Origin of the sequence: Nostoc sp. FACHB-888 (assembly GCF_014696655.1) — a bacterium.
Taxonomy (GTDB): Bacteria; Cyanobacteriota; Cyanobacteriia; order Cyanobacteriales; family Nostocaceae; genus Nostoc.
Genome location: NZ_JACJQM010000020.1, coordinates 1 through 57,671 on the forward strand (window position 1 = coordinate 1; position 57,671 = coordinate 57,671).

Sequence of the window (57,671 nt, forward strand, 5' to 3'; positions counted from 1 at the left end):
GATGCTTGTTGATTAACATCATCCCATTTTCCTTATTCCTCTGTTCGCTTTAGCATTTGTAGGGTTTTCAAATGTAAAGAAATATTTCGCCAACAGCATCAGCTAAATATTTACAAGCGTTGTCGTAACTCACCCTCTTCCTCTTCTCCTGACGCAAAAAAACAGCCGCCTCCACAAGGGAAGCAGCTGTTTTACAAATTATGTAACTACGTATTAGTAATCGAAGTCGCCGCCACCAGCGCCAGCACCAGCAGGAGCGCTATCTTTAGGCTCAGGCTTGTCAACTATAATACATTCGGTTGTCAACACCATACCAGCAATGGAAGCAGCGTTTTGCAAAGCAGAACGAGTCACTTTAGCAGGGTCAACAATACCAGCAGCTAACAAATCGACGAATTCGTTTGTCGCAGCGTTGTAGCCAACGTTGAAGTCTTTCTCTTTCACGCGTTCAGCGATTACAGCACCATTCTGACCGGCGTTTTCAGCAATCCGCTTCAGAGGTGCAGGTAAGGCACGAACGACGATCAAAGCACCAATCAACTCTTCATCCTTAAGATTGCTCTTTGCCCAAACTTCCAATTCAGGAGCAAGGTGAGCCAGAGTTGTACCACCGCCAGGAACAATACCTTCTTCCACAGCAGCTTTAGTGGCGTTGATAGCGTCTTCTAGGCGCAGTTTCTTATCTTTCATTTCGGTTTCGGTCGCTGCACCAACTTTCACCACAGCGACACCACCAGAGAGTTTAGCAAGACGCTCTTGCAGTTTTTCTTTGTCATAAGAAGATTCGGTTTCATCGATTTGACGACGAATCTGCTCGACACGAGCCTTAACAGCAACTTCGTTACCTTCGGCAACAATTGTGGTGCTGTCTTTGGTAATGGTGATTCGGCGAGCTTTACCCAGGCTATCTAGCTTGGTGTTATCTAGCTTCAGACCAGCATCTTCAGTAATTAGTTGACCGCCGGTCAAAACAGCGATGTCTTCTAACAATGCTTTGCGGCGATCGCCAAAGCCAGGAGCCTTAACAGCAGCTACGTTGAGTACACCGCGCAAACGGTTTACTACCAAGGTTGCCAAAGCTTCTTTTTCGATATCTTCAGCGATAATTACCAAAGGACGACCAGCACGAGCTACTTGCTCTAATACTGGTACAAGGTCTTGAACTAAGGCAATTTTCTTGTCAGTCAGCAGTAGGAAAGGTTCATCAAAAACCGCTTCCATCCGTTCAGCGTCGGTAGCGAAATAGGGAGAGATGTAGCCTTTGTCAAAGCGCATCCCTTCAGTGATTTCCAACTCGGTGAACATAGATTTCCCTTCTTCTAGGGAAATTACGCCTTCCTTACCCACCTTGTCCATTGCTTGGGCAATCATTTGACCGACTTCTTCGTCATTACCAGCCGAGATCGCACCAACTTGGGCAATGGCTTTGGAATCTTCCACTGGACGGGCGTGTTCCTTGATTCTCTCTACAAGGAAATTGGTAGCTTTGTCAATCCCGCGCTTGAGCGAAATCGCGTTAGCACCAGCTGCAACGTTCCGCAAGCCTTCTTTGACGATCGCATGAGCTAAAACGGTAGCAGTTGTGGTGCCATCGCCCGCGGCATCGTTGGTTTTAGAAGCAGCTTGACGAATCAAAGCTACACCAGTGTTTTCAATGTGGTCTTCTAATTCGATTTCTTTGGCGATCGTTACACCGTCATTAACAATTTGCGGTGCGCCAAATTTCTTTTCTAGGACTACGTTACGACCTTTAGGTCCAAGGGTAACAGCTACAGCCTCAGCCAAGATGTCCATGCCTCGTTCTAAGGCGCGACGGGCGTTTTCGTTATAGATAATGCGCTTTGCCATAGGTGTCTAAATTCCGGGAGTTAAGTCAATTTTTTCTTGAATTGGGCATTGGGCATTGGGCATCGGGCATTGTCTTTATTTTTGACATTCCCTATTCCCCATTTCCCACTTCCTACTAAACAACGACTGCTAAAATATCTTTTTCAGAAAGCAGTACATATTCTTCGGTGCCGAGTTTAATATCTGTGCCAGCGTACTTAGAGTACAGCACCTTATCGCCGACTTTAATTTCCAATTCTTGACGGCTACCGTCATCGTTACGCTTGCCAGGACCAAGAGCCACTACTTCCCCTACTTGGGGCTTTTCCTTGGCAGTATCGGGCAAATACAGACCACCTGCGGTCTTTTCCTCAGAAGCGTTCACTTTTACGAAAACGCGATCGCTCAAAGGTTTAACTGTAGAAACGCTTAAAGATAAAGCTGCCATATTATTTCCTTCCTTTTAGAGTTTAGCACTCTCAACTCCTGAGTGCTAATCTACCGAAAAGTAGCATCCAATGGCAAGAATTCTTTGAGTACGGGTTCCCGAACTAGAAATTCATTAGTATACTTAAGTATAAATGCTTAATTATTTTTACCCTTCAGGTTTTGTTCAATAAGTTACGTATATTTCTATATGGTCAAAGGAAGTCGGGAGTCAAGACTAGTGAAGGGTTTTCACAATGTCCAATGCCCAATCTCCCATTCCCTACTCAGCCAACTTTATTTGCAAAGCTTGGAAATTGTTATAGAACTGTAATCAGGGAGTCGCTCGATAAGTAACAATACAGTGATCCAGTCTAGCCATCAAATCCCCAAAACCACTAAATCTCTAGAACATAAATCCCTGAGTAATTGTGTAGAAAGTTTAGGATTTGCAAAAACTCAGCGACACATTTTTATTGGCGCTGACCAGACAATTGCTAACTGCTGCTCAAAACGAGCTAGTTTGGAATCCGGGGAATACTTAAAAAAGTGGCTTAAAGAGTTAAAATTTGATGAGCCACAACAGAGTCATCCCATTCGCGTCTATAGAACTAAAGCCAACTGCTTGCGCGTTTGTTGTTCTAGACCCATAATGGTGGTTTACCCTGATGGTTTCTGGTATCGCCAAGCAAGCCCGGAAGTTATTGAGCAGATCATCCAAGAACACTTAATAGGCAATGAGGTGGTACAAGAATATGCATTTTTAACCCATCCTTTGCCAGAAACTTCCTTAGTTTCTTGTGAACACCTCATAGAGGTTTAACAACCGAAGGATATGTTATTGCAGTAAGCTTTAAGAAAGTGCGGGTTGGTTTTGAGGTAGGGTCATCTTTAAGCCAATACTTACTTGTGAGTCAGAAGGATTATTATTTAATCAGTGTTTTCTCGCCCGCCACTTTCAATGCGATATATAATAGCGCATTATAGATACTACTGCTATACGTATCCTTGCTGGACTTTTGCTATCGAGCGACTAGTCTTTTAAAAATGCTCGGCATTTTTGAGACTTCGAGACAGCAAAGGCAATGTTAAGTAGGGAAAAGGACAACACCTCCAAATAACCCACCATAGAGGATAAATATTCAAGACTTTGATGGACCGAAGCGCGACAAGTGCCACTGCTATGAAAGAGCCCAGCATGAAAGATCACAAACGACTTCTATTGATTGATGATGACCCTAACCTCATCTTGCTGGTGAAGGATTACTTAGAATTCCGGGGATATGAAGTTATCACCGCCGAAAATGGACGTGAAGCTCTGGAAATTTTAGAGCAAGATGTTCCAGACATGATCATCTGCGATGTGATGATGCCGGAAATGGACGGATATACTTTTGTAGAACAAGTCCGGCAAAACGAACGCACCAGCTGGATTCCGGTTCTTTTCCTTTCAGCTAAGGGACAAAGTGCAGACCGAGTTAAGGGTCTGAATAAAGGTGCTGATGTTTATATGGTCAAACCTTTTGAACCAGAAGAGCTCGTAGCGCAAGTTGAATCCTCGCTGAAACAAACTATCCGTTGGAAAGAACACCAAGCTAAAGGAGGCGAAAACGGTTCCCGCATCCAGGTTCCCTTCGATGTGCAATTAACCCCAACCGAACTGAAAGTAGTCCAGTTTGTCGCTAGGGGTTTAGCTAACCGGGAAATTGCTGAAGAACTAAATGTTAGTCAGCGCACGGTTGAAAGCCATGTGTCCAATATGTTGGGCAAAACTAATCTCCACAACCGCACTGAACTAGCGCGGTGGGCGATCGAAAATCAAATGGCTTAAACAAAGTTAAGAGTTAAAAGTTAGGAGTTATGAATTTTTGAACTCCTAACTCCTAACTAAATCTACCAACCATCTTCTTCAGGGCTGGATTGGTGCAAAACTTCTAAATCCAGTTCATCCAGGTAAGTTAGGGCGCTCTCAATCTGAGAAACAGTACCTCGCAGTTCCAGATTGAAGAAGCTATATTGTGGCACGTTTGTACTTACCTGAGCATCAGCAATAATGACTATGACCCCATAGTGAGAAACCAGTCGTGAAATGACTGGTTCCTCATGTAAATCTTTAGGAATGCGAACTTGGATGCGAGTTTGGGTGCGTCTATTATCTAAAATATCGGTATTAGATTTTACTTGTTTATTTGGAATTGCCATTCTAGCTTCCTACTCGACTTCTGGGATGGAGGTTTTACTATGCACAATTCTTTTAACAGTAGCGTCACTTATCCCACGTAGGCAAGCAAGAAAGTATTTATCTTGGCAAACCATTAAACTAGATGTAGTAAATGTGAAGAATTGCTCATAATTCGGTAGTTATGAGCTTAATTGTTGTTTGATGGGGGTTTTCGAGCAAATTAAATATAGCGAATCGTAGGGTTACAACAATTGTTGTAACCCTAATTTATTGTGTATGAAATTTGATACTGAAGTCAAAACTGCTATATATGTTACTTTATTAAAGTTTTAGGGAACTCTATTAATAGAACCTCATAGGTTTAACGCTCTGTTTAAATATCAATAAAAATCGATTCTTTAGGATATTTACTTCTGTGTAATGACCTATTGTATAAATCCCCATTGTCCAAAACCTATTGACCCGGTGAATGCAGACAACCTTATTTGCCGTAACTGTGGGTCAGAAATACTGTTGCAAGGTCGCTATCGGGTAATCAAACAACTAGGACAAGGTGGCTTTGGTAACACTTTTGAAGTTGACGAGCGTGGGAAAACTAAAGTTTTAAAAGTGCTGACTGAGAATAACCCCAAAGCCATTGAACTGTTTCAGCAGGAAGCAAAGGTTTTGAGTCAGCTAAACAGTGCGGGTATTCCCAAGGTAGAACCAGATGGTTATTTTACTGTTTTACCAGGGTTTATCGCCGCTTTCCTAACAAAGAAATGCGTCAAATAGTAATCTATTTGAGAAAGACAAGTTCACAATTAGTTAGTGAAAACACTTTTAGATTAAACAACACTTACCATCAGTTTGAAGTAATACGGCTATGGGAACAACCTACAGACAGGTTTATGAGTATTCCAGGTCTATTACCCTTTGCCGTGCTAAGTCAGACAAACGCTCCTACAATGGTATTAACCCAAGTAGCCAAAGTAGTTGAAGCAATTAGCGATCGCCAGCTACAAACAAATATAGCTGCTGCCAGTGGCATTTTAGCAGGTCTGGTGTTAAATAAAAATGTAATTAGCAAGATTTTAAGGAGTGAGATTATGCGCGAATCAGTCATTTATCAACAAATCCTAGAAGAAGGCGAAGCTAAAGGTAAAGCAGAAGGTGAAGCCAAAGGTAAAGCAGAAACAACAAGAAAGTTGGCTTTAAATTTGTTGCGAATTGGAATGGGTTTAGAGCAAATTGCTCAAGTTACTGAATTATCTATTGAACAAATTCAAATTTTACAAGAGGAGATTCAAAAATCTTAAATTTTAATGAGTCGCTTTATAAAACACGTGGCTATACAAGGAAAACCCGCTAATGCGGGTTTCAAAGTTTTTATAAGTCCGTGCAGACGCAATTTCTAATGGCCTGATTGAAATTCTCCAACTAAAACTCTGCACTTTGTGGTGTACGCGGGAACGGAATCACATCACGAATATTTCCCATACCCGTCATAAATTGCACGAGTCGTTCAAAACCTAATCCAAAACCAGCGTGGGGGACAGTACCATAACGACGCAAATCAAGATACCACCACAAGTCTTCTGGCTTTAAGCCTTGCGCTAATATACGGCGTTCTAGAACTTCTAAGCGTTCTTCACGCTGTGAACCGCCGACAATTTCGCCAATTTTGGGTGCGAGAATATCCATTGCACGGACGGTTTTTTCATCGTCATTCAAGCGCATATAAAAAGCTTTGATTTGCGCTGGATAATCTGTAACGATCGCAGGCTTTTTAAATAATTGTTCAGCCAAGTACCGTTCATGTTCTGATTGTAAATCTAAACCCCAACTCACTGGATATTCAAATTTAACATCAGCTTTTTCTAAAAGTTTGATGGCTTCTGTGTAAGTTAACCGTTCAAACTCATTATTAATAATATTTTCGGCTGTCGCCAACACAGACTTATCAATGCGTTCATTGAAAAATTCCATATCTTCTGGGCAAGTTTCCAACACATATTTAAAAATGTGTTTGAGAAATGCTTCAGCTAAATCCATATCGCCTTCTAAGTCACAAAAAGCCATTTCTGGCTCAACCATCCAAAATTCTGCTAGGTGGCGGGAGGTGTTGGAATTTTCTGCACGGAAGGTAGGGCCGAAGGTGTAGACGTTACTAAACGCCATCGCCATCACTTCCGCTTCCAACTGGCCGCTAACTGTTAAATATGTGGGTTTAGCGAAAAAGTCTTGGCTGTAATCTACTGCTTGATTTTGTGTGCGGGGAATATTCTTTAAATCTAAACTGGTAACGCTAAAGAGTTCACCCGCGCCTTCGCAATCGCTAGCGGTAATGATGGGTGTGTGTACCCACAAAAAACCTCTTTCTTGGAAAAATTGGTGAATTGCTGTTGAACAAGCATTTCTGACACGGAAAACTGCACCAAAGGAATTAGTACGCGATCGCAAATGTCCAATGGTTCGCAGAAACTCAAAGGAATGGCGTTTCTTTTGCAGGGGATATGTATCGGGATCAGCTTCTCCGTAAACTTTCACGGATTCGGCTTTCAACTCAATCCGTTGTCCTTTACCAAGAGAAGCCACTAGTACCCCTGTCACCTCGACAGCAGCACCTGTATTGAGTTTTTTCAAGATAGCTTCGTAATCTGGCAAATCCTGATTAATGACGGCTTGCAAATTAGCTAGTGATGAGCCGTCATTGACTTCAATAAAAGCAAACCCTTTGGACTCGCGCTTTGTCCGCACCCAGCCTTGAACTAGGAGAGACTCATCAGGTTGACCACTTCGCAATATTTCTGCAATCCGTCGATTTGCCATATTTACCCAGCATAAGACTTTAATATCCAGCCTATGATAACGCCCATTCCACCAAAGCGGACGACTTGCCAGAAAGGTTTTTTGAGGCTACGCCAAGAAAATAACTGGCTTTCTAAGTTCACTTCTAGCATTTCCAACTGCTGTTGAATGTGCCGTAACTCTGCTTTGATTTCTGGTGTCTGAGATTTATTGTGCTTTAGTTGATCCCGGCGCTGTTGCCATTGTGCCTGTTGTTGGCGATCGCGTTGCACTTGATCGTAACGTTCTTTTAAGGATAGGAGCGATCGCTCTACTTCCTCTAGTTCTTGTTCAAAATCTGGTTCGGGATTTTCTGCTGACGGCTGTGATTGTTTAGGCGGCTTCATTTACAAGTAGTACAGTAGAAGTAAATGCAAATGTGCCAATAGTTATGTCCCAATCTACCCAGCTGCCGAAAACCAGTCAACTGAATGAACTTAGTACTCTAGAACTTGCTCAAGCCCTTATGGAAAGACTGAGCATTTCCCCTAACGATTGGCATCGCCTCAAGTCTAACCGCAATTCCCGCGCTAATGAACAAGTGGCAGCAGCGATTGTGTATCTTTTAAAGAATCAGCCACAAGAAGCTCAAGCTAGATTAGAACAAGCAATTGGTTGGTTAGATCGCTCCATTTCTGCCCCTCCCTGTCCAACTCACGGCAAAAGTTAGGAGTTAAGAGTTAGGAGTTATGAATTATTATTCAACTCCTAATTTTTAACTCCTAACTCCTAATTACGTTCCCGTCGCAGAGATAGTCCTCGGCGATTTTCCATTTGTTTACAAAGCCTCAATTCTGTGCCTTTGCGGTTCCACTCTACCTGATCAAAAATTTGATGGAGAAGACATAAACCACGGCCACTCTCTGATTCATCTGGTGGTAAATAGTCTGTTGGCTCTTCTTGACTAGTAGATGCAGGAGTAAAGCCGCTACCCTGATCTGATATTACCCACCAATATTGATTATCTATTAAAGAAAAACGAACTACAACTGTTTTACTTGGATCAAGATTATTGCCATGTTTAGCTGCGTTTACTAGGGCTTCTTGAAGTCCTAGCCGCAGTTCTGCTTGTAATTTAGCTGGGATTTCTGCCAACAGTAAATCTAAGATTGGGCAAAGGTAGAGCGTTGAGGCAAAACTAATAGTGCCCCAATAACGTGCAACTGGACGGAGTGAAATTGTAATCACAAGAGAAACCCCATAGCTTTCAGTTAGCTAGACATCAGTTTGCTATTACAGGCACCCTGATAAAACTTGAGGTGGTCATGCTGCCTTCAAACTTGCGTCTTTAAAACTAAATTTTGAAAATGCTAGGGAGCATTTGCTCTATAGTATGAGTTGGGATTGCTTAGATAGATAAGGGCTGGAATACTTTTGATAATGGATTCAGCAACTTAAAAAGATGCTAGTAATTTGACAGAGTATTGGCATACTCTAGTTAGTTGCCGATTTATCATTTACACAATCCAATTCATATTTCTAAGAACCTATGCAGCTTGAATTTATTTAAACAAAATGAATTTTTATTTTTGCCTTAATTCAATTTTAGCATCTTTAGTATGCACTAGACTAAAAATTTCAAATTTCAGTTTTTGTAAAGGAATTACTATCCTTGTGCGAATCTGATAGCGCAAGAAAGGCGGCAGCTTCAACATGAGCAGTTTGAGGAAAAAAATCAGCAGGTTGTACCCGTGTGATAGTATATTGCCCATCTTGACAAAGCAATTTCAGGTCACGGGCGAGGGTGGCTACTTTACAACTGACGTAAACGATCCGAGATGGTTTCAATTGCCGTAAAGTATCGATGACTGCGCGATCACACCCCTTACGTGGCGGATCGAGTATTACTACTTCTGGTATTGTGCCCATTTTGGGAAGCAATTTCTCTACTGCGCCAACTTGGAATGTCACATTATCAATTCCGTTGCGGTGGGCATTCAAAATAGCTTGTTCCACTGCTGCTGGTTGCACTTCTAATCCTGTGGCAATCCGTACTTTTTTGGCAAGGGGTAAAGTTAAAGTCCCAATACCACAATAGGCATCAACTAGCAACTCATGCCCTTGAAGATTGAGTTCTGATTCAATTACCTGCAATAGTGCCTCTGCTGTTTCTGTATACACTTGGAAAAATGTGTCTGGGCGCACTTGAAATTCCAGTCCAGCAAAATTTTCACGCAGGTGTGGGACTCCAGCGATGCAACGGGTTTCTGATCCAAAGATAGCATTTGTGCGATCGCTATTGCGGTTGAGCGACACTCCTACTAACTGCGGATAACGCTTTAACCATTCCTGCGCTTGGGTTTCAATTCCTGATAAATTCCAGTCTTTCACCACCAAAGTCAACAACATTTCTCCAGTGTGTCGGCCAATGCGTAAACCAAGATGGCGAATTTGCCCAAGATGGCGCTGTTCGTCATAGATTCGCCAACCCCGTTGTTGAATATCCTGCTTGACTTCGGCAAGTAAGGGATTTAATCGTGAATCTTGGACTGGACATTGATTTAAATTAATTAATTGGTGACTACCTTTTTGGTAGTAACCAGCTTGTACCTGTCCCGTTGCTGATAGCAAGAGAGGATATGTAGATTTATTACGATAACCTAAAGCGGAAGCGGCGGCGAGTACCGGATCTACCGATGGTTGGACAAAACCGCCAATGCGCTCCAAAGCTTGGATAACTTGGTTTTGCTTGGCTACTAGCTGGTAATCATAATCAATATGCTGCCACTGGCAACCACCGCACTTATCCGCCACAATACAACTAGGTCGGATACGGTGGGGAGATGGTTCCAATAGCTCATGGAGCTTCCCGTGGCCGTATTTTGGTTTAACATGAACCAAGCGGACAATGGCGCGATCGCCTGGGACAGTATCTGGGACAAACACTACACGCTCATCAGCGCGTCCCACACCATCACCTGTATCACTCAGGTTAGCGATCGTCACTTCAATTAATTCACCCTGTTGCCAAATTATTTTAGTCATTAGTCATTAGTCATTTGTTATTGGGCATAGGGCATTGGGCATGGTTATTCTCCTTGTCCCCCTGTCCCCAAATAGATAAGTTCAATACATAACTAGCTCGTATCCCTTCACTTGTGTACCTCCAACTCGCTAAACTAACAGATAATATTTCAGGTGATTTCAATAATCATGACTGTAATTAGCCAAGTTATTCTCAAAGCCGACGACGAACTGCGTTATCCCAGCAGTGGCGAACTTAAAAACATCAAAGACTTTTTGGAAACCGGCGTACAACGGACGCGGATTGCGGCTACCTTAGCCGAAAACGAAAAAAAGATAGTTCAAGAAGCAACCAAACAACTTTGGCAGAAGCGTCCTGACTTTATCTCCCCCGGAGGTAATGCTTACGGAGAACGCCAACGCTCTCTATGTATCCGCGATTTTGGCTGGTACTTGCGTCTAATTACTTATGGTGTGCTTGCCGGTGATAAAGAGCCAATTGAAAAAATTGGTTTGATTGGTGTGCGGGAAATGTACAATTCATTGGGCGTTCCCGTGCCTGGAATGGTAGAAGCGATCAATTCCCTCAAAACAGCTTCCCTTAGCTTACTGAGTGCAGAAGACGCAGCCGAAGCAGGGCCCTACTTTGATTACATCATTCAAGCGATGTCTTAATACAAAGTGTGTGCTGGTTCTAGGAGTATACTTCCGGTCTACTATAGTGAGTGCAATAAGCGCTCGATAGGCATAAGATACCCAATTTGATCATACCCTCCCCACACTTGGTAGTGGCTGTGGCAAAATCTCTGTCAAGTTACTAACCAGTTGTGGGGAAATTTATTTTTTAAGTATAACTATGGGGCATTTTTCAAAGGATGAAGGCCATACGGACACAAAAAACCGACAGTCCTTGATAAAGGCTGTCGGCTATTAAGTGTGTTCCCTATTAATGACTCGGCTAGAGTTCAGTTGTCATTAATTATGCCTAGTTAGCGATCGCAAAGAGACGATCCTAATCATAGATATGTGTGATTCTCGTCACATGATTGTTACAACTTAACTGCATATACCCGAAGAAGCTATGAATACCAGTAGATATCCGCAAATTACAATGTAGAAAATTGCACACGTCTTATTTAGTTAAGTTATCTTTATATATCGCGCTTAAATTTACACAAAATTAGAAATGCGTAGCTTCTCGGCGTAGGCATCGTGCTTTGCAACATAAATTAATTAGCATCCCAAAATATTTTTAACGCCATTCACCAACACAGCTACTAATTCAAGTGATGCGGTGGCTGCACCAATTGTATTAAGCATTGCTCCTACTGCTGCTGATATCGCTTCCATGCTAGCTCCTGCTATAAGCATTGTTATTACTGTACTTGCAATAGAAACAATCCCAGTAGCAGCTATACCCGAACCAACTGAAATTGCGCCGACTATAGCAATAATAATAGTCCATTCCAATGGATTAGGACTGTGACAAACCTGAATAAAGATTATAGGAAAATTCATTTTAATACTTTAATAATGTTGCATTTAGTTAATCTTAATTTTACAAACAAGCCTTTATTTGTAATAATAGTAAAATTACTCAAATTATCAACCTTCAGCTTAATTGGCTAAGAAATTAAGTGTTTTTGCAGTTGCCTTCATTGAGTAAATAACAATAGCGCGATAAGCTAGAGTTAGCAGCAAAACTGATTCACAACTGGTAACGAACCTAGCTTGGGGTAACGATGGCAACAGAAGAAAAGCACAGCACCTATTTATCAGAAGCCGAAAGCCGTTTGCGTCAACTTTCTATTGAAAAGTTGCGAGTAGCAGTTGCGTTTCTGGCTTATTTGCAAGAAACACAAGAAAAAGAAGTTACTGAAAAAGTATTATTAAATATTCCTAATTTTCCCCAATCTTTCCGCGAGATTGAACAAAATGAAGACAAGTTAGAAAATATTGCCTCAAATCAGATTGCCTCAGATGAAGAGGTATGGCAGGCTTATTTAGCAGTTGAAAAGAAATGGGAAGAGGTTTTCCAGCGCCTTGCAGACTCCTAAATTTTTGATTATTTCTCAAGTCTTAGATATTCACCAACGCCAAATTCAAAGATTTGGTGGAACATCAGGTGTTAGAGACGAAGGTTTGCTAGATTCAGCACTGGCACAACCTCAAGCTACTTTTGACGGTGAACTTCTCCATCTAACAATTCACGAGCAAGCAGCAGCGTACCTGTACCATTTAGCAATGAACCATCCGTTTATTGATGGCAACAAGCGCACCGCTTTCGCTGTTATGCTTACTTTTTTGAACTTAAATGGCTACACTTTCAACCTATCTCAAGAGCAAGCTTACAACTTGGTAATTCAAGTAGTTCAAAAAGAAATATCCAAAGAAGAATTACCTGCATTTCTAGAACTGCATCTACAAGGCAAGTAAATCGATAGAATAATTCTCTGTCTCCCAGAGTGCATTTTCATGATTTATTCTTGCCCTTTAAGTTCAGTAAAATGATTAGTTTTATACTTGAACTTTCTCCAAAGTTTAAAACACCAGATAGAAGAATTAACAAACCTATGCCCCGTTTGCCAAAGTGCTGTAGTAGAAAGAGCTATCTGCAAAGATAAATTTTTCAAAGCCAGTGGTAGATAAGCTAATGGAGTTTTCATTGTTGTTGAAAGTGATGTTGGCACTTTTAACGGTATTGCCAGAAATCACACCAGATACCAGCAGTTGGGAGCGATTGAAAGCTCTCAAATCGAGGGTATCAAAACCGTCCCCGCCATCAACAGTTGCTTGCCCAAAGCCTTTGAAGTAGTCATTCCCAGTACCCAAATCAATGCTGATGCCGCCACCGATAGAGACTTTTTGTTGAACTCCATCTAGGATACTGGTGGCGATAACAGAGTCATTGCCATCGCCAGTCTTGATGATTCCTTGTCCATAAATGCCGTATGCAGTACCACCAATTGTGGCTGTAGCCTGTCCGGTTAGCTTGTCAGAACCCTTGTCGGTTTCAATCACTCCATCGTTGACGATGCCATAGGCGGTGGCGTTTGTTCCAGAACTGTTCCCATAACCCGTAATCGTGTCATTGCGCCACCCTGTAGTGATGGTGCCGTCTTTAGCGTTCTGGATGCCGATTCCAACACCAGCATTGCCGATGCCATCAGAAGTAAGGTTGCCGATGCCACCAGTACCAGTTCCGATAATCGTGTTTTCTCCGTCTCCTGTATCCAGTTTGCCACTGTTGGTGATGCCGATCCCAGTTCCGCCGTCATTACGGGCGATCCCGCCGTTACCGCCAGTACCGATACCAGTGATTGTGTCTTCTCCGCCTCCTGCATTTAGAGTGCCACTGTTAGCGATGCCTGTCCCAGCTGTCCCAGCTCCACCGTTGCCATCATTATCGCCGTTGCTGCCAGTTCCTGTACCCGCGATCGTATCTTTTCCGTCCCCTGCATTTAGAGTGCCACTGTTAGCGATGCCTGTCCCAGTAACGCTGATGACGTCGAAGTAGATAAAGTTGGGGATGCCAGTAGTACCGATACCGGTGATTGTGTCTTCTCCGTTTCCTGCATTTAGAGTGCCACTGTTAGCGATGCCGATCCCACTACCTGTGCCGTTGCTGACGCCGCCGTTGATGTCGTTGCCTCCAGTACCAATGCCGGTGATCGTGTCTTCTCCGTCTCCTGCATTCAGACTGCCATTGTTACTGATGCTGATGCCTGTGCCAGTACCACCCCTACCGTTGCCAACGCTGCTGCCGCCGTTGCCGCCGATACCAGTACCTGTGATCGTGTCTTTTGCATTCCCTGTATTCAAACTACCACTGTTGGCGATGCCAGTCCCAGTTCCGCCGTCACCACCTCCCGCATTGCCAGTGGTACCGCCGTTGCCCCCGATACCAGTACCTGTGATCGTGTCTTCTCTGTCTGCCGTATTCAGTTTGCCACTGTTGCTGATGCCGATACCATCTCCACCGGGGCCGCCACCGTTGCGGCCATTGCTGCCGTTGCCACCCGTACCAGTACTGGCGATCGTGTCTTCTCCGTCCCCTGTATTAAAATTGCCAGTGTTAGTGATGCCTGTCCCAGTTCCGCCGTTGCCGCGATTACCAAAAATAAAGTCGCCATTGCCGCCCTTCCCTGTACCGACGATCCTATCTTTTCCGTCCCCTGTATTAAAATTGCCACTGTTAGTGATGCCTATCCCAGCTCCACCGACCCCGATTATGGCGCCCCCGTCGTCAGGATTTCCACCTCCGCTACTACCGCCATTACCGCCTGTACCGATGCCAGTGATCGTGTCTTCTCCATCCCCTGTATTTAAAGTGCCAGTATTGGTGATGCCAGTTCCAGCTGCACCGTCACCAGGGATTAGCATACTTTCGTTAGTCCTGCCACCGTTGCCGCCCTGACCAGTGCCTGTAATCGTGTCTTGTCCGTTCCCTGTATTCAGACTGCCACTATTGGTGATGCCGATCGCACTACCACCATCGCCGCCGTTGCCACCCATGCCGCCGTTGCCGCCAGTACCTGTACCTGTGATCGCGTCGTTTCGGTTCTCTGTATTCAGACTGCCACTATTGGCGATGCCGATCGCACTACCACCATTGCCTCCAGGAGCGAGTTCGATGCCCTTGCCACCGTTGCCGCCATTGCCTGTGCCTGCGATCGTGTCTTCTCCATCGCCTGCATTCAGTTTGCCACCATTGGCAATGCCTGTCCCAGTACCGCCGTTACCGTTACCTTCGAGGTCGTTTATGCCTGTACCGATACCAGTAATCGTGTCTTTTTCTGAGCGCGTACAAATAAAACCTCCAGTTAAAATATCAATGCCAATTGCCACAGATACATTTAACTGTTCTCCGATTAAAGTGTCAGAACCAGTGGTGCCAATGAAATTTGGTGGAACTGTTAGTCTAGGCATAATCAAAATCCTCTGAATTAAGCTTAAATAGCTATATTTACGTAGGTGTGTAGGCGTAGTTCGCTACAGGCATCGCATCCTATAAATTGTTTTTGCGTTCAGAATAATGTCTCGTCTGACAGGCTGATAACCATTTCTATAGCCTGAAAATTACTTATACATTATTACAAAAAATAAAATTTTATTACTTATTACTCAGTATAATTACTACTATCTTAAGATTTAATACAATTTGTCTTTAGACGTATTACGAATATTTTATTGAGTAAATCTATTTATTTAGTTAATTTTTAACATTTAGCCATGAACCATCGTAGAACTGCACCTACAGGGCAAGTAAATCGATAGAATAATGCTCTATACAATTGGTGCATTATTTTCATGACCGCCACATCTCCTGCTTCCTTTTCTCCTCAAGAAATAGCTGCTGAAGGTCTTAAACCAGAAGAATACGCAGAAATTGTCCGTCGGTTAGGACGTCATCCCAACAAAGCTGAACTAGGAATGTTTGGGGTGATGTGGTCAGAACATTGCTGTTACAAAAATTCTCGACCTCTACTCAAACAATTTCCCACTGAGGGGCCCCGCATCCTCGTGGGGCCTGGTGAAAATGCTGGTGTTGTAGATTTGGGCGACGGACTCCAACTGGCTTTTAAGATTGAATCCCACAACCACCCATCAGCTGTAGAACCATTTCAAGGTGCAGCAACGGGAGTAGGCGGTATTCTCAGAGATATTTTTACAATGGGTGCGCGTCCCATTGCTCTATTAAATTCCCTGCGCTTCGGTTCCCTAGAAGATGCCAAAACTCAAAGGCTGTTCCAAGGCGTAGTGGCAGGAATTTCACATTATGGTAATTGTGTGGGAGTACCCACCGTTGGCGGCGAAGTGTACTTTGACCCTGCTTATTCTGGTAATCCACTAGTGAACGTTATGGCACTAGGGTTGATGGAAACATCAGAAATCGTCAAATCTGGAGCATCTGGCTTAGGCAACCCCGTGCTTTATGTTGGTTCCACCACCGGGCGCGATGGCATGGGAGGCGCGAGTTTTGCCAGTGCAGAATTGAGCGATCAGTCAATAGACGATCGCCCTGCCGTACAAGTGGGCGATCCATTTTTGGAAAAGTCGTTAATTGAAGCTTGTCTGGAAGCTTTTAAAACAGGTGCAGTTGTCGCCGCCCAGGATATGGGAGCAGCCGGTATCACCTGTTCTACTTCAGAGATGGCAGCAAAAGGCGGTGTGGGAATTGAACTAGATTTAAATAAAATTCCCGCAAGAGAAAGGGGGATGGTTCCGTATGAATATCTACTTTCGGAATCTCAAGAACGAATGCTATTCGTTGCCCACAAGGGGCGTGAGCAGGAATTAATCGACATTTTCCACCGTTGGGGACTTCAAGCTGTTGTCGCTGGTAGTGTCATCGCTGAACCGATCGTGCGGATTCTCTTTCAGGGTGAAGTTGCAGCAGAAATTCCCGCCGAGGCTTTGGCGGAGAATACCCCACTATATAACCGCGAGTTGTTGACAGAACCGCCAGAATATGCGCGTCTAGCTTGGGAATGGACACCTGATTCCTTACCTCCTTGCACAACTGCTGGAATAAAACTCCAAGAAGGCGTGCAAAGTTGGAATGATATTCTGTTAACTTTGCTCGATACACCTACGATCGCATCTAAAAACTGGGTATATCGTCAGTATGACCATCAAGTACAAAATAATACAGTAATACTGCCAGGTGGTGCAGATGCGGCTGTTATCCGTTTGCGCCCCCTAGAACAAATCCCCAATCTAAAATCCCAAATCCCAAATCTAAAATCAGGAGTGGCGGCAACAGTAGATTGCAATCCTCGTTATGTTTATCTTGACCCTTACGAGGGAGCTAAGGCAGTGGTGGCAGAAGCTGCACGCAATCTTAGCTGTGTGGGTGCAGAACCTCTGGCGGTAACGGATAACCTAAATTTTGGCTCTCCAGAAAAACCGATTGGTTACTGGCAATTGGCAGAAGCTTGTCGTGGTTTGGCAGAAGGTTGTCGAGAACTGGCAACACCCGTCACAGGCGGAAACGTCTCTTTGTACAATGAAACTCTTGATGCTCAAGGTATTCCACAACCCATTTATCCTACTCCAGTTGTGGGGATGGTGGGCTTGATTCCTGATATCACCAAAATTTGTGGTCAAGGTTGGCAAGCAGTCGGCGATGTGATTTATCTTCTCGGATTGCCTCTGACATCCAAAATCAGTTTGGGAGCATCGGAGTATTTAGCTACTATCCACAGTACTATTGCCGGAAAACCGCCACGAGTAGATTTTGACTTAGAACGCCGCGTCCAGAAAGTTTGTCGTGAAGGAATTCGTAATGGTTGGGTACGTTCAGCCCACGATTCTGCTGAGGGGGGAGTTGCGATCGCTATAGCAGAATGTTGTCTTGCTGGTAATCTTGGTGCGGAAATCTATTTAGAAATAGCAGCAACACAGTTAAACCGCTTAGATGAGGTGTTGTTTGCCGAAGGCGGTGCCAGGATTGTAGTTTCTGTTGCATCAGAACAACAAGGAATTTGGGAATCCTATTTACAGGAACATTTGGGTCAAGACTGGCAAAAACTGGGTAAGGTTGGTAATTTCGAGACGGGTTTGGGGGTTTTCACTACTGATAACCAAGCCTTAATCAAAGTTAGGATCGAAGATATGAATGATCGCTATTTCCATGCGATCGCTAGGCGTGTCGCCATCCATACCACTAACCCCAGTTAAACAAGCAAGGGTTAGGAATAAACAGTATAATCCCTAACTCTTCACCTCTAAACTTCTAACTATTTTAGTAGCCTCTCTGATCATAATTACGGTACTGTTTTAATAGATGGTTAATGATTTATTAAGAAAGCTGCAACTATCTATATACGTAATCCCAGTGACTTGACCCCCCCCACCAGGAGCAAAGCTAGCATGATTTCGATTCATTCTGTCACTTCGGATGAATACCCCGACCAAATGAACAACCCAATCAATAGTCATGAAAATCAGGCTGACAAGCCAGAAGAAGCTTGTGGTGTTTTTGGCATCTACGCACCAGGAGAAAACGTTGCTAAACTGACCTACTTTGGATTGTATGCCCTCCAGCATCGGGGTCAAGAATCAGCTGGTATTGCCACCTTTGAGGGTACACAAGTACACCTTCACAAAGATATGGGCTTGGTGTCTCAAGTCTTTAATGAATCCATATTGGATCAGTTGCCTGGTAGCCTTGCTGTTGGTCACACTCGTTATTCCACCACAGGTTCTAGCCGCAAAGTTAATGCCCAACCCGCAGTGCTGGAAACCCGTTTAGGTTCATTAGCTCTAGCACATAATGGCAATCTAGTCAATACAGTAAAATTACGTCAAGAGTTGATTGAGAAACAATACAACTTAGTCACGACAACAGACTCAGAAATGATCGCTTTTGCGATCGCAGAAGCCATCAACGCTGGTGCAGATTGGCTAGAAGGTTCAATTCAGGCATTCCATCGTTGCCAAGGAGCCTTTAGTTTAGTTATTGGCACTCCTAACGGCGTTATGGGTGTTCGGGACACCAATGGCATTCGTCCCCTGGTAATTGGCACTTTGGCTGGTAATCCAGTCCGTTACGTTTTGGCTTCCGAGACTTGTGGTTTAGATATTATTGGAGCCGAATACCTGCGAGACGTAGAACCAGGAGAATTAGTTTGGATTACTGAAGAAGGTTTGGCTTCTTATCATTGGAGCCAAAAGCCCCAGAGGAAACTGTGTATCTTTGAAATGATTTACTTTGCCCGTCCTGATAGCGTCATGCACAACGAGAGTTTGTACAGTTATCGGATGCGCTTAGGACATCAACTAGCTAAAGAATCCTTTGTAGATGCCGATATTGTCTTTGGTGTTCCTGATTCAGGTATCCCAGCTGCGATCGGATTTTCCCAAGCTTCTGGTGTGTCTTACGCCGAAGGACTGATTAAAAATCGCTATGTTGGACGAACCTTTATTCAGCCAACCCAAACCATGCGCGAGTCAGGTATTCGCATGAAACTCAACCCGCTTAAAGATGTGCTGGCGGGTAAACGAGTAATTATTGTTGATGACTCGATTGTGCGGGGTACTACTAGCCGTAAATTAGTTAAAACTTTGCGTGAAGCGGGTGCAGTGGAAGTACACATGCGAATTTCTTCTCCGCCAGTAACTCATCCCTGCTTCTATGGCATCGATACTGATTCTCAGGATCAGCTAATTGCTGCTACCAAGTCAGTAGCAGAAATTGCCAAGCAACTGGAAGTAGACAGCCTCGCCTATCTCAGTTGGGAAGGAATGCTAGAAGCGACACGAGAAGACACCAATAGTTTCTGCTCTGCCTGCTTTACTGGAGATTATCCCGTAGCGATTCCTGAGCAAGTGAAGCGTTCTAAATTGAGTTTAGAAAAAGTAGTGGTATAGGGAGTGGGGAGTGGGGAGTGGGGAGATGAGAGGGAGAATAAAAAATTAACTCTTTCCCCTCTGCTCCCTGCTCCTCTGCCTCTTCCCAATGCCCCATGCCCAATCCGTCTAAAATAGGTAAATCCCCTAACAAAGATGGTTTATGAACCAGCCGATATCTGAGAGAGTGCGCTGGACTACCGCCGATTTAGAGTTGTTTCCAGATAACGGGAACCGCTATGAAATTATTGACGGAGAATTGTTTGTGACCAGAGCGCCTCACTGGAATCATCAAAAAGTCTGTGTCAGAATTATTACTCCATTGGATACCTGGTCACAAGCTACTTCGTTAGGACAAGTCGTACCTGCTCCAGGCATAATCTTTGGCGATAATGATAATGTGATTCCTGATGTTGTCTGGGCTAGCAATGAGAGATTGCCCCTACTTTTGGACGAGGCGGGGCATTTAACTGGTGCGCCAGAACTGGTAGTAGAGGTTTTATCTGCTGGTATTGAAAATGAAAAGCGAGATAGGGAACTTAAACTAAAGCTTTACTCAGCAAGAGGTGTTAGAGAATATTGGATTGTAGATTGGCGTAAGCAACAGCTGGAAGTTTATCGACGCGAACAAGCGAGTTTAAAGTTAGTTGCTACGTTGTTCAATGGTGATGAGTTGAACTCACCTTTATTCCCTGATTTTACTTGCGCGATCGCATCCTTATTTACCTAATACAAGTTTGCAGAATTACTGTAATTTCTTACTATTGGTAATTTTCAATAAAAAGTAGAAGCTGAGAAGATAGGCTAAATGTCATCTTTTAAATCAATTTGGGTAGGTAATATTTTTACATCCCCCCTTGAGTTTCGCCTTATCCAGTAGTGGAGCTTAACTGTGCTGCAAAAATTCAACCTTGGGCAGTAATGGGTCAGTCACAATACCCACACCGCTAAAACCCCAACGTTTGAGCAAGTTTCCCAACTGTGTACGCGGAATAGATTCCACAGAAAAGCGATTGGCTACTTCTGCTGCGTGGGTGTTGAGATAGCTAAGGGCATCAAAATTTTCCTGAAACAGCAATAAATAACCTGATGTTTCGGTGTTAGGACGAGCTATGAGATAATTACCGTCAGTTTTTGAGCGCACCAAGTAATAGACTTCGGACAGCATGGGGATAGGGATGGAGAGAGTGGGGGAGCAGGGGGAGAAGAACTAATAACTAATGACCAATGACAAATCACTAATTGAGATTTTCTAGGCGAATGCGTGGATCGGCGGCTTTTAACATTAAATCGGCGATTAAATTACCAGCAATCAGCAACACTGCGCCCATTACCAAGCTTGCCATTAACAAATATAAATCTTGAGCTTGTAAAGCCTGTAGAGTTAACCTCCCTAAACCAGGCCAGTTGAAGAAAAATTCGGCAATGAAAGCACCGTTTAATAAACCAGCTAATTCAAAACCCAACAAGGTAATTAAGGGATTTATTGCATTGCGGAGAGCATGAACGTAGATGACGCGGTTTTCTGGCAGTCCTTTGGCACGAGCCGTTTGGATATAATCTTGACGCAAAACATCCAATAATTCGCCACGAGTGATGCGTTGCAAACCAGCAAAACTAGTAATTGAGAGGGCGATCGTCGGTAAAATCATGTGCCAGCCGATATCTAAGATTCTGCCAAACCACGACAGTTCCGAGTGATTAATGCTAGTCATGCTACCCACTGGGAAGAAGGGCGAGGTGATTTGGGCTAAAACCAGCAGCCCTAAGGCAGTGATAAAACTGGGAAAGCCTTGTCCGGCATAGCTAATTACCTGTAAAACCCGGTCTGATAGCTTATTTTGGTTAACAGCAGCAAAGATTCCCAGAGGGATGGCGATCGCCCATGTGACAATTAAAGATGCGATCGCTAATAGTAAAGTCGCTGGCACTCTTTCCCACAACAGCGATGCCACTGAACGTTGATAAATAAAACTCGTGCCAAAATCCCCCTTTGTCAAGATCCGCCATAGCCATAGCCCAAATTGCTCTGGCCATGACTTATCCAGACCAAACTGCCGCTTGACTTCTTCAATCCTTTCTGGAGATATCTTCGGGTTTTGCCGCAGCGTATCTACATAATCGCCGGGAGCGAGTTGAATAATAAAAAACGACAACGCTGATGCCAACAACAAAGTCAGTAGTGCCTGCAATATCCGCTTTACTACATAAACAAAAGTTTCGCTCGTAACTAGTGTTATTAGCCAATCCCGACCTGTCTCCAAGGAAATTTTCGTAGATGTCATCTGTCCTTTGTCCTTTGTTATTTGTCCTTTGCTAATGACCAATACTTCTTTATGAGAGCCTGCGCCCGAAGTGTAGCTATGTAGCAGGCTTTACGGCTACGCTTAGTACAAGTGACTAATGACCAATGACAAATAACTAATATTCAATTAGAGAGATAATCGGCACTTCCGGCAGATATTTACGCCCTTGTAAATCCCGTAGCTCGATAATAAACCCAAACCCTACTAGTTCGCAGCCAATCTTCTGCACTAATTTTGCTGTTGCACTCGCAGTTCCGCCCGTGGCAATCAAATCGTCCACAATTAAAACTTGGCTACCTTGCTGTAAAGCGTCCTGATGCACTTCCAGGCAGTCCATACCATATTCTAGTTGATATTCAATTGAGTGAACTGCTGCTGGTAACTTACCTCTTTTGCGGACAGGAATAAAACCAGCTCCTAATTTATAAGCCAGAGGTGAGCCAAAAATGAATCCCCTCGACTCCATACCAATAACATAATCCGGCTTTATTCCAGCTTCACTGCATTTTTGTGTTAAAAAGTCAATAGTGTAGCGCAATCCCTCAGGATCACGCAGTAGGGTAGTAATATCCCGAAATAAAATTCCGGGTTTGGGGAAATCTGGGATGTCACGAACGAGAGACTTCAAATCCATAAAATGGGGAATAGGGAGTAGGGAAAGTTAGGGGTGAAGAGTGGGGAGTTATTAATTTAAATTAAATTTATAGCTATCCCAGTCCCCAATCCCCAATTTTTAGATATGTGAAAAATCGTACACTATAATGTCATACGCTAGGGATCGAGGCTGAAGCTTCGCGCTTTATTGACGATAATTAGAATTTAAATCAAGCTAGAAGAGGTATTGCACTAATAAATGAGGTGAATTAACTGATGTTTTAAAATTTTGATTTCAATATAGGGAAAACTTTGAGTAGAAAGAGTTAAGTAATGTATATATCAGGTAGTCATGCTACTGCTACAAGTCTAATGCTCAAGTCTTGGCTACCGATCTTAAATTTGTTTTATCTAGTCTGTTGGAACCGCACAAGGTATTTATAGAATGAATGTCTCAGCAAGTTTAACGCCGTTCAACAGTCCAACTCAAGACTCACTGCCGATGGTTCTGGACACTTTACCAGATCCTGCGATCGCTTCCAAAACGTGTCCTCGCAGAACCCGGTTGCAAATTGACCTGATTTTACTGGCAATTGAAGCTTTAGAGCTTGGTGGTTCGGAAGCAATCCTGGCTTTTGCTCAAGAGTTGGATCTAAAAGGAATTGTTAAAGACAGGGTGAATTTATGGCGGATGCGTAGCTCTAACCCGCTACGGAGAGCGCACATGCGCCGTCCCTTAACTATCATGGAAGCAAAAGCTCTGGTGGTCATTGCTTGCTACATAGCGCGGCGTTTAACTGTTGTAATTCGCCAGTTATTAATGATCTGTCAACAAATGGAAGAAAAGCAGATTCCATTAGAACAGAATTTGCGCCTATCTAATTACTTAGAGAGGTTTAGAGCACATTTTAAGAGCCGAATGAATGCTCGACGTTCTGGTGTACTGGCATTAACTTCTGATCAAAAATTAGATGAGCTAGCTATCAATTTGTTAGGACAATTACTATTTTGTACTGGTACAGCTGGAATGCAGAGGTTCTGGATTAGTCTTTTTGACGGTGAAGTGGAATGAATATTCAACGTAAGTACAGTTTGCCTAATTGTACACTGCTTTTAGAAGGCTTAAGTGATGTTACTAGGGCTGCACAGTTCCAGGAAATGCGCCCGGAATTATCAATATTGGTAAATGCAGAATGCTATTTATCTGGTTATAACCAACCCATAACGGGAGGGCGGGAATTTTTTGAAAGTTTGGTAAGGGCTGTTAGTGGCTATGCCCAAGAATTTTTAAGTAGTGTACCCAATCCGCAAGCACACAACCAAGAATCGGAGCTAGTAGAATTTCAGAAAGTTGATAGCAACCGACACAGGCTAATTATACATTCAGAAGGTGCTTCAGAGGGGTTCGATCACTCTAACAATTCCAAACGTCCGCCTATTGAAATAGATTTGAATACGGTGCAGTTGTTTGATTTAGTGGAAGCAGTGGATCAGTTTTTTGCTGATACCCAAACTTTACCTGAACTTTCTCTAGAACTGCAACCAGTTACCAGACGTTATGGCGGTGCTAGTCAAGCTTTAATCAGGCAGGCTGTACCTGCTGCTGTGGGTGTGTCAAGTTTAGCAGTAGCAGCGATCGCTTTTAACTTGATTCCACCTCCCCAAATGCGTCCACCGCAGCCTACGCCAGATGAGCAAACTAGCTCTAAAATAAACAATATCACTCCTCCAGCATCAGCTACTACAACTCCCATCGCGGCTGCAACGCCTACAGCAACGCCCATAGCTAATGCAAAGCCAGTAGTTAAAGATTTAGAAGCACTTTTAAATACAGTTCCAGAAATTACTGATCCATCCCAGTTACGTGCATTGAATCGTCAAGTTTACAACCAAGTTCATCCAGCTTGGACTAATCGCTCTGGATTGCAACAAGATTTGATTTATCGTTTAGGTGTAGCTGCGGATGGAGCGATCGTTGGTTATAAAGCAGTGAATAAAGAGGCGAATTTAGGAGTCGGTCAAACTCCTCTGCCTAACGTACTTTACAATCCAGCTAGCCGCCCTCCCATTTCCAATGAACCGATCGCTCAATTTCGAGTAGTATTTACTACACAAGGTGTGCTGCAAGTTAGCCCTTGGCGGGGATATGCTAGAACGCCAGAGGTAGTGGGTGCAAGAATTGCTGACTCTAATATAGTCAAAAATTTAAACCAAAAGCTTTATAGTACAGTTCGCCAAACTTGGAGTGGTACTCCAACCTTTACGCGAGATTTGAAATATCGGGTAGCAGTCAACAAAGATGGTGTAATTGCTGACTATGAACCACTGAACCAAGTCGCCTTTGATTATTTCCGGGAAACACCGCTTCCCACTATGTTTAACGCCATCTACGGATCAAATGTAGCAGCCCCCAATGATAAAGAACCTCTCGCCCACTTCCAAGTGATATTTAAGCCTAGCGGTACGCTGGAAGTTATTCCTTGGCGGGGATATCAATAATAATTGGGGATTGGGGACTAGAGATTGGGGATTGGTGGAAATTGGGAAGCGATAAGGTAGCAAACGTGAATTCTGACCACCCTGTAACCTTTTGCCTTTTCCTAGTCCCCAGTCCCCAGTCCCCAATTTACCTTGTAATTCTTCGCATATAATTTCCCCACAACTGAGCTGCTTGAGCGCTGCTACCAGATGTAGGGGAATTATTGTCGTTTCCTAGCCAAACACCAGTTACAAGCCGCCGACTGGGGATAAAACCTATGAACCATAAGTCAACGTTTTTATCAGTTGTGCCTGTTTTCCCAGCTTCCCCCAGGCCAATTGCTGCACCACGACCAGTACCCCTTGTGACTACGCCACGCATCAAACTAGTCATCTCATCGGCTACACCATTTGGCAGAACTCGTTTATTGGCATCTGGATCTTGGTCGAAAGAGTAGATTACACGGCAGGTTTTGATATCATTGCGATCGCGACAATCACCACTGTCTAAAATTCGGTTAATCGCATGGGGAGGATTTCCTACACCACCATTACCAATAGCGCCGAAAGCACCAGTCATTTCCAAAACATTGACCACACTTTGACCTAGTACCAAGCCAGGAACTGGATCAAGTGTTGACTTTACCCCTAAACGCTGCGCCATTGACACGACTTTATCCAGCCCGACTTCTCTGGCAACTCGCAGGGCGATGGGATTTTCTGAAAGCGCCAGCCCGGTAGCAATATCTAGACTAGCACCAGCACCAGCACGACAGGGTTTATAAGTAAAGCCTTGCCAAGTTAAAGGGGCACAAGAATAACTTTTTGATTCTGAAATTCCCTGTTGAATAGCAGCCGTGTAAGCAAAAATTTTGAAGGTTGAACCTGGTTGTCTTTTGGCTTGAACAGCACGATTGAACTGACTTTTTCTGTAATCAGTCCCACCCACCATTGCAAGGATACTGCCTGTACTAGAGTCAAGAGTGACCAACGCCCCTTGAGAAAAATTAAAGTTTCTACCAGCGTTGTTCACTGAATTATTCAACGCTGCTTCTGCTTGCCTCTGTATGACTGGATCAAGCCTCGTTTCAATGATATAGTTTCCTTCTCTTGCAGCTCCTTCCCCCAAAATCGATTCAAGTTCAGAGAAGACGTAACTGTAAAAATAAGGAGCGATCGTCTTAGCCTGCTGCTCACAAACTTTAGGACTAACTTGCACAGTGGAGCGTCTAGCTCGGTTCGCATCTTCAGGTTTAATTTTGCCCATCTCCAGCAATCGCTTAATCACGCGATTCCGGTATTCGGCTGCTTCTAGCTTATTTGGCCCATCCCCACAGAAATCGAAAGCGTTGGGAGCAGGTAAAATTCCTACCAACGTTGCTGCTTCTGCCAAAGTTAATTCTTTAGCCGACTTCTCAAAATAATACCGGGCTGCATCTTCAAAGCCAGAAGTATCTCCCCCCAAAAAAACCCGATTTAAGTACATCAGCAAAATTTCATCTTTGCTGTAAAAGGTTTCGAGCTTCAGAGCGACAACTGCTTCCCGCAATTTGCGTCCAAGGGTATCTTGTCTGCCTACATAATCACGGAACAAACTGCGGGCAACTTGCTGGGTTACAGTGCTGGCTCCTTGCTGCACATCTCCGCTACGGCTATTGATCAAGATGGCTCGTAAAATTCCCAGAGGGTCAACACCAAAGTGCCAGTAATAACGACTATCCTCTGAAGCCACTACCGCAGCAGGTAAATAAGAGCCAAATTCCTCTAATCGCTTCATGTCTACATGAGAGGTAGTCCGAGGTTCTCTCAGGGGAGTGGCTCCATCACGGGCGTAAACAACGACTGGGGCGCGTGTAGCTGTCGGTAGGGGTTTAACTTGAAATTTCAGCCATTCGACGCCAATCACTAACGCTAACAGGGCACTAACACCACCAACACCACAAGCTGTCCAACTTACAGCTTTAACATACCAGGCTGGTGGATCGACGTATTGCAACCGCACAGAAGCGGCGAGTTCTGGGGGGCCCAAAGTGAGAATATCACCGTGACGCAGTTCCAGGGAATTAACACGACGCTTGCCACGATAAATGCCATTAGTGGAGTTTTCGTCTTTGATGACGAAAACTGGTGTGCGCTGAGTAGAATTCCGCGATAGCGACAGGTGAATTTGGCTGACAACAGGGTTACGGATGACGATATCGCTCGATTTGGAGCTACGACCTAGAATATAGCGATCGCCTAATAGTGGATATACCTCTGCCTTATCCGCCCCCGCATCCTGCACCCAGAGTTCCGGTACTTTGGCATTAGGCTTGAGCGCCAATTTAGAAAAATCGACCCTAGCTTGGATAGTATGGACTGCTTGAGTCAGTTGACCAAGTAACGTTTGTGGCTTTTGAGGGGGTTGGGGAAAACTCATCGGCTATTCACATCACACTTTTTATTGAAGAATCGGGCAAATTACAATTTAGATGTTAGTCTTTCATCATTTTACTCATAAGCCAAAGCATAAATTAGTTATACGGGAGTTTTTGATCTCTTTTATACTTAAACTTATCTTGAAATTATAATTAATTTGTTATTTTTGTCACTTCTTTATAAAGACACGAATTTTAGCTCCATTCTCAAAGGGTTACATTATCTACGATTACCAGTTTAATAGCTACAATCATGATTTTTATCTTGTATTATTAAACACTAGCTTTCAATGAACAACAGATTTAATTTTTACCAATTTACATATCCACATATTCTGAAACAAACCTAAATATATTCATTTAGGAAGATTTTCTAAATCCTATTGTCTGTTTTAATGGGTCGAGTGTTCCGTTGAGGATTAATTTCAGAATGATCGGAAAATCTCTGACCATGATTGGTACAGCTCTATCTTTGGCACTCAGTGCTAACATTGCTGTAGCCGAATCTAGTAAATCCCCTATAGCTCAATCTAGTAGCAACTCCACTAGTGCACCAGCGGAAATCAAGATGTCGCCAGAAGGGATGAAAATTCTGTGCAACAATTTTCCGCTTAACTCCCGCTGTCCCAACGGCACACCAGTGAATCTTAGCGCTCCTGGTAGCACTACAGCACCAGTAGAAACCACGCCTAATAGCACTACTACTCCTGATAGTAGCGCTCCTGATAGCAGCACTACTCCTGATAGCACAACTGCACCAGGAACCATAACAGCACCTGAATCTGGTACTCCTGAAAGCACTCCAGGACCAGGAAGCGTTACCCCATCTGAACCTGGCGCTCCTAGCAATTTAACTCCAGGACCAGGAAGCGTTACCCCATCTGAACCTGGCGCTCCTAGCAATTTAACTCCAGGACCAGGAAGCGTTACCCCATCTGAGCCTGGCGCTCCTAGCAATTTAGCTCCAGCACCAGGAAGCGTTACCCCATCTGAGCCTGGCACTCCTGACAGCACTACCGAACCAGGAAGCTCAACTTCACCTGAGTCTGGCACTCCTGGCAGCACCACCGAACCAGGTATAAATTCTCCCAGCACAGCTCCAGGCTCTAGTTCGCCAAATACTCCTGCTACAGGTAATTAAATTAAAAGCTGGGGCATAATCTGAATACTAATTTGCCATCAGCGATTGTCAGTGCATTTTGACCTCTTACACCAGTTATGCAAGCTGGTGTAGAATAACAAACAAATAAAAATCGCTGGAATTAAGAAATCAAGTATTCGCGTATATTACTGAGCAAGGGTTTCAGTAATCGATAGCCTGGGATTAATCGTCCCAGGCTAAATATTTTAATGCGACCTGCCAGTTGAAGTCGGTGTTTTTTGCAAGGAACCAATTAACAGGCAAACTATACCGATACTAATAAATGAATCAGCCACATTAAATACAGCAAAGTTAATCAGGCGAAAATCAAGAAAATCAACAACGTAGCCTAAAACAAAGCGATCAATACCGTTGCCCATAGCTCCACCTAAAATCAAGCCATAGCCCAACTGATCCCACAAATTTAACGTTGGTCCAAACAAAGCCAACGCTATCAATACTAAACTCACTCCTAAAGATAGCCAGCGCAACCACTCTACTTTCCCACTTAACAAACTAAATGCGGCACCAGTGTTAGTGACATAGGTGAAGTGAAATATCCCAGGTAGAAGTGGTAGTGTCTGCCCCAAGCTAAAGGTCTGCACCACCCAGTATTTTGTTATTTGGTCTAAGAAAAAAGCTATGAAGGCAGCGATCCAAAAAAGGCGATTTTTTAAACGCATGGCGAATTAGTCATTAGTCATTGGTCACTTTTAAGCGTACTCCTACCGAGATGCAAGCTACGCTTCGGGCGGAGCCTCTCATAGAGAAGTATTGGTCATTAGTGAGCTAGCACAGTCTTCTCCCTAAAGCCCTTCTCCGAAAGGAGACGCTACGTGAACGGGCATCCTACGGCAGGCGCTAGCCTCTCCCTTTGGAAGAAGAAGAGACAGAGAAGGTGAACGAGCGTCACCCTTAAGGGTCATTGATTGTTAGTCATGAGCTTGTGACAAATGACAAAGGGCGAAGGACAATGAACTAATAAAACATTAAGTGACGCAATACATATGCTATTACAGTAACTGCACAGACCACAGTTAGTTGCCCTGGTACTGCAAACCAGGAGTATCTGAGGATTGCTTGCATTAAGGGTAGATTTTCTGTACCTTTCCACTGAAAAATATAGCTAATAATCAAATAAGTAATACCGCATAGGTGGAGAGTTAACAAGCCACAGCTGCAACTAAAAGCAAGAGTTTCTAGTCGAGGTCTAGCTTTAAAAGCGAACAAGCCACAAATCCAAGCTCCGGGAATAAAGCCTAGTAAATAGCCAAATTGAGATAACTTGATATAACCCATACCGCCGCCATCAGCAAATACAGGTAATAAGGTTAAGCCCATGACTAAATAAGCAATTTGCGAGAGCGCACCGGCATTTTTACCTCCTAAGCAACCTACCAACAGTACCGCGCCAATTTGAAAAGTGACACCTAAAGAAAAAGTCTGAATTCCGTGCTTACTCCAACTCCAAGGTAAGGTGATACCATAAACTTCTAGGAAGGTGCCACCCATTGTAAGAAGTAAGCCAATCATAGACCATAGTAATTGATTGGAAGCAGCAAACATTTATCAGGCAACCAAGGAAAGGCAAAAGGGAAAACCAACAGCAACCAGTATAAACATTAATATATGAACTCTCCCACGTTAGCTTTGCCTACACTGCTAGTTCTCTTAAGAGTAAGGGTACGCAGAACCCAAATAGCAGGGAGGGGTTGCAATCTCACTGTGGAATACCCTACCTTAAACCTGCTTCTTAATTGCTAATTCGTACCAGTAAATTCATTTAAAAATATGCAGGTTCAAAAAATCATTTTAACCGTACCCAAATTACTTGCATTTTACTTTATTTGTTACTAATCAGTGGTAATATTTATATTAAGAATTAAGGTATTGTGCTTTTGGATGTGTGCCTTTATTAACTTTAAATTTTATATATTATAAGTATGCATTAGCATTCCTTAACCGTTTTTTAACCTTTATCTTACACTAGGGTGTTAATGTTCATACTGTCAATCCATAGCATCAATTTATAAAGATCCTTATGTTCTCTTCAAAGGTGCGGTTTTTTGCTCCCCTAGTTGCTCTAGCAATTGGTATTAGCTCTTGCGGCGATAACAATCAAGCTTCTAATAACTCTAGCCCAGCAGCTGATGGCGGTGCTACCCCAGCCACCAATACAGCAACCGGATCAAACTTATCTGGAACGATCAGGGTAGATGGTTCTAGTACTGTCTATCCTATTTCTGAGGCAATGGCAGAAGAGTTTCAAAAGGCGAATCCTGGGGTAAAAGTTACTGTGGCTTCCTCTGGTACAGGTGGAGGGTTCAAAAAATTCTGCGCGGGTGAAACTGATATTTCTAATGCTTCCCGTCCCATTAAGCCGGAAGAAGTGGAACTCTGTAAAAAAGGTAATATCGAGTACATTGAATTGCCGATCGCTTATGATGGTCTATCTGTAGTGGTTAACCCCCAAAACAACTTTGCAAGTTGCCTCAAAGTTGATGAACTAAAGAGAATGTGGCAACCAGCTGCTCAAGGCAAAATTACCCAATGGAACCAAATTAATCCGAAATTTCCTGCACAGAAAATAGGTTTGTACGGCCCTGGTACTGATTCTGGTACTTACGACTACTTCACTCAAGCAGTTGTGGGTAAGGAAGGGGAAAGTCGAGGAGATTTTACTGCTAGTGAAGATGACAACACTTTGGTGCAGGGTGTGAGCGCTGACCAAGGCGGTTTGGGCTTTTTCGGCTATGCCTATTATGAGAACAACAAAGAGAAGTTAAAGCTCGTTGGCATTGACAATGGCAAGGGCTGTGTTCAGCCGAGTCCACAAACCATCGGCGATGGCACTTACCAACCCCTTGCTCGCCCAGAGTTTATCTACGTTAAGAAAACTGCGGCGACCCGTCCTGAAGTTAAGGCTTTTGTTGATTTCAATTATGCTCCAGCGAACCAAAAGCTAGTATCAGAAGTGGGCTATGTGCCTTTACCTAGCGACCTACTCACTGAAGTTCAGGGACGTTTTAATAGTGGAAAAGTAGGTTCGGTTTTTGGGGGTAAGGGTTCTCAAGTGGGCGTTACTCTAAAAGACCTTCTCAAGCAAGAAAAGTAATAGTTATCCACTAATTACTTTTTCGAGAATGTGAGTTTATCTGCACAATTTGCACTAAGCCCTAGTAGCTGGAAGTAGTAGCTTCTTATACTGGTTTTATTTAAGGCTTATGGTCTTGAAAGTAAGCTTTATTTCCAGCATGAGGGCAATTTTCATAGAATGGTAGTGTAGCCATATACGTAAAGAGAGTTTGAATTTATGAGGTTGTCCGTAAATGACTTCCAAACCGTTATCTAATCAACCAAGTAATTCCAACTTATGGCAGCCCAATCGGACTTTGAGTAAACGGGTGGAAACTGGTGTTAAAGCGCTGTTTGCCTTATTTGCTTTCGTATCGGTTGTAACCACGGTTGGCATTGTCTTAACACTGATTTTTGAGACTGTTGAATTTTTTCAAGAAGTTTCCATCTGGCAGTTTTTGACAGATACACAATGGACACCACTGTTTACAAATCAGCAGTTTGGAATCATGGTGCTTATTAGCGCCACGTTGCTCATATCTGTAATTGCGATCGCAGTAGCATTACCACTAGGATTGTTAGCTGCAATTTGCTTGAGTGAGTATGCCCCAGCTAAACTTCGCAAATGGCTAAAGCCAGCCCTAGAAGTGTTGGCAGGGGTACCTACTGTTGTTTTCGGTTACTTTGCACTGTTCACAGTTACACCTTTCCTCCAAACATTCATCCCTGGTATGCAGGGATTTAATGCTTTGAGTGCGGGTATAGTATTGGGAATTTCGATTATTCCTCTGGTAGCTTCTCTAAGTGAAGACGCTCTTTATTCCGTTCCGCGTAGTTTGCGAGAAGGTGCCTATGCATTAGGATCGACTAAGCGGGAAACAATTATTTCAGTAGTGTTACCAGCGGCTTTATCTGGGATAGTAGCTTCTTTTATCTTGGCTATTTCCCGCGCAATTGGTGAAACAATGATTGTTACCATCGCAGCTGGTCAAAATCCTCAGTTGGGTTTAAATCCGCTAGTGCCAATTCAGACAATGACAGCATACATTGTCCAAGTAAGTAAAGGAGACACACCAGCAGGCTCACTGGCCTATAAAACTATTTTTGCGGTGGGTATGACTTTGTTTCTCATCACCTTAGCCCTAAATATTTTTAGTTACTGGTTTGTTCGTCGCTTCCGGGAGAAATACGAATGACAAAGAGCAATACTGAGTTTACAAATCTGTCTGACTCTGGGGCAAATCCGAACTTTGATCTCTCGATCAATAAACGCTACAACCTCGACAAAGTTTTTGCGATCGCTACTTGGGTTGCAACTTTATTTGCGTTGCTGGTATTAGCTATTTTGCTCGTTGATGTTTTAACTGACGGTGTTGGACGCTTGAATTGGTCTTTTCTTACCAATTTCTCCTCGCGTCGTGCCTCCTCTTCTGGAATATTAGCTCCCTTAGTTGGTACTATTTGGTTGTTGGTAATAACAGCCTTAATTTCATTTCCTTTAGGAGTAGGCGCAGGAATTTTCTTAGAAGAGTATGCCCAGGACAACTGGTTTACTCGCTTAATTGAAATTAATATTGCAAATTTAGCCGCAGTACCATCGATTATTTACGGCTTGCTGGGCTTGCAAATTTTTGTGCGGGTAATGGAACCAATCACCAGGGGACGCAGTATCCTAGCTGGTGCTTTAACTTTAAGTTTGTTGATTCTACCAATTATCATCATTACTACTCGTGAATCACTGCGTGCGGTTCCCGATAGCCTACGGCAAGCAGGTTTTGCTCTTGGTGCTAATAGGTGGCAAATCATCCGAGAACAAATTTTCCCCATTGCTTTACCGGGTATACTTACCGGTACAATTCTGGCACTTTCACGAGCGATCGGCGAGACGGCTCCGTTGATTGTAATTGGGGCTGTTGGGTTCATTACTTTTTTGCCTCAGCTTTCTCCACAAGGTTTGCAAAGTTCTTTTACAGCACTGCCAATTCAAATTTTTGATTGGGTTTCTCGTCCTCAAGTTGAGTTTCACCAGAATGCTGCTGCTGGCATTATTGTTTTGATGCTCGTGCTCTTGTTAATGAATTCAACAGCAATATTTTTACGCAATAAATTCCAGCAGTCACGCTAAATAAATCAACTTCATTTAAATTTAGATTTTCAGCATTAACCTGAAATTTTTGTATGGTATCAAGCTCAAAAACCGCCACTTCCGAAAATATTTTACAAGCTGAACAATTATCTGTTTTCTATGGTAATTTCAAAGCAGTTCGTGATGTTAACCTAAATATTGGCAAAAACAAAATTACTGCTCTTATTGGTCCTTCTGGGTGCGGTAAAAGCACTGTGCTAAGGTGCTTTAACCGTTTAAATGATTTGATTCCTGGCGCACGTATTGAAGGAAGAATTACCTTTGGTGAAACCGATATTTATGACAAAAGAATTGATACAGTAGAATTGCGCCGTCGGGTTGGTATGGTTTTTCAAAAGCCTAACCCCTTTCCAAAGTCAATTTATGAAAATATCGCCTTTGGAGCAAGGATTAATGGTTATAAAGGTGATATGGATGAATTGGTAGAACGGAGTTTGCGGCAAGCTGCTTTATGGGATGAAGTTAAGCACAAACTCAAACAAAGTGGTTTATCTATATCTGGTGGCCAACAACAACGCTTGTGCATTGCTCGCGCCCTCGCAATTCAACCAGAGGTTTTGCTAATGGATGAACCCTGCTCTGCTCTTGACCCAATTTCAACTTTGCGGGTTGAAGAATTACTTCAAGAACTGAAGTCGCAATATACTATTATTATTGTTACCCACAATATGCAACAAGCAGCGCGGGTATCAGATATGACAGCTTTTTTCAATGCACAGGCGACAGAAACGGGCAGCAAAATGGGATATCTGGTTGAATATAACTTGACAGAGAATATTTTCAACAATCCTCAACAAGAAGACACCCGAGATTACGTCAGTGGCAAATTTGGATAAAGAAATATTTTAAGTTGTTGATATTAGAGCAATGAGGAATACTCGAAAATTAAAGCTGTACGATATTCCTCTAGTTTTTTATTTGTTTGTCAAAGTTGGCGATCGCTTACAGATAGTAGTACTATTGGCTTGCTATTTGTTATCTATCTGTAAGTTTTGTGATAACTACAGAGTAGGCATTGCATAAAATAAACAGTTAAAAATAACTCTTTATTTTATCAAACCCAGACTAACTTCTTGCACTATTAGTAAACTGTCGAGGAAGTGTACCTACCTATAGTAATTTTCTCAAGCACCTTATCTGTTAAATCTTGCTGTGATAGTGCATTTGAGAGTTTTTTCTAAGCGGGCGGCGGGAATCGAACCCGCATTAATAGCTTGGAAGGCTATAGTTTTACCACTAAACTACGCCCGCAAATCTCCAACCCTATAAAAATAACATAGTTTTCGGAAAAATTCAAGCATTTAGTTGGAATTAACAGGCTGGATTTTGATGCGTACAAATAAATTACTCAAATCTGGTTTTGTGCCATCGTTGTTGTGAGCAGCAAGAAAGTTTTCAGTTTTGAAAACGTCGTTGAGAAGTTGCTCATATATGCTTTTTTCACTTTGTAGTGTTGCCGGTTCTATTTCTAGAACTTGAGCCTGTTGAAAATTGCCATTGCGATCAATTATTAAGCTAGCAAGGATCTGTGCAGGCTTAACTTCCGAATCGCGGGGGAGAAAACTTGAATCCAGTTGTTTGGCGTTGCTTCCCCTGTATGAAGCGATAACGTCGGGTAAAGCATCTTGTCGTAATCTTCCTGATTGTATCAAGTTACTCACTTCATCTCTAAGCAAAGGAGCTACTATGGCTACCGATGCCCCCCCAATAGGAGTTGGTGGAGTTTCTCTACTCGGAGTTGATGGCGTTTCTCCAGTTGGAGTTGGTGGAGTTTCTCTACTCGGAGTTGATGGAGTTTCTCTACTTGGAGTTGATGGAGTTTCTCTACTCGCAGTTGGTGGAGTTTCCTGAGTGAGGGTAGGTGGAGTCTCTCTATTTTCAGCTTCCGAAACTGGTGGATTTGATGGAATACCTGTTGGTAGAGCCGTTCCCCTTCCCAGTTTAATTTCTTGACGGCGGTTCCAAGGTAGATTATTAACTGGAACTGTTGAGGTCGGTGTCGATGTGGCTGTAGGTGTAGATTTCGGTATAGGGGTTGGTGTCGATGTTGGCGTCGGCGTGGGTTTCGGTGTGGCTGTAGTCGTAGTTGTAGATGTCGGCGTAGAAACTCTCTGTTGCCTAAAGGGTTGACTACTAGGTTTAGAGGCGTAAATTTGGCTTTTTGGCTGGAGATTATCAGCAGAATTTATTGCGCCCAAATCCTGATCTTTGGGCGTAGTTCGTACTATTTGTGGTAAACGTGCTGGTACAGACTTTTTAGTTGAGGATACTGGCTTTGGTGAAACTTTTCTAGCTGTCGATTTTTTTGTAGGAGCAATGTCTATCAATTCAATGGGAACAGCAGATTGACTTTGCTGAGGAAACCAGAGACTAAATGCATTAGATGAGCGCATCAGCCAGAAAGCCAGCAAGTGCAGACAGACTGAACCTATAACGACAGAAATCCATAAACCTGGTGGATCAGTGTGTCGCCTCCAGACTTTGGCTGGAATTGGAGTTTTATCTGCAATTGATGGTGTCATATTATATAAACTGGATATGATTAGGCACTCTTACTCATTGGTAATGCTTTAAAATACCAGTCTAAATTTTAGCGATTAACAATTAGCTCTGGTGTAACAGCGAAAGTCAAAACTGTTTCATCTACTCCTTTAAGTTCTAGCGGACTACCTTTAGTAATTTCTCCTTCTTGCAAATAATCTGCCACAGCAGCAGAAACTAGGATAGTACCGGGAACAGCAGCAGCTTGCAACCTTGCAGCAATATTCACACTTGGCCCAATGGCAGTATAATCGGCACGTTCAGCGCTACCAAACATCCCCACAACAGCAGTACCTTGGTGGATACCGCACCGGAACTGGACGCTAGTAAGTTTGTCCCCATCGAATACACCTTGGTTTTGCCAGCGCTGGTTCAAGTCAGCTAGTGAGCGGTGCATTGCTCTTGCTGTATTGATGGCACGACGTACTTGTTCATTGGGGGTTAGTTCTTCCGGCGCTCCGTATAAAGCTAAGATAGCATCTCCCATAAATTTATCTACAGTGCCGCCATTGGCAAATACAACCTTGGTCATGGCTTCTAAATATTCATTTAGCAATTCTGCTACTCGCCGCGATCTAAGAGTATTTGCTAACTGTGTAAAACCTACGATGTCACTAAACAAAACTGTAATTAAGCGTGGTTCTGGGCGCAAATCTAACGTTAAATCTCCGGTTGCGGCTTTTTGAACTAATACAGCCGGTAAAAAGCGCTTTAACACCGATTCTGTTAGATAAGTATTTAACTCCACGATTCGCCGTTCATTTTCTTTCAATGCTAAAAGATTCCGAACTTCCGCCAAGAGTTCCCGATCATTGAATGGTTTTGCTAAATAAGCATCTGCCCCATGTTCTGTACCTTCGATGCGGGTTTCTTCGTCAATTTTTGCAGTCAGCAGAATGATTGGTGTTCCTTTCAACTTCTCCTCATGGCGAATCATCTTAATCATCTCAAGTCCGCTCACTAAGGGCATCATTAAGTCAGTCACAATCAAGCTGGGTATAATTTCCTTAGCTACACTATGCCCTTCATAACCATTACGAGCTGTGCGTACATGATAGCCGTTGCGACGGAAAATTTCAGATACATAGGTTCGTAAATCCGGGTTGTCATCTACAACTAAAATTGAGTGCTGAGTTTTAAGCGCTGAGTTTTGAGTATCAATATTAGAGGAGAAATTTATTGTAATATCTTCAATATTGTCTATTGTTGAGTCTACCAGTTCTAAATCAGCCAATTCTACGCTAGCGCGGCTCGTATTCAGTTCAGTAGGTGTTTCTAGTAATTGCTGTGCGGGTAAATGAGTATTTCCAGGAACAAGCCATAAACTAAAGGTGGTGCCTTCGCCGTAAACTGATTCTACAGTGACTTGGCCACCATGTAATTCTACTAGTTCTTTAACTAAAGCTAAACCCAAACCACTGCCTTCATAAGATCGGTTTGCGGAACCTTCAGCTTGGCGGAAACGCTCAAATAGGTGGGGAATTTGTTCTTTAACAATGCCAATCCCAGTATCTTTTACCTGCAATATGCAACGATCATGTTCAGATTTTAGCCTGACACTGATCGTGCCACCTTCGGGAGTAAACTTCATGGCATTTGACAGGAGGTTGTAAACTACCTTGTCAAATTTCTCCATATCCAAGTACACCGTAGAACATTCATCTAACTGGGTGACAAGGTGCAGTCCTTTTTTCTCACAGTAGGGACGAAAAGACTCAACAATTTGGCTGACAAATTCGACTATATTGCAAGGGCGGAAACTAGGCTGCATTCTCCCCGCGTCTAGACGTTGTAGATCCAAGAGTTGATTTACCAATCGCAGTAAACGGCGGGAGTTACGCAGAGCGATCGCACTTTGGGAGTAAGATAATCCTTCACCAGCCGCCACCGCCGACTCTAAAGGCCCTTGAATCAAGGTGATGGGTGTGCGAAATTCATGGGAGATATTTTGGAAAAATTCGGTTTTTTGTTTGTCTAACTCTAGTAAGCGTTCAGCTTGTTGGCGAGTTTTTTGATACAGGTGTGACTGCTGCACTGCGATCGCTGCTTGAGCTGCTACTGCTTTCGCCAAATCAATATCAGATGACAACCATTGGCGTACTTTTTTACCTTCATGTAAAGTAATACTACCGATACATTTACCGTCAGCCAATAATGGCACAACCATTAGCGATCGCGTTGGCATTTTTAACGGCAAATCAAAACCCTGCACATTTGAGGGAGAATGGCTCACATTACTAATTACTACAGGTTCATGTGTCTGTAGCATTTGTTGGAGGATTGGATTCTCCTGTATAGATGCTTGAGAATAGGGTAATCTCGGTGACAAGAGGTGATTATTCTTACTAGAATTATTGTCTGGGTATGGCAATGCCTGGGTTAAGCTGTCCCTACGCAAATTTTCTGAATGTTGAAAACTGTCATACAAGCCTACACACTCGACAAACTCATCTTCCTCTGTCCACAAGGATAGGACGCAGCCATCAACTTGTAAGGCTTGTCCCAATTGCTGGGTGATCGCCGCAAAAATATCTTGGGGATCTAAGCTAGAGCGAATCGCGCTAGTAATTGTATTAATTAAGGCTTCTCGCTTGGCAAGGGCACGTACTTGTTCGTAAGCATAAGCTTGAGACAAAGCTAAAGCTGCCTGATCCGCCACCATCAACACTAGCTGCACCTCATCCTCCTCCCACAAGCGAGGCAGAGAACACTGATGCAGCGCCAGCACTGCCATCAGTTCTTGTTGGCAGATCAATGGCACCACTAAACTAGAGCAAATGTTAGCGGCAGTAAAAGCTGCCCCACGTTGGCGCAGTTCGGGAGTATTACCGTGAATGCGCTCATCATCGGTTACATCGTGAATCACCTGAACTTCACGGGTTTCCCACACAGTTTGAGCCAAAAGAGGCAGAGGGGTAGAGGGTGAGAGGGGCATAGCAGAAGAATTATTTGCCTGCACCTCTGCTTCTTCAGAAAGAGCCTTCTGATAAATGAATCCTTTATCCGCTAACTGTTCATCTTGGAAGGGACGCAACAGGCAAACATCCACTTCCAACATATGACCCACTGTATCCACAATTGCCTGCAAAATTTGGCGATAGTCTAAAGCACTGCGAATCGTATTTGTGACAGTATTCAGCAGCGATTCTTGCCGAAGTGTGCGGGTAAGTTCGCGGGTGCGAGCTTTGAGAACATTGTGAGTATCCAAAGCTTGGCGTACCACTGCTTTGAGTTCCTCAGTTTCCCACGGTTTAGTGACATATTTAAATACCTTACCAGCGTTGATAGCTTCCACCAGGTCTTCGACATCGGTGTAGCCAGTTAAAATAATCCTGATAATATCTGGATATTGAGTTGCTGTCAGGCTCAAAAATTCTGTACCGCTCATCATCGGCATCCGCTGATCGGAGATGATCACTGAGACTTCTCCCTCTTGAGCCAGCAGATCGAGTGCCGCAGGGCCAGAGTTAGCCCTTAGCACCTTATAGTCGCGATAGAAAGTGCGGTAAAGCAAGTCAAGGTTGTCTGGTTCATCATCGACAACCAAAATTTTAGGCTTACTGTTTGCTTGGGGTTTCATGCACCGCTTTCCTGCTGCAACGGCAGTCGGATAAAGAATAATCTGATCAGGTAAGAATTTTTCTGAGTCAGGTAAGAGCAGAGCATTTCGACCACTAAGGCTCTTTGGCTACATGACTGCTGAGTGTAGGAGCGTTTACTCACAGTAATTCGTCTCAATGGCTTATGCCTATTACCGTTTGCTTTGGTGCAGTGTAATTGCTTTCATTGTCAGTTTTAGGGTTACAGAGCCGATGCTTGCTTGCCAAATTTAACTTCACCTCCTGTAAGCAATGTCTGATAGTACATACAGCGCTCATAGCTAGCTGAAAAATCCAGATGAAGCTGCATATTAAGTTTTCCCTCCGCAACAGTTGTACTAACACTTGCAGGTAAATTTTATTTATGGTAGTCATGGTAGAGTCAGAAATATTAAAACAATAAGATTTAAAGCCAAAGTATACTATTAGACAAATACCTCTTTCTAATTTAGCAATCAGAACTATCATTAAGACAAGTGTAGAGTTAAGAAATTAGGGATTAGGAATCTTGCAGATTGTTCCCTAGCACTTATAGACCCTGTTACTATGACCTAGTATTACAGTCCTGTTACTGTAGCGGTAATTGCATAAACAAGTTCAGTACTGCAATCAAAGGTGGTTTGTAACTAGAGTTTCTTGGTAATGTACTTACTTAACAATTTTGTAGGTAATGCCTACGGACAGGTTATGCTATTTATTTACCCATTCACCTAAACCTGTAAGACTTTGCAGATGTTTTTCTGATAAAGATACTGATATCGTCGTTACCTAAACCAAGCGATACACCTGAACCTACTGAATTTAAGATTGTAGTTTGATGAAGCTGTCACTCCTAAGACCTTTTCAAAAATGCCGACTATAAAGCTCCAGAATAAAGTGTAAAACTTTGTATGCTCTACAAGGAAAAGCGAATTACCAATCTTAGGTCAGTTCAATCCCTAGGGCAAATGTAAATTTTTTCTTCAGTTTAAATGGTGTCTGAGAATATTTAAAAAATTTCCGTTGAATAAAATCAATACTAAACTAGCCTTGAAATATCGGTTTTTTCATTCATACCAGCAAAAGCCAATCGATCCAGCTTGCTGCCAATTTCAAATTCGTACAGCTACACCTGCTGATTTGATTGGTATTTCTCAAATTATTGCTGAAAGTTTTCACTCCCAACAAGGTATATGGGGATGGGCTTTTCCATTACTACGTTTGGGTATTTATGAAGACTTAAGGCATCGGATGGCATCACCTCCGTCACGTCATATTTGTTTAGTTGCCTTTGAAGCTACTAGTGGTACGGCTAATAACTTAGTGGGAAGTGTAGAACTGGGTGTACGTTACAGTGATTCCTGGAGCCAGGTTGGTATGGCTTTTCCTTACTTATCCAATTTAGCTGTTCACCCACAATACCGTAGACATGGTGTAGCTTCAGGTTTACTGACTAGCTGTGAAAAAGTTGCTCGTGAGTGGGGATTTCAAGATTTATATCTCCACGTTTTAGAAAATAACCATCAAGCAAGGCAACTTTACTTCAAGCTGGGATATCGGGTGCATAAAGTTGAATCTAATTGGAATAAATTTTTCCTAAGACGCTCAAGCCAAATGTTATTGCACAAGCATCTAAGTGCTGATTCCACTATTTGAGTTGTATTTTGGTATTTATATTTAATATTGTAATTACTTTAGAGACGATCTATGACCAATATGGACAACCAAAGTACAAACTAACCTAACAAAAACTCAGCTATAGCGGTTCCTGTGCGGGTAAGGTAACTTTTTCAAGCTGTTGATTTTGTTAGAAAATATTAGGCGTACCTTAATTGCTTAGGAAACACTATAATATAAGCTAAATGTACCCAAATAGTTATATAAATCTAAGTTCCGATAATTATCTTTAAAATATTTTTTTGGAACTTTTACGGATATTGTTATTTGGCATATTAATAAAACTATAACTCTCAAAAACTTATCTTAAATGGTTAAATATTATTAAATTCTGTATTTTTATATTTGTAATTAAGTAAAAAATCTTAGAGTATTTTATATATCTAAATAAATAAATTATAATGAAAATAGCTAGTAAAATTGTCATTAAAAAATTAGCGATAGCTCATAAGAACTTTTTAATTAAGATATTCATCTTTATAAAAACTTTAAGAAAACACTCTCGAAATTGGAAGACAAATCTAGCTATATCTCATAAAATATGATTACTCAATTACTAAACAATGCCTATTTATTACTATCTTAGTAAAATTGGCCAAATGATTCTTGATAATATAAAGAATTCAAAAACCTGATTTGACATAACAGCTAGTTCTGTTTTGAAGTGCATATTACTACCAAAATCGTTGAAAGTTTAAAAAACATGGATAGCGAACAGCATCGGCGCTATCAAACCTCTATGGTATCAACCTATTACCCTGAAACTACTTTCCTTGACTCTCTTGTCATGCCAGATGGAACTGAGCAATCGCAAGGCTCGGATATCCTTACACGTTTACACAGTGGAGAAGTTTTCATCGTTAATAGTCGTAGACGAAATGGATTAATCCTCTTTAAACGCTACCATGCAGAGTTTGCTGGGCCTGGGGCTGCTGTAGGTGGAGATTACGATTGTGATTGCCAAAGGGCACTGCCCATAGGTAATCTGTCTTTATTAACTCCCGAATCTAATGAAGAACGCCAGAAGGCTTACTTAATTAGGCGACAGTGGATTCGATTGATCAAACAAATTACAGAAAATCCTGTGGCTGGGCAGCGAGTTCAGAAAATTCTCGATCAATTTGAACAATACTTTCCACCACAAATAGTGGCTCTTTTGCCGGATGCTGCTTTTGCTCTTTTAGTAGGTGTGCTGCCACAAACAGTAGGAGTAGTACGCCGTTTGGGCAGTGAGATGGACAGTCGATTTAATTACTGAGTAAATTACTAAAATTCCAAATTTGCCAAAACAGCTTTTACTCGATTAATGGTGCGGGCGTTTTCCTCTATTGTTCCTACAGTAATTCGTAATCCTCCGCTAATGTGTCGCACAAGGGTGCCAAGTGTTCTAAGTTTCTGGTGGAAAGTTTTTAACGCAGCATCTTGTGAATCAAAGCTATTTGGTTTAAGACGCAGGTAAATAAAATTAGCAGTGCTTGCGGTAACTTGTAGTTCTGGTTGCTGAGATAAAATTTCGATGAGTTTGGCTCTTTCACTCAGGGTTTGGGGAATCGACTCCAGCAAGAGTGTGCGGTTTTGTAAAGCAACTAATGCTGCTGCTATGGAAAAGCTGGGGAGATTATAGGGTAAGCGAACTTTTTCTAAAATGGCGATCGCTTCGGGATGAGCTACGCAATAGCCAACACGGACAGATGCCAATCGAAAGGCTTTAGAAAAAGTGCGTAATATCACCCAATTGGGGCGTTGTGCTAATTCACCTACTAAGGTAGTTTGACTGAATTCAAAGTAAGCTTCATCAATTACTACCAAAATATGCTCACTCAAACTTCTTAACCATGCCAACTCTGCCGTAGTTAAGCTATTGCCAGTGGGAGAATTGGGATGCACTACGAAAACTACGCGAATGGGGGGATTTTGAGTTTGTTCGATCGCAGCCTGGGCGGCTTTTAAGTCAATTTCAAAATTTGTTTCATTTCTACCCACTGCGACTACAGAAATGCCCAAAGTTTGTGCCAAAATTCCGTACATAGAGAAAGTGGGATTGGCAATTAGAATTGAACCTTCTCCTCCTAGACAGGTGGCGATTAATAAAGAACGGATTAGTTCATCTGAACCATTTCCAACAGAAATATTGGCAGCAGTATTGGATAGTGAGATGGCAGATGATTCATTGACGTATTGGGCGATCGCATCTTTAAGTGTCTCATGTCCATCATCAGGATAACGATTTGTTTCAATTACTTGCTGATACGTCCACGCCAGCTTCTCTTTTAACTCAGGTGGTAAATCATAGGGGCTTTCATTTGTATCTAGCCGATCAAATTGCGCTGGGACAGATTCGGCTGTATCGCTGCTGGGGTGAGGTTTGTATGGGGTAAATTGGGTTAAATCTGACCGGATAAATGGAAGCATAATTTTAGTCATTAGTCATTGGTCATTAGTCATTGGTAATTGGTAATTGGTAATTGGTCATTACTAACTAAAAAAATGACTAAAAATATTAGTTATGTGATTTAATATTTTACAACTTCAAGGTAATTGGCAAAAGAGGCGAATTGCCTGCCAAATTTCTTCCATAACATTACCTAAACCGTGATCGCTATTAAGTTCGACTAACTCCACCCAAGGACGCGAATACCCAAAGTTACGGCTGGCTTCGATAGGAATAACTTCATCCTTTTTCCCATGCAAAATCAGAGTGGGGATAGGACGTTGCAAAAACTCCTCTTGGTATTGGGCAGCATCTGTAACGAAATTGTAACTTAAGGGAAGCTTTTGCTCCTTCCCATAGTGGTAGACCATGATATATTTTTCTTGCTGCCACCGTTGTACTTCTTCATCGCCTAGCTTGGGCAACCAATGGGATAAAAATCCAAAAGCTGGTGCTAACAGCACCAACTTTTGTACTTGTAAATTTTGCTGTCCCAAGTGGGCAGCGGTTAAGCCGCCTAAACTTGAGCCAATGAGTGTTACTGGCGTAGAATTATTACTGAATTCTGCGGTAACTTGAGTAATTTGACGAGTGATTGTCAACTGGGAAAAATCGCCAGCATTTAGATCGGGAATTTTTAGCTTTGTTTGAATTTGAGCAAAGCGATCGCCAATATCCCGCGCTTTGACAGAATTAGGACTGGAGGCGAAGCCGTGCAAGTAGATATACTGGGTGGGCATCAAAGTATTCTCGTTAAGGTCGTCATTTGTCAATTGTGATTTCAAAAGACAAATGACAAATGACCTAGTTATCGCATTGTGACAAATTCTTCGGCTGCGGAGGGATGGATACCAACAGTAGCATCAAAGTCTTTTTTAGTTGCGCCCATCTTCACAGCGATCGCTACACCTTGAATGATTTCAGCTGCGTTATCACCCACCATGTGAGCGCCCAGCACTTTGTCAGTGTTGCTATCAACCACCAACTTCATCATTGTCTTTTCTTGCTTACCAGTCAAACTATGGTACATGGGGCGAAAGCGAGTGCGAAAAATTTTGACCGCATCACCGAGTTTTTCCCGTGCTTCGGCTTCTGTCCAGCCTACTGTAGCGGCTTCTGGAGTAGAAAATATGGCTGTTGGAACAGTTTCGTGACTGAATTCGCGGCGGTTATTGCCGAATTCACTATCTGCAAAGGCTCGTCCCTCGCCAATGGCTACGGGAGTTAAATTGATTCGGTCAGTGACATCGCCAACGGCAAAGATATTCGATTGATTAGTTTGACTATATTCATTGACGGCGATCGCATTTGTGGTACTGTATCCTGGTCCTTCTATAGAACTATCAACAACATCAATCCCAGCGTTTTCTAAACCTAGTCCATCTACATTGGGAGTTCGACCAGTTGCTACTAAAAACACATCGGCAATAACTGGTTCTTGGTCTTCCCCTGATAAAGTCAGTTTAAAACCTTCCGACCCGCGTTCAATTGTTTTTACCACATTATTCTTAATCAGTCGAATTCCGTGGTTCGTCATCCCCTCTTCAATTTCTGTACGGATGTCCTCATCAAACCCCTTCAAAATCTTTTCACCTCTAGTAATTTGCGTCACCTCAGAACCCAAGCCACGCATGATACAAGCAAATTCTGTGCCAATATAACCAGCGCCAAGAATGACAATGTGTTTTGGTTGTTCTTTTAGATGAAAGATTTCGTTAGAGGTAATGCCATATTCCATCCCTGGTAAATCTGGTTTGATGGGACGCCCACCAACAGCAATTAAAATTTTATCTGCTGTAACTTTACGTCCATCCACTTCTATTGTATGCGGGTCTACCAATGCGGCGCGACCAGAAATTAGTTCTACTCCGGCTTTTTCTAAAAAGCTGATGTGTAGTTGCGACAGTCGCCGAACTTCCTTATCTATAGATGTAATGAAATGTTCCCAGTCCAACTCAGCATTACCCACTTTCCAGCCATAGCCTGCGGCATCACTAAAGAGTGCAGGGAAATGAGAGGCGTAGACCATGAATTTTTTAGGCACACAACCGCGAATTACACAAGTACCGCCAACTAAATCATTTTCTGCGATCGCTACTTTTGCCCCATAGCTAGCCGCCCGTTTGGAAGCCGCCAAACCTCCAGAACCGGCACCAATTACAAACAGGTCGTAATCAAAAGTCATAAATTTATGTTCTCTCTAGCAATAAGTTAGTTCCTGGGAACTTACACACAGAATGTCATTGAACTCTATACAAGGATATCCGGTGAAGCCTGTGTAAGTCCTATCCTTGATTTAATCTAGCGTTAGCCGATGTTCTCTAGTCGTAGGGAATATCACTTTTTGCTGTGGTTGCTGTAGAGGCGGTAATAGCTCTCGACAATATTTGTTTAAACAGGATTTGCAAACTCTAGCCAATGAGTTGGGGATTGAAATTCGCATTGCCCACTATCCCCCCTACACCTCCAACCAAATACAACCCAATTGAGCATCGTCTATTTCCTCATGTTCCCCGTGCTAATCTAAGGCGTGATTTTCGATTCGGTCGAGATTGCCAAAAACGAAGACGCAAAAAGGTCTTATATCATGTCCGGTTAACTAGTTATGATTCCAACATCTGTGCAAAAACCGGAAAGTCCTTTTTCCCCCTGATCTCTGCGGCCTTCATGATAAGTCTTTAAGCGGACATGATATTACGGTGTTTGCCACTGTTTTGGAGAAGGCCTATAAAATGGGTCTTAAAATTACAGAGATTTAAAGCAAACGATGGAATTGTCTTTGATGATTATGTGCCGCGATGGAATTACACTGCCAAGCCAAAGATGTCATAATTTTGGATTTTATTTAATCCACATTCCTTACATAAAATTATGACAAAATGAACCACGTTCGGTGTTTGCAGAGCATTTTGTACCCCCATTAGCAGTTTATGTGCTTGGAGAGGCAGTTGGAGTTACAGGTGTTGGGTCAATCGGGGTTACGGGTGCTGGGTCAGTTGGGGTTACAGGTGCTGGGTCAGTTGGAGTTACAGGTGCTGGGTCAGTTGGAGTTACAGGTGCTGGGTCAGTTGGAGTTACAGGTGCTGGGTCAGTTGGGGTTACAGGTGCTGGGTCAGTTGGGGTTACAGGTGCTGGGTCAGTTGGGGTTACAGGTGCTGGGTCAGTTGGGGTTACAGGTGCTGGGTCAGTTGGAGTTACAGGTGCTGGGTCAGTTGGAGTTACAGGTGCTGGGTCAGTTGGGGTGACTGGTAATTTCTCTGTTGGGGTTACAGGTGCTGGGTCAGTTGGGGTGACTGGTAATTTCTCTGTTGGGGTTACAGGCGCTGGGTCAGTTGGGGTGACTGGTAATTTCTCTGTTGGGGTTACAGGTGCTGGGTCAGTTGGGGTGACTGGTAATTTCTCTGTTGGGGTTACAGGTGCTGGGTCAGTTGGGGTTACGGGTGTTGTCTTAGTTGAGGTGGCTGGTGATGTGTTATTTTGTGAATTTTTATTTGTCGGATTTTTCGTTGAGGAGTTTTGAGGTGTTGTTAGGGTTTCATTACTACTAGGCGAATTTGAAGGGCTAGGAGTTAGCTGCACAAAAGAGGGGTTTTCAATTACTCCTTCGCCTTTTATCGGTGGCTGTGCTTCTAAAGCCGCAGCAGTTTCGGCTTGAACACTGGTGATTGCAGGATCAGGTGTAGGCACAGGACTTTGTCTGTTCAAATCAAGTTCCCGAACCAATTGGCTCGTTTCATAAAAATTTCTCAGATCAAAATCATATAATCTTTGAAATTTTCCTTTAATTATAATTACCATTTGTCCTGCTTCCAGGACTTGAGTTTCAGAAGCTTCTTTATTAGAAACTTCAATACCACTATTTGTCAGTGCGCCCACAATCGTGGTGTCTGTTTTTTGGTCGTAGCGTACAAATAATGCTGAACCACGAATTGCTGCTGCTGCATTTGGTGTTTGTATGCGTGTTCGCCCTCTTCCTGGTGGGATGAGTAGCAACACAGTTCCATTTGACAGTTTAAAGTCACGAGTCTTCGGCAAAAATTGAAATAACGCCTGTTCTCCAACTCGTGCCAAAGAGCCATCATTGAAACGCAAATCTGCTAGGGAAGCTCGACCAGTTGACAACCCGTCTCCAGGAGCCATTGCATCTAATTTGCGTGCAGGACGTTTCTTCAGTTTATCTTTGGGTATTAGTTGTACCATGTTGCGGAGATCCTGAATCTCTGCTCGCGTTAGAGGAGTTATGGCACTTACTCGATTTGGCCAAGGCAGTACTATAACTCCCCATAAACCAATAACTAATACTGGAAACGATTTATAAAGCATATTTTGATTATTTCTGAGCTTTCACTAATATGAAAAAGATAGAATATTTAAGCTAATGTTAATTGTTCCAGAAGTTTTTTGAAGCAAATTTAGTTGGAATTTCAGTTTACATTTAATACATAAAATAGATAACAAATCAACTATATGGCTCATATTTGATTTTTGAAACAACTCAGTATATATATATTCCCTTTTTTCCTATTTACTGCTCCTTCGCTACGCAATTATTTTCAGGAATCAAATCGGATTCCTATATGTATTTAGTTTATTTAAGTTTTTATGCTGAAACTGACATTATGTGCAATTAACCCTGTGGCAGATTTAAAACTTAGTATTGGATATAAAAAATTAAATAAGGAGTACCTTACATATAATCCTTTCTAATCATATCAGCCACAGGGTCATCAGTTATGCAAGACGATATGTTGCTAGGGGTTCGCTATGGAATTACTCAATGGCTATATTTCACTAAATTTTAGGATAAATGCTGCCGGGGCATTTCAGCTTTGCAAAACAATCTGAGAAAAAATCCGAAAAGCAGCAGTTTTAATTTGTAGTTTCAGTATATACCTACAAAGCTAAAATAGATGTACTCAATTGTATATTCTGAATCGGAACTTCTGATGCAACTTGTGGGTCTACATTTGCCAAATGCGATCAATGCGATCTAACCAGATGCGACTCAAAAACTGGAAAAATTTGTTTTTTTGTATTTTGTTAGCATCCAGTGGTGGAAGCTGGTGTTGCATTAGAGTAGATGCAACAGAATCTGCAACTATAGATATCTGGCATCCTAAAAATTTAGCAAGCACACAGGTAACTTATCGGAAGCGATGTCAGAATTTGGAGCGAGAGGTAATTAACTCTTTGTGCAAGGATTCCGGTGAGTTGCATACTTTAAACTCTCAGATGCCGTTGAATCTGACACAGCAAACACCAGGTCAAACTGAAGAACCTGAAAATACTCAAAAGCAAAATGATTCTCCACAGTTAGAATTGCAGCCAAGTAATTTGCCTATATCTCCTTCAGACTCGAAAGAGCAACTATTAGAGGCACCTGAGATAAATTATTCCCAAAGGCTAGAGAGGCTAATACAACTGCTACGATCCCCAAAACTATCCCCTGAGTCTGATAGCGATCGCGAATTAGGGTTGCGCGTGCGGTTACGACCCCTAGAACAGCAGCTACCACCGATAGAACAACCCATAATACCTAAGTTTAAACCCATAGGCTATCTACAAGGCCGTGTAGGTTACTTCCAGACGACTAATATTTTTTCATCAAATGATAGGCCCATAGAAGATGGTTTAATTATTTCTGGACTAACACTAGCCTCTGCATATTTCCCTTTGGGGCCTAAGACTTTTTTAAACGGCTCAATTGATGGCAATCTCATTCGTTATATAAATCAGTCACAATACCACTATAACCAGGTAAGATTTAACCTCAGTATTTACCAGCATATATCTCAGCGAATGTTCGGCGAAGTGAGTTGGAGCAATCAACAGTTATTTTATGCCAATAATAGCGATCGCCCGGATAACTTCAAAGCAGGCGATCGCTTGTTAAATGAGAACTCCCTGCAATTGTCTCTGGGACGGCGAGATCCCTTAACTCCCAAATTAACGCTAGATAGCTTCTACGAATTGAGTGTAAATTTTGCTGATCCCCTAAGTCGTAATCGGATAATCAATACCTTTTGGGTGTCTCTGAACTACTACTTGCAAAAGCCTCTCCAGGTTGGTATTAACTATCAGGGCAACTTCTCGGACTTTACACAGCGCGATCGAGAAGACCAATTTCATCGACTATTCGGACATTTAAATTACCGAATATCTGATACCAGTAATTTGAATGTACAGGCTGGAAGAAGTTTAGGTAGTTCAACTGCTGAAAATATTGATTTTGATGGCTGGTTCTTCAGTATTAATTACAGTTTACAATTAGGTCAGTTTTGAATTTGTCATTAGTCATTTGTTAAAAACCCATGACTAATGACTATAAATAAGAAATCCAATCACTCCAACTGCCAGCATAAAGTTTACCCTTACTAATGCCAGCTAATTCTAAAGAAAGCAAATTTACGCAAGCAGTAACGCCAGAACCGCAATAAACCAAGATTTCTGCGGCTGTTTCTACTTGTTCCCATCGACGGCGTTGTTCCTCTTCAGGGAGTAGGTAGCCGGAAGAGTCTGTAACTTCTTGCCAAGGATAGTTGATTGCACCAGGAATATGTCCGGCAATTTTATCAATTGGTTCTCGTTCACCTCGGTAGCGATCGCTTTCTCTTGAATCTACCAATACTACCTCGTGGCTATCTTTTCGGCTTTTCACTGCTGTAATATCTACCACCTTTTCTGTTTGCACTTGAGCTACAAACGTACCCATTCGGGGTTGAGGAACGACATCCGTAACAGGGTACCCAGCTTTTTGCCATCCAGCCAAGCCTCCATCCAGTACCGCGACTTGCTCATGTCCTAGATAGCGCAAAAGCCACCATAGACGAGCTGCAAAGGCAAAACGCGAATCATCATAAGCTACAACTAAAGTTTTTTGGTAATTTACCCCAATGGCTGCAAATTTTTTAGCGATATCATTAGGGTTAGGTAAAGGATGTCTCCCACCATGCTTACCCACTGGACTCGAAAGATCCTGATTTAAATCTAGGTAATATGACCCTTTAATATGGCTTGTTTGGTACTGTTGTTGTCCTAGTTCTGGATCGGCTAAAGAAAAGCGACAATCAACAATCACGACTTGCGGATCTTCTAGATGTTCAAATAGCCAAGCTGGCGAAACAACAAATTGGGAATTGGACATGGGGCATTAGCTATTATTTAGTTTTATTTATAAAATGTCAGACTTAGAGAATTTTACACCTAAGCAAACAGCAGATGATTCCTTCACTTTTGTCTCTCAGGAGTTTGGTGAATCCTTTCATAGCCATTATGGAGCTAGGCAGGAGAGTTTTTTTAAGTTTGTGGAACCTACTCAATTGGCTACAGCAGCGCAAAAACCTGTTGTGCGGCTGTTGGATGTTTGTTATGGTCTAGGATATAACACAGCTGCTGCTTTGCAGACAATTTGGGCAGTGAATCCCGACTGTTATGTTGAAGTAATTGGTTTAGAACTGAATCCAGGGGTTCCACAAGCTGCGATCGCTCATCACTTGTTCGACAATTGGAACTTTAACTATATTGAAATTTTCTCCCAGCTAGCTTTTGAACATCAAGTACAAACACCTTGTCTAAAAGCAAAGCTACTAATTGGCGATGCTAGAAATACGATTGCGCTAGTACATCAGTCGGATTTCTGTGCAGATGCAATTTTCCTCGATCCCTTTTCACCGCCTCAATGTCCTCAATTATGGACTGTTGAATTTATTAAACAAGTATCATTCTGTTTACATCAAGATGGTTTATTAGCCACCTATTCTTGTGCTGCTGCTATACGCACAGCACTTTTGTCTGCTGGTTTAGTAATTGGTTCTACCCTACCTGTAGGAAGGCGATCGCCTGGTACTGTGGCAGCACATTCTGCGAGTGCTGAGTTGAAAGACCACTCAGTACGGGCTAAATACCGCGCTAACAGCAATCAGCACCTACCGTTCACTCCCCTCTCGCAAGTCGAAAAAGAACACTTGTTAACCCGTGCTGCCATTCCTTATCGCGATCCTGGATTAAGCGATTCAATCGAAGTTATAGTGATGCGGCGACAACAAGAGCAACAAGTCTCTTCACTCGAACCTACCTCCCGTTGGCGAAAAAGGTGGCTGTTGGGAACACAAGGTAGGGATTTTATGGGAAGTAGTTTTTAATTATATCGATTACCTGTGAGGTTACTCCTGAACAAGTTGCTTAAGCCACAAGTCTGATTAAGCTTGATTTTGTGCAGTTTCACAAAGAATTGCTATTAGGCCGCGATACCTTCTCTACGAGAGGCTACGCCAATGGTAAGCTTCTCGTAGAGACGCTGCGCGAACGTTAACGCAACGACAAACTAGTACAGCACCGCGTAAATAAGCAGACTATTGAAAAACCCTAAACAGTTTATTTCATAATACTTTTGACTTCCGCCTTGCGGTACTAGTTTCTCCCTCCTTAATTTCAGAGAAATTATCCATATTCCCCAAAAAGTTTGATTTCCTTCTTAGATACTCAAGTAACAAGTTTTTTTGATGTAAATGAATAAGAACTATGACTAGTATATAATTTTACATACTGGTTGGCAGTGTTTAGATATTACAATAACTGAGTAAGTAAAAATATGTACGCTTAATGATTACCATAAATGCTTTGAAATAAAAACCCTATAGTTTGATATAAAGCAAGCGATTTTAGCAATTTATGGCACTAATGTGGAAAAAACCTCAGTAAAAACCCTGATTTAACATTTGTGCAAATTTATCATACTGGAATTAGAAGCAAAAAATTTGACAACAAGATATTCCTTGTTCGTAAGATAAAAGATACACGCTGCGAAAAACTTAGTTTGGCAGCTTGACATCATGCATAATCCCTATTGAAACTCTGGCTCAGATACAGTTGAATATTAAATTTGTTTTTGAAATCTTACACTGTTAACTTGTGCAAAAACTTGGAGTCCCTTTGTGATTCAATGGAAATCCAACCATACAGGCTTTACAGAACAAATTGTTAGTGGGTCAAACCCCATTAACACAGTGAAGAGTATCGGTTCAAATCGTGCTGTAGGGTCGCAAAATAATGCGGAGGCTTATTCTTTAAGCTTATCTCAAGAAGACCTTATGGTTAAAGATAACCAAGCAGTGTCTTCTTGGATAAAAGTTGATGTTAATTGTGGTGATGATTCATTGGTTTCTAGAACACTACAAGCCAAAGGTTCTAAAGTGAATGGGTTTGATTTAGATCCGCCGAAGGTTTTAGTAGTTGACGATCATGCCGCCAGTCGCATGACTGCTGTTGCGCTGTTGGGGGTGGAAGGATACGAAGTGATTGAGGCGGATAGTGGTTCCACTGTTATAGGATTGGTAACTCAAAAACAACCAGATTTGATTTTGCTGGATGTGATGATGCCAGGGATGGATGGATTTCAAGTATGCCAATTGCTCAAGCAGGATGAGCAGACTAGGCTAATCCCAGTGATTTTTATAACGGCCTTAAATGACAGGCGATCGCGTATTCGAGGAATTGAAGTTGGCGCAGATGATTTTCTCACCAAACCCTTTGATCGTGTGGAGCTGGCAGCGCGTGTAAAGTCCTTAGTGCGGCAGAAGCGTCTGAACGAAGATTTAGACCATGCTGAACAAGTACTATTTTCCATTGCCATGTCGATTGAAAGTCGTGATCCCAATACAGGCAACCATTGTGAACGCTTGGTAAAACTGGGACAAGTTTTTGGTGAATACCTCAACCTCTCACGCTACCAAATTCGAGATTTGAGGTGGGGTGGTTATCTCCACGATATTGGTAAGGTGGGTATTCCCGATGCAGTGCTGCTGAAAAAAGGTAAACTCACCCCCGAAGATTGGAAAATCATGCAGCAGCATGTTTTGATTGGAGAAAAAATTTGCCAACCACTACGGAGTATGCGGGGTGTAATTCCTATTATTCGCCATCACCACGAACGCTGGGATGGCTCAGGTTACCCAGATGGACTCAAGGAAGATGAGATTCCTTACCTGGCGCAAGTATTCCAGCTAATTGATATTTACGATGCCTTGACTAGCGAACGACCTTATAAAAGAGCTTTTACTTCAGCAGAAGCACTTTCAGTAATGCAAGAAGAAGCTGATTCCGGTTGGCGTAATCCCAAATTAATGCAGCAGTTTGCGGAGTTTATTGTATATTTCACTCTTCTATGATTAGCTGGTATAGATTTGAGCCTACATTTTCAAAGTACCAACAGCATTAATCATAATTTCACTGATAGCTGATAGCTAATTATGGTAGTTGTAGCAATTCTAGCGGCGGGACGCGGCACACGGATGAAATCACGCTTACCCAAGGTTTTACATTCTTTGGGTGGGCGATCGCTAGTCGAGAGAGTTCTCGAAAGTGTAGAACCACTTTTCCCCTCACGGCGAATCATGATTGTAGGGTATCAGTCCGAGGAAGTGCAAGCCGCCATGCATTCAATTCCCAGCTTGGAGTTTGTCGAACAGACTGTGCAACTAGGGACAGGTCATGCCATCCAGCAATTACTTCCTCACTTGGAAGACTACACAGGTGATTTGCTGATACTTAACGGCGATTTACCGTTGATACGTAGTGAAACTCTTCAGCAGATGTTACAAACTCACACCCGAAATAAAAACGCTGCCACTATTCTCACCTCGCACCTACCCGACCCCACAGGCTACGGGCGAGTTTTTTGTAACGATGAAAATATTGTGCAGCAAATGGTCGAACACAAAGATTGTACTGCTGCTCAAAGAGAAAATCACCGGATTAACGCTGGAGTTTACTGCTTCCGTTGGCCAGATTTGGCAAAGGTGCTTCCCCACATACAAGCAAACAATGCTCAAAAAGAATACTATCTCACTGATGCTGTAACTCAAGCGGGAAAAGTTATGGCAGTAGATGTGGAAGACTACCAAGAAATTCTCGGCATCAACGATCGCCTGCAACTAGCCACAGCTTACGAGATTTTGCAAAGGCGAGTTAAGGAAAAATGGATGCTGGCGGGTGTCACCCTCATCGATCCCACAAGCATCACCATTGATGAAACTGTAGAGTTACAACCGGATGTAATTATTGAACCCCAAACTCATCTGCGGGGAAATACACTGATTCAATCAAGTTGTCACATTGGGCCGGGAAGTTTAATTGAAAATAGCCAGTTGGCTGAAAATGTCACGGTGCAATATTCAGTGGTAATAAATAGTACTGTGCAGGCGGGAAGCCGAATTGGTCCTTATACTCATTTGCGCGGTCAGGTACAAGTGGGTGCTGGTTGCCGTGTCGGGAATTTTGTGGAATTGAAAAATACGCAATTAGGCGATCGCACAAATGCTGCACATTTGTCGTATATAGGCGATACCGTTGTCGGCAATCAGGTGAATATTGGTGCTGGCACAATTACTGCCAATTATGACGGCGTGAAGAAACACCGTACAAAAATAGGCGATCGCACAAAAACCGGCGCCAATAGCGTTTTAGTGGCTCCAATCACCTTGGGAGATGATGTCTATATTGCAGCTGGTTCCACTGTAACAGAAGATGTGCCTGATGATTCTCTGGTAATTGCCCGTAGTCGTCAGGTGGTAAAACCAGCTTGGCGCAAGAAAAGCCAATAAACAAGCGCCGCAAATCTGGTGGTTATTACTTGAATCAGGCAGAATTAATCGATATTCTGCAACAAGGATATCAAGTGGCACTGAAAAGAGCGGCGCTAGAATTTATTCAACAATAGCCAATCAATTCATTATCATTCCATTCCAAAGTGTCACCAATTTTTTCGCCGTCATGGTAGGCGGCGAGTAAGATTTCGCTGGTTTTTCCCCAAGCGATCGCTCCACTGACATCTAAAGCGATCGCTCCCAAATCCCGTTTGTTCTGGTGCGCTTCTCCAAAGGATCGGTGCATGGCCTCCTTCAGGGACATCCCATCAGTTACACGTACTACAATCCGGGGAGCTAGACACTCATCAATGATATCTTCGCCAATGCCAGTACAGCTAACACCTGCATTACTAGTAGCATAGTTACCTGCTGGCATCGCAGAATCACTTACCCTGCCAATCCGCTCAAAGCCCTTACCACCAGTAGAAGTGCCAGCAGCTAGCCTACCAGATGCATCTAAAGCTACCACACCGATGGTTCCGCGTCCGGCATTGCTGGTTTCTACTAGTTCGGGTTCTGCTACCACGCCAGCCATTGCGCTTTTAAAATTATCTTGGCGCTCTTGTATCCACTCTTGTAACCGCAAATCAGTTAAAGCGTTATAGCTGGGAATTTGCATTTCCCGCGCCAACTCAGCCGAGCCAAAATCTGATAGCACTCGGTCTGGGGAGTTTTGTAAAAATTGTGCCAACTCAATGGGATTTTTCACCCGCGAAATATTAATTACACCACTAAACCGCCCTAATGCGCCATCCATCAAAGAAGCACTCATGCGGATTTGCCCATCAGATTGTAGTACTGAACCAGTACCAGCATTAAAGCGGGGATTATCTTCGAGCATGTGGCAACCATGCACCACCGCCTCTGAAGCAGTTGCTCCGCATAATAGTAGAGAATAGACTTCTTCTATTACTGTATGGAGCGATCGGCGCACCGCTTCCAATCCGCCTTTACCGTGGAGAGAACTACCAGCCCCCCCATGAATAATTAATTTAGGTTGCACGTGTGACTCCATTAATCTCTTGCGCTATTTGCGTCTGTGTTGCGGTTAATTTCATTAGGGATTAGGTATTGGAAAGAATTCATTACCTAGTCCCCAGTCCCTTTAAGTTTTCGCTTCAGAACGGCGACGACGACAACGTTCTGAGCAGTATTTCACATCGTCCCAACAATCTTGCCACTTTTTACGCCATGTGAAAGGACGTTGACATACCGGACAGATTTTTGTAGGCAGGTCAGATTTAGAACGAACACGTCCCATATAAATGCTGTGTATATGAGAATTTGATTTCTGAGAGAGATGGAAAATAATTATAACCAGTTTGCTAAGAATGAAGGATATTTTCGGAAAATAAAAGTTTTGTCATCTACCTTTAGACGTGTTTTTCGCATCTCTCAAACTTCATTGCTTATGACAGTTGCGTAAGTCCTAACTAAGAATCATTACCAACTAACGGTAAAAGTAAACGGCTAACTACCCGATTATCTGGTAATTGATAGAAATTCAACTCTCCTCCTAGTTCCTGCATGAGGTTTTGGCAGATTAGCAGATGTAAACCTGGCGGTTGGTCGAGGTTGGAGGAAGCAAGCACATCTTTGGATGTATTATCATGTAACTCTGTTAATAGCTGTGGTTCGATCGCACCGTTGTATGTAATCGACAGTTCTAGCGATATCTGATGAGCAGCCCCTAACTTTGCAGAAGAATGCTTTGCATCTGAGGGTTTTGACGGATCTAAACGACGGCACCAAATATCAATCCTGCCGCCGCTTTGAGAAGAGTTACAGGCATTGATCAATAATTCATGGATAACTAACTCAATTTTGACAATATCACCTGCGATCGCCATTGCGGATTGAGCGTTGGAGATAGGAATACCTCTGGCGAGTGAAGAGTTCTTTGGCGATTGCTCCTCAATCTGTTGCCCTAAACCATGTACACCAATCCACAGCTTTTGTTGTTTGAGCAAATTTTCAATGCGTTCGAGTGATCGCTTCAGTAAACTGGCTATGGGCATAGTTTCCCAACTCATATGTAGCTGCCAATGCTCAAGTTTGAG

At 42.8% G+C, this 57,671-nt stretch carries 49 protein-coding genes, 1 tRNA gene and 2 pseudogenes (1 of these 52 running past the window's edge); 26 read left to right on the forward strand and 26 right to left on the reverse strand.

Features of this window, described 5'->3' with window-relative positions; translation table 11 throughout:
- Nucleotides 1-213 precede the first annotated feature (213 nt).
- Nucleotides 214-1,848 (reverse strand): chaperonin GroEL, encoded by a 1,635-nt coding sequence (gene groL, locus H6G26_RS14770; RefSeq protein ID WP_190729977.1) that lies wholly within the window; start codon nt 1,846-1,848, stop codon nt 214-216.
- 115 nt (nt 1,849-1,963) lie between these two features.
- Nucleotides 1,964-2,275 carry a co-chaperone GroES gene (groES, locus tag H6G26_RS14775; protein WP_190729978.1) on the reverse strand — a complete coding sequence of 104 codons (312 nt, stop codon included), beginning with the start codon at nt 2,273-2,275 and terminating at the stop codon, nt 1,964-1,966.
- A 342-nt stretch (nt 2,276-2,617) separates the two neighbouring features.
- Between groES and H6G26_RS14780 the strand changes: the two genes are divergently transcribed.
- Nucleotides 2,618-3,076: a ferredoxin gene (locus H6G26_RS14780; RefSeq protein WP_190729979.1), complete on the forward strand. Its 459-nt coding sequence runs from the start codon at nt 2,618-2,620 to the stop codon at nt 3,074-3,076.
- Nucleotides 3,077-3,406: 330 nt separating this feature from the next.
- Nucleotides 3,407-4,084, forward strand: coding sequence for a response regulator transcription factor (locus H6G26_RS14785; RefSeq protein ID WP_012407592.1), 678 nt, complete (start codon nt 3,407-3,409; stop codon nt 4,082-4,084).
- A gap of 62 nt (nt 4,085-4,146) precedes the next feature.
- Here H6G26_RS14785 and H6G26_RS14790 read toward each other — a convergent pair whose 3' ends face one another.
- Complete coding sequence (locus H6G26_RS14790; RefSeq protein WP_190729980.1) at nt 4,147-4,455, reverse strand: NIL domain-containing protein; 309 nt, start codon at nt 4,453-4,455, stop codon at nt 4,147-4,149.
- 400 nt (nt 4,456-4,855) lie between these two features.
- On the opposite strand from H6G26_RS14790, the pseudogene H6G26_RS14795 reads away from it, so the two are divergent.
- Together H6G26_RS14795 and H6G26_RS14800 are read left to right on the forward strand one after the other, a co-directional pair.
- A pseudogene (locus H6G26_RS14795) lies at nt 4,856-5,167 on the forward strand (4-Cys prefix domain-containing protein); the annotation flags it as partial.
- Nucleotides 5,168-5,325: 158 nt separating this feature from the next.
- Nucleotides 5,326-5,733, forward strand: a complete 408-nt coding sequence (locus H6G26_RS14800) for a hypothetical protein (RefSeq protein ID WP_242053722.1) — start codon at nt 5,326-5,328, stop codon at nt 5,731-5,733.
- 121 nt (nt 5,734-5,854) lie between these two features.
- Here H6G26_RS14800 and asnS read toward each other — a convergent pair whose 3' ends face one another.
- Entirely contained in the window at nt 5,855-7,246 is a 1,392-nt protein-coding gene (gene asnS / locus H6G26_RS14805; protein ID WP_190729981.1) for an asparagine--tRNA ligase, read from the reverse strand.
- A gap of 2 nt (nt 7,247-7,248) precedes the next feature.
- Nucleotides 7,249-7,611 (reverse strand): hypothetical protein, encoded by a 363-nt coding sequence (locus tag H6G26_RS14810; RefSeq protein ID WP_190729982.1) that lies wholly within the window; start codon nt 7,609-7,611, stop codon nt 7,249-7,251.
- A 44-nt stretch (nt 7,612-7,655) separates the two neighbouring features.
- Between H6G26_RS14810 and H6G26_RS14815 the strand changes: the two genes are divergently transcribed.
- Nucleotides 7,656-7,934, forward strand: coding sequence for a DUF6439 family protein (locus H6G26_RS14815; RefSeq protein ID WP_094328229.1), 279 nt, complete (start codon nt 7,656-7,658; stop codon nt 7,932-7,934).
- A 59-nt stretch (nt 7,935-7,993) separates the two neighbouring features.
- Here the strand turns inward: H6G26_RS14815 and H6G26_RS14820 are convergent, their stop codons facing one another.
- Both H6G26_RS14820 and rlmD read right to left on the reverse strand, forming a co-directional pair.
- A complete protein-coding gene (locus tag H6G26_RS14820; RefSeq protein ID WP_190729983.1) occupies nt 7,994-8,452 on the reverse strand; it encodes an anti-sigma regulatory factor in 459 nt (152 codons plus the stop codon).
- Nucleotides 8,453-8,842: 390 nt separating this feature from the next.
- Entirely contained in the window at nt 8,843-10,249 is a 1,407-nt protein-coding gene (rlmD, locus tag H6G26_RS14825; protein WP_190729984.1) for a 23S rRNA (uracil(1939)-C(5))-methyltransferase RlmD, read from the reverse strand.
- Nucleotides 10,250-10,417: 168 nt separating this feature from the next.
- Here rlmD and apcD point away from each other — a divergent pair, with 168 nt between their 5' ends.
- Nucleotides 10,418-10,903 carry an allophycocyanin subunit alpha-B gene (apcD, locus tag H6G26_RS14830; RefSeq protein ID WP_190729985.1) on the forward strand — a complete coding sequence of 162 codons (486 nt, stop codon included), beginning with the start codon at nt 10,418-10,420 and terminating at the stop codon, nt 10,901-10,903.
- A 558-nt stretch (nt 10,904-11,461) separates the two neighbouring features.
- On the opposite strand, the gene H6G26_RS14835 is transcribed toward apcD, so the two are convergent.
- Complete coding sequence (locus H6G26_RS14835; protein ID WP_190729986.1) at nt 11,462-11,746, reverse strand: hypothetical protein; 285 nt, start codon at nt 11,744-11,746, stop codon at nt 11,462-11,464.
- Nucleotides 11,747-11,970: 224 nt separating this feature from the next.
- Between H6G26_RS14835 and H6G26_RS14840 the strand changes: the two genes are divergently transcribed.
- Both H6G26_RS14840 and H6G26_RS14845 read left to right on the forward strand, forming a co-directional pair.
- Nucleotides 11,971-12,285, forward strand: a complete 315-nt coding sequence (locus H6G26_RS14840) for a hypothetical protein (protein WP_190729987.1) — start codon at nt 11,971-11,973, stop codon at nt 12,283-12,285.
- Entirely contained in the window at nt 12,272-12,664 is a 393-nt protein-coding gene (locus H6G26_RS14845; protein WP_190729988.1) for a type II toxin-antitoxin system death-on-curing family toxin, read from the forward strand. Before H6G26_RS14840 ends, H6G26_RS14845 begins: the two co-directional genes overlap by 14 nt.
- 135 nt (nt 12,665-12,799) lie before the next feature.
- Here the strand turns inward: H6G26_RS14845 and H6G26_RS14850 are convergent, their stop codons facing one another.
- Entirely contained in the window at nt 12,800-15,157 is a 2,358-nt protein-coding gene (locus H6G26_RS14850; protein WP_190729989.1) for a hypothetical protein, read from the reverse strand.
- 381 nt (nt 15,158-15,538) lie between these two features.
- Between H6G26_RS14850 and purL the strand changes: the two genes are divergently transcribed.
- The 3 genes from purL (at nt 15,539) to H6G26_RS14865 (ending at nt 20,312) form a co-directional block, all read left to right on the forward strand.
- Nucleotides 15,539-17,911 (forward strand): phosphoribosylformylglycinamidine synthase subunit PurL, encoded by a 2,373-nt coding sequence (purL, locus tag H6G26_RS14855; RefSeq protein ID WP_190729990.1) that lies wholly within the window; start codon nt 15,539-15,541, stop codon nt 17,909-17,911.
- 192 nt (nt 17,912-18,103) lie between these two features.
- Entirely contained in the window at nt 18,104-19,603 is a 1,500-nt protein-coding gene (gene purF / locus H6G26_RS14860) for an amidophosphoribosyltransferase (protein ID WP_190729991.1), read from the forward strand.
- Between the two features lie 142 nt (nt 19,604-19,745).
- Nucleotides 19,746-20,312, forward strand: coding sequence for a Uma2 family endonuclease (locus H6G26_RS14865; RefSeq protein WP_190729992.1), 567 nt, complete (start codon nt 19,746-19,748; stop codon nt 20,310-20,312).
- Between the two features lie 156 nt (nt 20,313-20,468).
- Here the strand turns inward: H6G26_RS14865 and H6G26_RS14870 are convergent, their stop codons facing one another.
- The 3 genes from H6G26_RS14870 to H6G26_RS14880 form a co-directional block, all read right to left on the reverse strand.
- Nucleotides 20,469-20,750: a hypothetical protein gene (locus H6G26_RS14870; protein ID WP_190729993.1), complete on the reverse strand. Its 282-nt coding sequence runs from the start codon at nt 20,748-20,750 to the stop codon at nt 20,469-20,471.
- A 70-nt stretch (nt 20,751-20,820) separates the two neighbouring features.
- Nucleotides 20,821-21,867, reverse strand: a complete 1,047-nt coding sequence (locus tag H6G26_RS14875; protein ID WP_190729994.1) for an ABC transporter permease — start codon at nt 21,865-21,867, stop codon at nt 20,821-20,823.
- Nucleotides 21,868-22,003: 136 nt separating this feature from the next.
- Nucleotides 22,004-22,522 (reverse strand): adenine phosphoribosyltransferase, encoded by a 519-nt coding sequence (locus H6G26_RS14880; RefSeq protein ID WP_190729995.1) that lies wholly within the window; start codon nt 22,520-22,522, stop codon nt 22,004-22,006.
- 405 nt (nt 22,523-22,927) lie between these two features.
- On the opposite strand from H6G26_RS14880, the gene H6G26_RS14885 reads away from it, so the two are divergent.
- Nucleotides 22,928-23,554, forward strand: a complete 627-nt coding sequence (locus tag H6G26_RS14885; protein WP_190729996.1) for a DUF3038 domain-containing protein — start codon at nt 22,928-22,930, stop codon at nt 23,552-23,554.
- Nucleotides 23,551-24,981: a DUF4335 domain-containing protein gene (locus H6G26_RS14890; protein WP_190729997.1), complete on the forward strand. Its 1,431-nt coding sequence runs from the start codon at nt 23,551-23,553 to the stop codon at nt 24,979-24,981. Before H6G26_RS14885 ends, H6G26_RS14890 begins: the two co-directional genes overlap by 4 nt.
- A gap of 127 nt (nt 24,982-25,108) precedes the next feature.
- On the opposite strand, the gene H6G26_RS14895 is transcribed toward H6G26_RS14890, so the two are convergent.
- Nucleotides 25,109-27,379, reverse strand: a complete 2,271-nt coding sequence (locus tag H6G26_RS14895; RefSeq protein WP_190729998.1) for a transglycosylase domain-containing protein — start codon at nt 27,377-27,379, stop codon at nt 25,109-25,111.
- 428 nt (nt 27,380-27,807) lie between these two features.
- Here H6G26_RS14895 and H6G26_RS43775 point away from each other — a divergent pair, with 428 nt between their 5' ends.
- Nucleotides 27,808-28,518 carry a hypothetical protein gene (locus H6G26_RS43775; protein WP_190729999.1) on the forward strand — a complete coding sequence of 237 codons (711 nt, stop codon included), beginning with the start codon at nt 27,808-27,810 and terminating at the stop codon, nt 28,516-28,518.
- 206 nt (nt 28,519-28,724) lie between these two features.
- Here the strand turns inward: H6G26_RS43775 and lspA are convergent, their stop codons facing one another.
- Both lspA and H6G26_RS14910 read right to left on the reverse strand, forming a co-directional pair.
- Nucleotides 28,725-29,201 (reverse strand): signal peptidase II, encoded by a 477-nt coding sequence (gene lspA, locus H6G26_RS14905; protein ID WP_190730000.1) that lies wholly within the window; start codon nt 29,199-29,201, stop codon nt 28,725-28,727.
- 295 nt (nt 29,202-29,496) lie between these two features.
- Entirely contained in the window at nt 29,497-30,084 is a 588-nt protein-coding gene (locus H6G26_RS14910; protein WP_190730001.1) for a biotin transporter BioY, read from the reverse strand.
- 475 nt (nt 30,085-30,559) lie between these two features.
- Here H6G26_RS14910 and H6G26_RS14915 point away from each other — a divergent pair, with 475 nt between their 5' ends.
- The 4 genes from H6G26_RS14915 (at nt 30,560) to pstB (ending at nt 34,575) form a co-directional block, all read left to right on the forward strand.
- Nucleotides 30,560-31,633, forward strand: coding sequence for a PstS family phosphate ABC transporter substrate-binding protein (locus H6G26_RS14915; RefSeq protein WP_190730002.1), 1,074 nt, complete (start codon nt 30,560-30,562; stop codon nt 31,631-31,633).
- A 214-nt stretch (nt 31,634-31,847) separates the two neighbouring features.
- Nucleotides 31,848-32,789 (forward strand): phosphate ABC transporter permease subunit PstC, encoded by a 942-nt coding sequence (pstC, locus tag H6G26_RS14920; protein WP_190730003.1) that lies wholly within the window; start codon nt 31,848-31,850, stop codon nt 32,787-32,789.
- On the forward strand, nt 32,786-33,718 hold the full coding sequence (gene pstA, locus H6G26_RS14925) for a phosphate ABC transporter permease PstA (protein WP_190730004.1): 933 nt from the start codon (nt 32,786-32,788) through the stop codon (nt 33,716-33,718). Before pstC ends, pstA begins: the two co-directional genes overlap by 4 nt.
- Nucleotides 33,719-33,771: 53 nt before the next feature.
- Nucleotides 33,772-34,575: a phosphate ABC transporter ATP-binding protein PstB gene (gene pstB / locus H6G26_RS14930; protein ID WP_190730005.1), complete on the forward strand. Its 804-nt coding sequence runs from the start codon at nt 33,772-33,774 to the stop codon at nt 34,573-34,575.
- Nucleotides 34,576-34,919: 344 nt separating this feature from the next.
- Here the strand turns inward: pstB and H6G26_RS14935 are convergent.
- From H6G26_RS14935 to H6G26_RS14945, 3 genes are all read right to left on the reverse strand, one after another.
- A tRNA-Gly gene (locus tag H6G26_RS14935) sits at nt 34,920-34,990 on the reverse strand.
- 50 nt (nt 34,991-35,040) lie between these two features.
- Nucleotides 35,041-36,261 (reverse strand): hypothetical protein, encoded by a 1,221-nt coding sequence (locus tag H6G26_RS14940; RefSeq protein WP_190730006.1) that lies wholly within the window; start codon nt 36,259-36,261, stop codon nt 35,041-35,043.
- Nucleotides 36,262-36,329: 68 nt separating this feature from the next.
- Nucleotides 36,330-39,860 carry a response regulator gene (locus H6G26_RS14945; protein WP_190730007.1) on the reverse strand — a complete coding sequence of 1,177 codons (3,531 nt, stop codon included), beginning with the start codon at nt 39,858-39,860 and terminating at the stop codon, nt 36,330-36,332.
- A 1,048-nt stretch (nt 39,861-40,908) separates the two neighbouring features.
- Here H6G26_RS14945 and H6G26_RS14950 point away from each other — a divergent pair.
- Both H6G26_RS14950 and H6G26_RS14955 read left to right on the forward strand, forming a co-directional pair.
- Complete coding sequence (locus tag H6G26_RS14950) at nt 40,909-41,514, forward strand: GNAT family N-acetyltransferase (RefSeq protein WP_242053726.1); 606 nt, start codon at nt 40,909-40,911, stop codon at nt 41,512-41,514.
- Between the two features lie 724 nt (nt 41,515-42,238).
- Complete coding sequence (locus H6G26_RS14955) at nt 42,239-42,793, forward strand: hypothetical protein (protein ID WP_190730009.1); 555 nt, start codon at nt 42,239-42,241, stop codon at nt 42,791-42,793.
- Nucleotides 42,794-42,801: 8 nt separating this feature from the next.
- Here the strand turns inward: H6G26_RS14955 and H6G26_RS14960 are convergent, their stop codons facing one another.
- From H6G26_RS14960 to gor, 3 genes are all read right to left on the reverse strand, one after another.
- Entirely contained in the window at nt 42,802-43,947 is a 1,146-nt protein-coding gene (locus H6G26_RS14960; RefSeq protein ID WP_190730060.1) for a histidinol-phosphate transaminase, read from the reverse strand.
- A 117-nt stretch (nt 43,948-44,064) separates the two neighbouring features.
- Nucleotides 44,065-44,706, reverse strand: a complete 642-nt coding sequence (locus H6G26_RS14965; protein WP_190730061.1) for a YqiA/YcfP family alpha/beta fold hydrolase — start codon at nt 44,704-44,706, stop codon at nt 44,065-44,067.
- A 68-nt stretch (nt 44,707-44,774) separates the two neighbouring features.
- The gene (gene gor, locus H6G26_RS14970; RefSeq protein ID WP_190730010.1) at nt 44,775-46,151 is read right to left on the reverse strand and encodes a glutathione-disulfide reductase; all 1,377 of its coding nucleotides are present in this window, start codon (nt 46,149-46,151) and stop codon (nt 44,775-44,777) included.
- Between the two features lie 178 nt (nt 46,152-46,329).
- Here gor and H6G26_RS41780 point away from each other — a divergent pair.
- Nucleotides 46,330-46,468 (forward strand): annotated as a pseudogene (locus tag H6G26_RS41780) (ISAzo13 family transposase); the annotation flags it as partial.
- 426 nt (nt 46,469-46,894) lie between these two features.
- Here H6G26_RS41780 and H6G26_RS14980 read toward each other — a convergent pair.
- Nucleotides 46,895-48,289 (reverse strand): FecR family protein, encoded by a 1,395-nt coding sequence (locus H6G26_RS14980; protein ID WP_190730011.1) that lies wholly within the window; start codon nt 48,287-48,289, stop codon nt 46,895-46,897.
- Nucleotides 48,290-48,964: 675 nt separating this feature from the next.
- Here H6G26_RS14980 and H6G26_RS14985 point away from each other — a divergent pair.
- The gene (locus H6G26_RS14985) at nt 48,965-50,248 is read left to right on the forward strand and encodes a hypothetical protein (protein ID WP_190730012.1); all 1,284 of its coding nucleotides are present in this window, start codon (nt 48,965-48,967) and stop codon (nt 50,246-50,248) included.
- Between the two features lie 40 nt (nt 50,249-50,288).
- Here the strand turns inward: H6G26_RS14985 and H6G26_RS14990 are convergent, their stop codons facing one another.
- The gene (locus H6G26_RS14990; RefSeq protein ID WP_190730013.1) at nt 50,289-51,110 is read right to left on the reverse strand and encodes a sulfurtransferase; all 822 of its coding nucleotides are present in this window, start codon (nt 51,108-51,110) and stop codon (nt 50,289-50,291) included.
- Between the two features lie 34 nt (nt 51,111-51,144).
- On the opposite strand from H6G26_RS14990, the gene H6G26_RS14995 reads away from it, so the two are divergent.
- The 4 genes from H6G26_RS14995 (at nt 51,145) to H6G26_RS15010 (ending at nt 55,682) form a co-directional block, all read left to right on the forward strand.
- A complete protein-coding gene (locus H6G26_RS14995; protein WP_190730014.1) occupies nt 51,145-52,107 on the forward strand; it encodes an MnmC family methyltransferase in 963 nt (320 codons plus the stop codon).
- A 792-nt stretch (nt 52,108-52,899) separates the two neighbouring features.
- Nucleotides 52,900-54,132 (forward strand): HD domain-containing phosphohydrolase, encoded by a 1,233-nt coding sequence (locus H6G26_RS15000; RefSeq protein ID WP_190730015.1) that lies wholly within the window; start codon nt 52,900-52,902, stop codon nt 54,130-54,132.
- Nucleotides 54,133-54,213: 81 nt separating this feature from the next.
- On the forward strand, nt 54,214-55,566 hold the full coding sequence (gene glmU, locus H6G26_RS15005) for a bifunctional UDP-N-acetylglucosamine diphosphorylase/glucosamine-1-phosphate N-acetyltransferase GlmU (protein ID WP_190730016.1): 1,353 nt from the start codon (nt 54,214-54,216) through the stop codon (nt 55,564-55,566).
- Nucleotides 55,545-55,682, forward strand: coding sequence for a hypothetical protein (locus H6G26_RS15010; RefSeq protein ID WP_190730065.1), 138 nt, complete (start codon nt 55,545-55,547; stop codon nt 55,680-55,682). Before glmU ends, H6G26_RS15010 begins: the two co-directional genes overlap by 22 nt.
- Here the strand turns inward: H6G26_RS15010 and H6G26_RS15015 are convergent.
- The 3 genes from H6G26_RS15015 to H6G26_RS15025 form a co-directional block, all read right to left on the reverse strand.
- The gene (locus tag H6G26_RS15015; protein WP_190730017.1) at nt 55,673-56,626 is read right to left on the reverse strand and encodes an isoaspartyl peptidase/L-asparaginase; all 954 of its coding nucleotides are present in this window, start codon (nt 56,624-56,626) and stop codon (nt 55,673-55,675) included. The two genes, H6G26_RS15010 and H6G26_RS15015, sit on opposite strands and share 10 nt — an antisense overlap.
- 90 nt (nt 56,627-56,716) lie before the next feature.
- Complete coding sequence (locus tag H6G26_RS15020) at nt 56,717-56,872, reverse strand: DUF2256 domain-containing protein (protein WP_094341107.1); 156 nt, start codon at nt 56,870-56,872, stop codon at nt 56,717-56,719.
- 172 nt (nt 56,873-57,044) lie between these two features.
- A protein-coding gene (locus H6G26_RS15025) for a GAF domain-containing protein (protein WP_190730018.1) crosses the window boundary here: on the reverse strand, nt 57,045-57,671 show its 3' portion. It continues 2,295 nt past the right edge of the window; only the last 627 of its 2,922 coding nucleotides appear in the window; the start codon falls outside the window, past its right edge; the stop codon is at nt 57,045-57,047.

Coding starts and splice junctions, on each gene's coding strand:
- groL (WP_190729977.1), bottom strand. CDS start 1,848: ATGGCAAAGCGCATTATCTATAACGAAAACGCCCGTCGCGCCTTAGAA.
- groES (WP_190729978.1), bottom strand. CDS start 2,275: ATGGCAGCTTTATCTTTAAGCGTTTCTACAGTTAAACCTTTGAGCGAT.
- H6G26_RS14785 (WP_012407592.1), top strand. CDS start 3,407: ATGGACCGAAGCGCGACAAGTGCCACTGCTATGAAAGAGCCCAGCATG.
- H6G26_RS14790 (WP_190729980.1), bottom strand. CDS start 4,455: ATGGCAATTCCAAATAAACAAGTAAAATCTAATACCGATATTTTAGAT.
- H6G26_RS14800 (WP_242053722.1), top strand. CDS start 5,326: ATGAGTATTCCAGGTCTATTACCCTTTGCCGTGCTAAGTCAGACAAAC.
- asnS (WP_190729981.1), bottom strand. CDS start 7,246: ATGGCAAATCGACGGATTGCAGAAATATTGCGAAGTGGTCAACCTGAT.
- H6G26_RS14810 (WP_190729982.1), bottom strand. CDS start 7,611: ATGAAGCCGCCTAAACAATCACAGCCGTCAGCAGAAAATCCCGAACCA.
- H6G26_RS14815 (WP_094328229.1), top strand. CDS start 7,656: ATGTCCCAATCTACCCAGCTGCCGAAAACCAGTCAACTGAATGAACTT.
- rlmD (WP_190729984.1), bottom strand. CDS start 10,249: ATGACTAAAATAATTTGGCAACAGGGTGAATTAATTGAAGTGACGATC.
- apcD (WP_190729985.1), top strand. CDS start 10,418: ATGACTGTAATTAGCCAAGTTATTCTCAAAGCCGACGACGAACTGCGT.
- H6G26_RS14835 (WP_190729986.1), bottom strand. CDS start 11,746: ATGAATTTTCCTATAATCTTTATTCAGGTTTGTCACAGTCCTAATCCA.
- H6G26_RS14840 (WP_190729987.1), top strand. CDS start 11,971: ATGGCAACAGAAGAAAAGCACAGCACCTATTTATCAGAAGCCGAAAGC.
- H6G26_RS14850 (WP_190729989.1), bottom strand. CDS start 15,157: ATGCCTAGACTAACAGTTCCACCAAATTTCATTGGCACCACTGGTTCT.
- purL (WP_190729990.1), top strand. CDS start 15,539: ATGACCGCCACATCTCCTGCTTCCTTTTCTCCTCAAGAAATAGCTGCT.
- purF (WP_190729991.1), top strand. CDS start 18,104: ATGATTTCGATTCATTCTGTCACTTCGGATGAATACCCCGACCAAATG.
- H6G26_RS14865 (WP_190729992.1), top strand. CDS start 19,746: ATGAACCAGCCGATATCTGAGAGAGTGCGCTGGACTACCGCCGATTTA.
- H6G26_RS14870 (WP_190729993.1), bottom strand. CDS start 20,750: ATGCTGTCCGAAGTCTATTACTTGGTGCGCTCAAAAACTGACGGTAAT.
- H6G26_RS14875 (WP_190729994.1), bottom strand. CDS start 21,867: ATGACATCTACGAAAATTTCCTTGGAGACAGGTCGGGATTGGCTAATA.
- H6G26_RS14880 (WP_190729995.1), bottom strand. CDS start 22,522: ATGGATTTGAAGTCTCTCGTTCGTGACATCCCAGATTTCCCCAAACCC.
- H6G26_RS14885 (WP_190729996.1), top strand. CDS start 22,928: ATGAATGTCTCAGCAAGTTTAACGCCGTTCAACAGTCCAACTCAAGAC.
- H6G26_RS14890 (WP_190729997.1), top strand. CDS start 23,551: ATGAATATTCAACGTAAGTACAGTTTGCCTAATTGTACACTGCTTTTA.
- H6G26_RS14895 (WP_190729998.1), bottom strand. CDS start 27,379: ATGAGTTTTCCCCAACCCCCTCAAAAGCCACAAACGTTACTTGGTCAA.
- H6G26_RS43775 (WP_190729999.1), top strand. CDS start 27,808: ATGATCGGAAAATCTCTGACCATGATTGGTACAGCTCTATCTTTGGCA.
- lspA (WP_190730000.1), bottom strand. CDS start 29,201: ATGCGTTTAAAAAATCGCCTTTTTTGGATCGCTGCCTTCATAGCTTTT.
- H6G26_RS14910 (WP_190730001.1), bottom strand. CDS start 30,084: ATGTTTGCTGCTTCCAATCAATTACTATGGTCTATGATTGGCTTACTT.
- H6G26_RS14915 (WP_190730002.1), top strand. CDS start 30,560: ATGTTCTCTTCAAAGGTGCGGTTTTTTGCTCCCCTAGTTGCTCTAGCA.
- pstC (WP_190730003.1), top strand. CDS start 31,848: ATGACTTCCAAACCGTTATCTAATCAACCAAGTAATTCCAACTTATGG.
- pstA (WP_190730004.1), top strand. CDS start 32,786: ATGACAAAGAGCAATACTGAGTTTACAAATCTGTCTGACTCTGGGGCA.
- pstB (WP_190730005.1), top strand. CDS start 33,772: ATGGTATCAAGCTCAAAAACCGCCACTTCCGAAAATATTTTACAAGCT.
- H6G26_RS14940 (WP_190730006.1), bottom strand. CDS start 36,261: ATGACACCATCAATTGCAGATAAAACTCCAATTCCAGCCAAAGTCTGG.
- H6G26_RS14945 (WP_190730007.1), bottom strand. CDS start 39,860: ATGAAACCCCAAGCAAACAGTAAGCCTAAAATTTTGGTTGTCGATGAT.
- H6G26_RS14955 (WP_190730009.1), top strand. CDS start 42,239: ATGGATAGCGAACAGCATCGGCGCTATCAAACCTCTATGGTATCAACC.
- H6G26_RS14960 (WP_190730060.1), bottom strand. CDS start 43,947: ATGCTTCCATTTATCCGGTCAGATTTAACCCAATTTACCCCATACAAA.
- H6G26_RS14965 (WP_190730061.1), bottom strand. CDS start 44,706: ATGCCCACCCAGTATATCTACTTGCACGGCTTCGCCTCCAGTCCTAAT.
- gor (WP_190730010.1), bottom strand. CDS start 46,151: ATGACTTTTGATTACGACCTGTTTGTAATTGGTGCCGGTTCTGGAGGT.
- H6G26_RS14980 (WP_190730011.1), bottom strand. CDS start 48,289: ATGCTTTATAAATCGTTTCCAGTATTAGTTATTGGTTTATGGGGAGTT.
- H6G26_RS14985 (WP_190730012.1), top strand. CDS start 48,965: ATGCGACTCAAAAACTGGAAAAATTTGTTTTTTTGTATTTTGTTAGCA.
- H6G26_RS14990 (WP_190730013.1), bottom strand. CDS start 51,110: ATGTCCAATTCCCAATTTGTTGTTTCGCCAGCTTGGCTATTTGAACAT.
- H6G26_RS14995 (WP_190730014.1), top strand. CDS start 51,145: ATGTCAGACTTAGAGAATTTTACACCTAAGCAAACAGCAGATGATTCC.
- glmU (WP_190730016.1), top strand. CDS start 54,214: ATGGTAGTTGTAGCAATTCTAGCGGCGGGACGCGGCACACGGATGAAA.
- H6G26_RS15015 (WP_190730017.1), bottom strand. CDS start 56,626: ATGGAGTCACACGTGCAACCTAAATTAATTATTCATGGGGGGGCTGGT.
- H6G26_RS15020 (WP_094341107.1), bottom strand. CDS start 56,872: ATGGGACGTGTTCGTTCTAAATCTGACCTGCCTACAAAAATCTGTCCG.